Origin of the sequence: Streptomyces actuosus, from assembly GCF_016921115.1 — a bacterium.
In the GTDB taxonomy this organism is placed as follows: domain Bacteria; phylum Actinomycetota; class Actinomycetes; order Streptomycetales; family Streptomycetaceae; genus Streptomyces; species Streptomyces actuosus_A.
This window is the reverse complement of record NZ_JAFFZS010000010.1, coordinates 168,414-217,441: the sequence shown is the minus strand read 5'-3', so window position 1 is coordinate 217,441 and position 49,028 is coordinate 168,414. Positions and strand designations below refer to the sequence as shown.

Below are 49,028 nucleotides of genomic sequence, written 5' to 3'. Positions count from 1 at the left end.
GATCGGTCAACGTCTCCTGATAACCGGTCATCCCGGTCGAGAACACCGCCTCGCCGAAGGCCTCCCCCACGGCCCCATAGGCACGACCGCGAAACACCCGGCCGTCCTCCAGAACGAGAACCGCGGGAACCCTGGCGGTTCCCCTTGTGGAGGTCTTCATCGCGCGCCTTCCGTCTTGTTGGTCATCTGGTTCAGGGTGTCGACCCATGCGGTGTGCTCGGCCGCGCGGTCGGACCGGAAGCCGGAGTCGATCAGCTTGTCGCCGTGCGCCCAGGTCACCACCAGCAGCCCGCCCTCGGTGAGGACCTTGCCGGCGATGCCCTTGTCGAGCCGGGCTCCCCGCAGTGCGGCGGCGGGGACGAAGAAGTCGGCCGCTCCGGGGCGTACGACGTCCAGGCCCGCGTCCGTCAGGGTGAGCTCGACCCGGCTGCGGGTGCCGAGACCGTGGGCCACGATGCGGTCCAGCCACTGTCCGGCGGTGGTGGAGCCGTGGTAGCGGCCGCTCAGGGTCAGTCTCGCCTCGCCGGGCTCGTCCGGCGCGCCGGGCAGCTCCGGCAGGTCACCCTGAAGGGTGGCGCGCCACTTCCAGCCCTCGCGCATCAGCCAGTAGACGAGGATCACGAAGAGGACGAGGCCGACGACCCAGCCGGCCCGGGCGGCCCAGTCGGTCACGTCGGCCGACTTCTTCTCCGCGGCGAGGCCGGCCGTGTGTCCGGCCGCGAGCAGTGTTGCAGGTGTCACGTGAGCTTCCCGTCGACGAGCGTGGCCTTGCCCCGCAGCCACGTGTGCGTGACACGGCCCGGCAGCTCACGCCCCTGGTAGGGCGTGTTGCGGCTGCGCGAGGCGAAGCCCGCGGGGTCCACCGGGCCACGGTAGGCCGTGTCGACGAGGATGAGGTTGGCGGGCTCACCTGCCGAGACGGGCCGCCCGTGCCCGGTGGCCTGTCCGATCTGCGCGGGCCTGGCGGACATGCGGTCGGCGACGCCGGCCCAGTCCAGCAGGCCCGTGTCGACCATGGTCTCCTGGACGACGGACAGCGCGGTCTCCAGGCCGACCATGCCCATGGCCGCGGCGGCCCACTCGCAGTCCTTGTCCTCGTGCGGGTGCGGGGCGTGGTCCGTGGCGACGATGTCGATCGTGCCGTCGGCGAGCGCCTCGCGCAGGGCCATCACGTCCCGCTCCGTGCGCAGCGGCGGGTTGACCTTGTAGACCGGGTTGTAGGTGCGCACCAGCTCGTCGGTGAGGAGCAGGTGGTGGGGGGTGACCTCGGCGGTCACCCGGATGCCGCGGGACTTGGCCCAGCGCACGATCTCCACGCTGCCCGCGGTCGACAGGTGGCAGATGTGGACGCGGGAGCCGACGTGGTCGGCGAGCAGCACGTCCCGCGCGATGATCGACTCCTCCGCGACGGCCGGCCAGCCGCCCAGGCCCAGCTCGGCGGAGACGACGCCCTCGTTCATCTGGGCGCCCTCGGTGAGCCGGGGCTCCTGCGCGTGCTGGGCGACGACGCCGTCGAAGGCCTTCACGTACTCCAGCGCCCGGCGCATGATCACGGCGTCGTGGACGCACTTGCCGTCGTCGGAGAAGACCGTGACGCCTGCGGCGGACTCGTGCATGGCGCCCAGTTCGGCGAGCTTCTGCCCCTCCAGGCCGACGGTGACGGCGCCGATCGGCCGCACGTCGCAGTAGCCGTGCTCCCGGCCGAGCCGCCAGACCTGCTCGACGACACCGGCGGTGTCGGCGACCGGGAAGGTGTTGGCCATGGCGAACACGGCGGTGAACCCGCCGGAGGCCGCCGCGCGGGTGCCGGTGAGGACCGTCTCGGAGTCCTCGCGGCCCGGCTCGCGCAGGTGGGTGTGCAGGTCGACCAGACCCGGCAGCAGCACCTTGCCGTCGGCCTCGACGACCTCGGCGCCCTCGGCGGGCAGCCCCGTGCCGACGGCCTCGACGGTCTCACCGTCGATCAGCACGTCCTGCGGCGCACCGCCGAGCACCTTCGCACCACGGATCAGGATCTTGCTCATGGGTCTTACTTCTCCTCGGTACGGGTGGGGGTGACGGCGGGCTCGTTGCCACCGAGCAGCAGGTACAGGACGGCCATCCGGATCGAGACACCGTTGGCGACCTGCTCGATCGCGGTGCAGCGGTCGGAGTCGGCGACGTCGGCGGTGATCTCCATCCCGCGGACCATCGGGCCCGGGTGCATGACGATGGCGTGCTCGGGCAGCCGCGCCATGCGGTCGCCGTCGAGGCCGTAGCGGCGGGAGTACTCGCGCTCGGTGGGGAAGAAGGCGGCGTTCATGCGCTCGCGCTGGACCCGGAGCATCATCACCGCGTCGGACTTGGGCAGCACGCTGTCGAGGTCGTACGAGACCTCGCAGGGCCAGGTCCCGACGCCGACGGGCAGCAGGGTCGGCGGGGCCACCAGGGTGACCTCGGCGCCGAGGGTGTGCAGCAGGTCGACGTTGGACCGGGCGACTCGGCTGTGCAGGACGTCACCGACGAGGGTGATCCGCTTGCCGGACAGGTCCTGGCCGATCCCGGTGTCCCGGCCGACCAGGCGGCGGCGCATGGTGAAGGCGTCCAGGAGGGCCTGGGTGGGGTGCTGGTGGGTGCCGTCGCCGGCGTTGATGACGGCGGCGTCGATCCAACCGGAGTTGGCCAGGGTGTACGGGGCGCCGGAGGCGCCGTGCCGGATGACGACGGCGTCGACGCCCATGGCCTCCAGCGTCTGGGCCGTGTCCTTCAGGGACTCTCCCTTCGAGACGCTGGACCCCTTGGCGGTGAAGTTGATGACGTCCGCGGACAGGCGCTTCTCGGCGGCCTCGAAGGAGATCCGGGTACGGGTGGAGTCCTCGAAGAAGAGGTTCACGACGGTGCGACCGCGCAGGGTCGGCAGCTTCTTGATCGGCCGGTCCGCGACCCGGGCCATCTCCTCGGCGGTGTCGAGGATCAGGACGGCGTCGTCGCGGGTGAGGTCGGCGGCCGAGATGAGATGACGCTGCATCTGTCAGGCTCCGTTAGGCAGTTCATTCGGGAGATTTGGGGCAGACGGGCGCATACCTGGGCACGCGAGTGCGGCCGTGCGGTGCTGCACCCGGCGTGCTACCGGGCGGCCGGCTTCGCGCCGAGCAGCACGGTGTCGCGACCGTCCTCCTCGGCGAGCTGGACCTTGACCGTCTCCCGCAGCGACGTGGGGAGGTTCTTGCCGACGTAGTCGGCGCGGATGGGCAGTTCGCGGTGGCCGCGGTCGACGAGCACCGCGAGCTGGACCGCGCGCGGGCGCCCGATGTCGTTCAGGGCGTCCAGGGCGGCGCGGATGGTCCGGCCGGAGAAGAGCACGTCGTCGACGAGGACGACGAGCTTGCCGTCGATGTCGTCACCGGGGATCTCGGTGCGGGCCAGGGCGCGCGGCGGGTGCATGCGCAGGTCGTCGCGGTACATCGTGATGTCGAGGGAGCCGCAGGGAACCTTGCGCTCGGTGATCTGCTCCAGCTTGTCGGCGAGCCGCTGGGCGAGGTGCACACCACGGGTCGGAATGCCGAGGAGCACCACGTCGTCGGCGCCTTTGGCGCGCTCGACGATCTCGTGGGCGATGCGGGTCAGGACCCGCGCGATGTCGGGGCCTTCGAGCACGGGCCGCGCATCGGAAGCTTGCTTGTCCATACGAAACGGACCTCCTTCTCCGTCTCACGGGACGGACCTTAAAGGACGTCGGGATTGCGCCACCTACGGTAGCAGGCCGCAGCGACACACCCTGATCACCCCCCTGAGGGGTGCCGATTCACTCCTCCGGCGCAATCAGGTGTCGCTACCACGGAAGCATCGGTGTGGACCATTCGGCTTGACTCAGAAGAATCACGCTGCGTAACCTCACAGTGAGTTACCAGCCGCGCGGCAGGAACACAGTCCCGCCGCGTCGACACAGTGCCGGGGAGCTATATGTCCAGCGAATACGCCAAACAGCTCGGGGCCAAGCTCCGGGCCATCCGCACCCAGCAGGGCCTTTCCCTCCACGGTGTCGAGGAGAAGAGCCAGGGACGCTGGAAGGCGGTCGTGGTCGGCTCGTACGAGCGCGGCGACCGCGCCGTGACCGTGCAGCGCCTCGCCGAGTTGGCGGACTTCTACGGCGTTCCGGTGCAGGAGCTGCTCCCGGGTACGACCCCGGGCGGCGCCGCCGAGCCGCCGCCGAAGCTGGTCCTCGACCTGGAGCGCCTGGCCCACGTGCCGGTGGAGAAGGCGGGCCCGCTGCAGCGCTATGCGGCGACGATCCAGTCGCAGCGCGGCGACTACAACGGCAAGGTGCTCTCCATCCGCCAGGACGACCTGCGCACACTCGCCGTCATCTACGACCAGTCGCCGTCGGTCCTCACCGAGCAGCTGATCAGCTGGGGCGTGCTGGACGCGGACGCGCGCCGCGCGGTCTCCCACGAGGAGAGCTGAGCGCTGCCGGACCGAGCAGAAACGTGCCGTCGGGGTGGCCGGAACCATGTGGTTCCGGCCACCCCGACGGCGTTGGGGGCGCCTGCCGGACCACAGGGCGGCCGTGGGGCCGCACCGCGGCGGCCGTGGGGGCGATTGCCGGCGCCGTGCGCCCCGGAGCCCGGGGAGCCGCACCGAGACGCCGATGGGCCCGCAGCATGCCTGCTGCGGGCCCATCGGCGTCTCGATCGCGGAAGGCCTTCGGTCAGCCGTCCTCGCGGCGCAGCGAGGGCTTGAGGTCCTTCAGCCTGCCGAGGAGCCCGTTGACGAACGAGGGCGATTCGTCCGTCGAGAACTCCTTCGCCAGCTGCACCATCTCGTCCAGGACGACGGCGTCCGGGGTCTCGTCGACCCAGATCAGCTCGTAGGCGCCCAGGCGCAGGATGTTGCGGTCGACGACCGGCATCCGGTCCAGCGTCCAGCCCACCGAGTACTGGGCGATCAGCTCGTCGATCCGCTGCGCGTGCTTCGCGTAGCCCTCGATCAGCTGCATCGTGTACTCGCTCACCGGCGGCTGCCGGGTGTCGGTCCGGGAGAGCCGGATCCAGTCCGCGAGGACCGTCAGGACGTCGGCGCCGCGCTGGTCGCCCTCGAAGAGAATCTGGAAGGCGCGCTTGCGGGCCGTGTTGCGGGCAGCCACGGTTAGCTGTTCACCCGGCCGAGGTAGTCGCTGGAGCGGGTGTCGACCTTGATCTTCTCACCGGTGGTGATGAAGAGCGGGACCTGGATCTGGTGACCGGTCTCCAGAGTGGCGGGCTTGGTGCCGCCGGTGGAACGGTCGCCCTGGACGCCCGGCTCGGTCTCCTTGACGACGAGCTCGACGGCGGCCGGCAGCTCGACGAAGAGCACCTCGCCCTCGTGCTGGGCGACGGTGGCCGTGAATCCCTCGATGAGGAAGTTGGCGGCGTCGCCGACGGCCTTGCGGTCGACCATCAGCTGGTCGTAGGTCTCCATGTCCATGAAGACGAAGTAGTCGCCGTCCATGTACGAGAACTGCATGTCGCGCTTGTCGACGGTGGCCGTCTCGACCTTCACGCCGGCGTTGAAGGTCTTGTCGACGACCTTCCCGGACAGGACGTTCTTGAGCTTGGTGCGCACGAAGGCCGGTCCCTTGCCGGGCTTGACGTGCTGGAACTCGACGACGGACCAGAGCTGGCCGCCTTCGAGCTTGAGCACCATGCCGTTCTTGAGGTCGTTCGTGGAAGCCACGGTTGCGGAATCTCCTGGACTGACGTGGACGACCACGGGGCAGGCGCACAGCTCAGGGCTAGAGCGCGAGCAGCTCCTTGGTCGTGATGGTGAGTAGCTCGGGTCCGCCGTCCGCCTCGGGGCGCACGACGAGCGTGTCATCGATCCGGACGCCGCCCCGGCCCGGGAGGTGGACCCCCGGTTCGACGGTGACCGGCACGCAAGCGTCCAGTTTACCCATGGCGGCGGGGGCCAACTGAGGGTCCTCGTCGATTTCGAGTCCGACGCCGTGCCCGGTGAGGGGAAGGAGACCCTGCGTGTACCCGGCGGAGCCGAGCACCTGGCGTGCGGCCCGGTCCACGTCGCGGTAGGCGGCGCCCGGCACCAGGGACTCGCGTCCGGCACGCTGAGCGGCGAAGACGAGATCGTACAGCTCGATCTGCCAGTCCGCGGGCGCGGTGCCGATCACGAACGTCCGGCCGATCTCGCACCGGTAGCCGCGGTAGTTGGCGCCCAGGCAGACGGAGAGGAAGTCTCCCTCCTCCACGCGCCGGTCGGTGGGGCGGTGGCCTCGGCGGCCGGCGTTCGGGCCGGTGCCGACCGACGTGGGGAAGGCGGGCCCGTCGGCGCCGTGGTCGACCAGGCGGCGCTCCAGCTCCAGGGCGAGGTGCCGCTCGGTGCGGCCGACGAGGATGGACTCCAGCAGCTCGCCGAGGGCCTGGTCGGCGATCTCCGCGCCGATGCGGAGGCAGGAGATCTCCTCCTCGTCCTTGACGATCCGCAGCTGCTCGACGGCGCCGCCGAGATCGGCCAGGCGCACGCGGGGCGCGACGGAGCGCACGGCCCGGTGCCGGGCCACGGTGACGTGGTGCTCCTCCAGGGCGAGCGAATCGGCGCCCTCGGCCGCGGCGAGGCCGGCGGCGGCGACGGCGGGGTCGCCCCCGGGACCGGGCAGCGCGTGCAGGCGGAGCTCCTGGTCCGGCAGACCGGCGAGGTCCGTCCGGCCGTCCGGCGGATCCGCGCAGACGAGGACGTCCTCGTGGCGGCCCAGCAGCAGGACGGCACCGTGCGGGGCGGCACCCGCCAGGTAGCGCACATTGGCGGGACGGGAGACCAGCGCGGAGGCGCTGCCGCCGGCTTGGCAGCGTTCGCGGAGGCGGGTTCGGCGAGCGGCGTACACCTCGGACATGAGACGAGCGTAGGAGCGGTGGGCGTTTTGTGCCGGTTGGGAGGGTGCCGTTCGGGCTACTCACCGCCCCGAGATCCCGTCCGCCGGGTGAGAACATGGCGGCCGACCGGCGCGAGCGGGGCGGAGCGCCCTTCGCTGCGGCCCCGCGCGGGAGGACGGCCGACGGCACGTCGCCCGGCACGGGGCTTCTCCCTCACCCGGTGGCCCCGGCCACCCGATCACTCCCGGGCCCGATGGTCCCGCCCGCCCGAAGCCGCCCGTACCCGGTGGTCGCCCCCGCACGACGGCCGCCACGCCCGGCGGCCCCACCCAGCCGGCGGCCCCACCCGCCCGGTGACTCCCCCGCCGAACGGTCTGCCGCGCCGGGCGAATCCTCCCACCCGGCGGGCGTCACTCCCGTCGGCCCGGCCCTCGGCCGACGCCCGCAGCCCGTGGACGACGCGCCTGACGGCCGCCGCACCCGGCGGCTCCTCCCACCCGGCGGCCCGCCCTGCCCGCTCGTCCACCGGGCTCGGCGGACTGCCGTGCTCGCCGGCGCTTGCCGCCGGACGGTCCGCCGCGACGGTGGCCCTCCGCTCCCCCGTGCACCGGACCGCCTGATCACCAGTTCGGCGGGCTGGCTATGGACCGGGCCAGTACGTCGTCCAGGACGTGGGCCGTCTGCGGGACGTCGAGCTGGGAGTTGTCGATGATCGGCAGGCCGGAGCCGTACCAGCCGGCCATACGGCCGTGGATGCGGGCGACCTCCTCGTCGGTCAGGCGCCGGTTGCCGGTGCGTTCGGCGTTGCGTTCCAGGACGACGTCGAGACCGGGGAGCAGGACGACGGGGAGGAGGCCGGGGCCCACGTGCCGCTTCCAACCGCCGAGGCCCACGACGGGACGGTCCGGGAAGACGGCGTCGTCGAGAATGCAGGAGATGCCGTTGGCGAGGAAGTTCCGCGCGGCGAAGCCGCAGGTGCGGCGGGCGAGACGGTACTGGGCCTCGGAGTTGTCGTTCCAGCCGGACTGCGGGTCGGCGAAGCCGGAGCGGACCCATTCGCGCACGTCGTCGAGGCTGATGTGGGCGGTGGGGACGCGGCGGTGGTCCGCCCAGTACTTCGCGACGCTCGTCTTGCCGGCCCCCGCGGGACCGATCAGCAGCACGGCGAGAGTGGTGGCGGAGGGGTCGGGGGCGATCGTCGCGGCGGGGGCACCCACGGGCTCCGCGGGAGGGAGCGGCACGTGACCGGTGGTCTCCGGCGCCGGCGGCACGTGCTGCGGCGGGGCCGGTGGGACCGGGCCCGAGGGGGGTGGGCCGGTGTAGCCCGGGGCCGGAGGCACCACTGCCGGGCCCTGCTGGGTGCCCGGGTGCCGAGCACCCGGGAGGTGTGCGGCCGGCGACCAGCTTGCGGCCGGTCCCTGCCCCGGCTGGTGGGGCGGCGGCAGCGGAGAACCCACTGCGTGCTGCATCCGGTGCCACTCCGTCTCGTACAGGCGGTTGTTGCTGGCAGCGGGGGCGATCCCGCTCTCGCTAACGAACCGTACCGCCCCCGACCGTCGTTTGGTGAACGGCCGGGGGCGGTGTGAAGTGCCCGGTACGGAGAGGGAATCGGGCGGAAACGGCGTTCCCGGCCCTTACTGGCCCACTTCGCCGTAGGCGGCGAGGAGGACGGCCGGGTCGGGGCCCTCCAGCACGGTCGGCTTGGCGAGACCGTCGAGGACGACGAAGCGCAGCAGGTCACCGCGGGACTTCTTGTCGACCTTCATGGCCTCCAGCAGTTTGGGCCACTGGTCGTAGCGGTAGTGCAGCGGGAGTCCGACCGCCTCCAGGACGGTGCGGTGACGGTCGGCCGTGGCGTCGTCCAACCGGCCTGCCAGACGCCCGAGTTCGGCCGCGAAGTGCATGCCGACCGAGACCGCCGCGCCGTGCCGCCAGCTGTAGCGCTCGTTCTTCTCGATGGCGTGGCCCAGCGTGTGGCCGTAGTTGAGGATCTCCCGCAGCCCGGACTCCTTCAGGTCCGAGGAGACCACCTCCGCCTTGACCCGGATCGAGCGCTCGACGAGTTCCGCGGTGTGCGGGCCGGCCGGGGTGCGGGCGGCCTCGGGGTCGGACTCGATGAGGTCCAGGATCGCCGGGTCGGCGATGAATCCGGCCTTGATGACCTCCGCGAGCCCGGAGACGTAGTCGTGCACCGGGAGGGAGTCCAGCGCCGCCAGGTCGCACAGCACGCCGGCCGGCGGGTGGAAGGCGCCGACCAGGTTCTTGCCCTCGGCGGTGTTGATGCCGGTCTTGCCGCCGACCGCGGCGTCCACCATCGCGAGGACCGTGGTCGGGACGGCGATCCAGCGGACTCCGCGCAGCCAGGTCGCCGCCACGAAGCCGGCGAGGTCGGTCGTCGCGCCGCCGCCCACGCCGACGATGACGTCCGTGCGGGTGAAACCGGACTGGCCGAGCGCCTTCCAGCAGTAGGCGGCGACCTCGTGGGTCTTGGCCTCCTCCGCGTTGGGCACCTGGATCGCGACGGCCTCGTAGCCCTGTTCGGCCAGGTCGGCGCGGAGAGCGTCGCCGGTCTCGGCGAGCGCCTCGGGGTGGACGACCGCGACCCGCTTGGCCCGGTCGCCGATCAGACCGGCGAGTTCGCCGAGCAGTTGCCGGCCCACCAGGACGTCGTACGGCTCGGTGCCGGCCGTGCCGCCCACGTGGATCCGCGTCACCGACTCGCTCATGCTTCCTTCAACTCCACTGCGTCCAGGGCGGCTCGGGACACCTCGTCGGGAGTCCGGCCGTCGGTCGGCACCACCGCGGTGGCGACCTCCTCGTACAGATGGCGGCGGGCCTCCATGAGCTCGCGCCACTGCTTGCGCGGATTGACCGCGAGCAGCGGCCGCGCCACGTTCAGGCCCGTGCGCCGAACGGCCTCCTCGACATCCATCGACAGGTACACGATCCGGTGGCCGGCCAGCAGCGCGCGCGTGTCCGCGTCGAGGACAGCGCCGCCGCCGAGGGCGAGAACACCCTCGTGCTCGGCCAGTGCGGCGTGCACCGCCTGCTTCTCCATCGCGCGGAAGGCCGGCTCGCCGTCCGCCACGAAGATGTCGGAGATCTCGCGGCCCTGTGCGGCGACGATGTCGTCGTCCGTGTCGCGGTAACCGACGCCCAGCCGCTCGGCCAGCAGCCGCCCGACGGTGGACTTGCCCACGCCCATCGGGCCGACCAGGACCAGAAGCGGGCCGCTCATCGGATGTGCAGGTGGTCGAGGTAGGACTGCACGTTGCGGCGGGTCTCGGGGACGCTGTCGCCACCGAACTTCTCCGCCACCGCGTCGGCCATCACCAGCGCCACCATCGCCTCCGCGACGATGCCCGCAGCCGGCACCGCACACACGTCGGACCGCTGGTGATGGGCCTGCGCCACCTCACCGGTGGTCACGTCGATCGTCCGCAGCGCCCGCGGCACGGTCGCGATCGGCTTCATCGCCGCCCGCACCCGCAGCAGCTCACCCGTGGACAGACCGCCCTCGGTCCCGCCGGAACGACCCGAGGCCCGCCGGATGCCCTCCGGCGTGGTGACGATCTCGTCGTGCGCCTGCGAACCCGGCACCCGCGCCAGTTCGAAGCCGTCGCCGACCTCCACGCCCTTGATCGCCTGGATACCCATCAGCGCCGCCGCCAGCCGGGCGTCCAGCCGCCGGTCCCAGTGCACGTGCGAACCCAGGCCCACCGGCACACCGTAGGCCAGCACCTCCACCACACCGCCGAGCGTGTCGCCGTCCTTGTGGGCCTGGTCGATCTCCGCGACCATCGCCTTCGACGCGTCCTGGTCCAGACAGCGCACCGGGTCCGCGTCCAGCCGCTCCACATCCGCCGGCGTCGGGTACACCCCGTGGGGGGCCCGCGCGGAGGCCAGCTCCACCACATGGCTGACGATGTCGATCCCGGCCGTCTCCTTGAGGTACGACCGGGCCACCGCGCCCAGTGCCACCCGGGCGGCCGTCTCACGGGCCGAGGCGCGCTCCAGGATCGGACGGGCCTCGTCGAACCCGTACTTCTGCATCCCGGCCAGATCGGCGTGCCCCGGCCGCGGGCGGGTCAGCGGCGCGTTGCGCGCCGACTCGGCCAGCTCCGCCGGATCCACCGGGTCGGCCGCCATGACCTGCTCCCACTTCGGCCACTCGGTGTTGCCCACCATGACCGCCACCGGAGAGCCCAGGGTGAGGCCGTGCCGCACCCCGCCCAGGAACGTGACCTCGTCCCGCTCGAACTTCATCCGCGCACCGCGGCCGTAGCCGAGCCGCCGCCGCGCGAGATGGTCCGCCACCATCTCCGTGGTGATCGGCACGCCGGCGGGAAGGCCCTCCAGCGTCGCGACAAGTGCGGGACCGTGGGACTCCCCCGCGGTCAGCCAACGCAGCCTGCTCAACGATGCTCCTCAGTGCTCGCGCCCCTGGTCACTGCCCGTCGTAGGCGCGTCCTCGCGTACGACGACGGCGCGGCCGGGTGCGCGGCCCGGGCCCGCCACCTCCGATCCTCCCACGTCCGGGACCCGGCGCAGGCCGCCGGTCCAGCAGGCGGACGCCGAACGCCCGCCTCAGCGGCCGGCGAGCGCCTTCTCCCCTGCCCGGCGCATGGCCTCCAGCGGCGCCGGGGAGCGTCCGGTCATCCGCTCGACCTGGAGGACCGCCTGGTGCACCAGCAGGTCCAGGCCGCCGACGACGGCCCCGCCGAACATGGACCAGCGGGCCGCCAGGGCGGTGGGCCAGGGGTCGTAGAGCACGTCGAAGAGAGCCGCGGGGCGTTCGGGCACGGCGGCGGCGAGGGCGTCGGTCGTGCCGGCGGGGGTCGTGGCGATCACCAGCGGTGCCCGCAGCGCCTCGGCCGCGTCCGCCCAGTCGGCGGTGCGGACGTCGACGTCCAGCCGCTCGCCCCACTGGCGCATCTCGGCGGCGCGGGCCTCGCTGCGGACGTAGACGGTGACCGCGCCGGAACAGACGCGGGACAGCGCGGCCAGCGCGGAGGAGGCGGTGGCTCCGGCGCCGAGGACGGCGGCCGTGTCGACCTGGTCGATGCCGTGTTCGCGCAGCGCGGCCACCATGCCGGGGATGTCGGTGTTGTCGCCGATGCGGCGGCCGTCCCCGGTCAGGACGAGCGTGTTGACGGCCTCCACCGAGGCGGCGGTCGCGCTGATCTCGTCGAGCAGGGGGATGACGGCCCGCTTCAGCGGCATGGTGAGCGACAGCCCCGCCCACTCGGGCCCGAGCCGGTCCACGAAGCCGGGCAGCCCCGCCTCGTCGACCTCGAAGCGGTCGTACGTCCAGCCTTCGAGGCCGAGCTTTGCGTAGGCCGCGCGGTGCAGGACCGGCGAGAGGGAATGGGCGATCGGCGAGCCGAGGACGGCGGCCCGGCGGGCGTCAGCTGCCCGTGCTGTCATTGAACTTGTCCTTGAGTCGCTGGGCCTCGGCGTACGTCTTGGCGAACTCGGTGTTGCGCTCGCCGTCCGTCGCCACGAAGTAGAGCCAGCCGTCGTGCGTCGGGTTCAGCGTCGCCTTCAGGGCGTCCTCGCCCGGGTTGCCGATGGGCCCGGGCGGCAGACCCTTGTTGGTGTACGTGTTGTACGGGTCCTTGTTGCTGTTGATCTCCTTCTCGGAGATGTGGATGTTGCTCTCGCCCTTGAGGTAGTTGTAGGTCGAGTCGAACTGGAGCTTCTGGTTGGTCTCGGTGTTCGTGGGCTTGAGGCGGTTGTAGACGACCTCGGCCATCTTGCGGTAGTCGTCGTGCGTCTTGCCCTCGGCCTGGACGAGGCTGGCGACCGTGACGACCTGGAGCGGGTCGTCCAGCTTCAGTTCCTCGGCCTTGGCCGCGAGGTCGTACTTGCCGTAGGCCTCGTCGGCGCGGGCGATCATGGACTTCAGGATCGACTCCGGCTTCATGCCCTTGGCCGCGGGATAGGTGCCCGGGTAGAGGAAGCCCTCCAGCGGGTCCTTGATGTCCTCCTGGTTGTTGGCCCAGTCGGGCAGTCCGAGGCTCTTGTACTGCTTGAGGGCGATCTTCCTGGTCGTGCCGGAGTCGAGGCCGAGCTTGGAGTCGATGGCGGTGTAGACGCGGGCGTTGCGCGCGCCCGGTGCGACCAGCACGTTGTTCTGGCTCTTGGGGTCCAGCATCATCGCGACGGCGCTCGCCGCGGACATCTGCTTGTGCAGGATGTAGGCGCCGGCCTGGATGGTGTTGCCCTTGGGGTTCTGCTGCTGCGCGGAGACGAAGGCGTCGACGCTCTTGACGACGCCGGCCGCCTTCAGCCGGCGGCCGATGTCGTAGCCGCCCGCGCCCTTGGGGATCTCGACCGTCACCGTGTCGCTGATGCCGTCGCCGGCGTAGTCCGGCGCGTCGCCGAAACGTTCCTTGTAGTACTGGTAGCCGAAGTAGCCGACGCCGCCGAGGCCGCCGCCGAAGACCAGCAGCACGACCAGGCAGGCCATGCCGTTGCGGCGCTTCCTGCCCTTGCCGCCGCTCCCGCCCCGCCGCTCGGCGCGTCCGCGCCGGTCCTCCGGCTCGTCGTCGGAGCGGTCGCCGTCCTCGTCGTCGCCGTCCGCGAAGAAGGCGTGCTCCTCCGGCTCGGGGTCCGGGTCCCAGTCGGGCCGGGCCTCGGGCTCCGGGGTCCTGCGGGTGGGCGGCTGGGGCGGCGGGTAGGCGTCGGGGGTCTGGTAGAAGTCGGGCTGCTCACCGCCGTAGGAGGAGGCCTGCCGGCCGTAGGGATCACCGGGGTCGGGGGCGTAGGGCATCTGCGCGTGCGAGCCGGTGCCGTCCCAGCCGCCCTGGTGGTGGGGCTGCTGGCCGTGCCCGCCGTGGTACTGCTGGTTCCAGCCGGTGTGCTGCCCCTGCTGATCCCAGCCGGTCTGCTGCCCCTGTTGGTCCCAGCCGCCGTGTCCCTGCTGGTCCCAGCCGGTCTGCTGCCCCTGCTGGTCCCAGCCGCCGTGTCCCTGCTGGCTCCAGCCGGTCTGCTGGGCCTGCTGGTTCCAGCCGGTGTGCTGCCCCTGCTGGTTCCAGCCGGTCTGCTGCCCCTGCTGGTCCCAGTCGCTGTGTCCCTGCCCCTGCTGCGGCTCCTGAGGGTGGTACTGCGGCTGGCCACCGTAAGCAGGCTGATGGCCGGGCTGGGCCTGCTGCCCTTCCCATCCGCCGTCCCCGTACACCGGGTCCTCGGGATGCCACGGTTCGGAGCCCGGGCCCCGGCCATACTCAGTCATCGATCCCCTAGAGCCGCGAGGCGGCGGTCACACGGCTCTGGGGCCGGCTCCGGCTCCGCCTCTCTCTGTGCGGCGGCTGTTCGAACACCGCCGCATCGCGCGGAACGTTACCGTATCGCGATCAGGTGACCACTTCGACGCCCTCGCCGGGTGCTGTGCCTGACACCCGTTCGGATTCGAGCGCCTGCTGGAGGATGATCACGGCCGCCGCCTGGTCGATCACCGACCGGCCCTTCTTGGCCTTCACACCCGAGGCACGCAGCCCCTGACCTGCCGTGACGGTCGTCATCCGCTCGTCGACGAGCCGCACCGGAACGGGCGCGACCGTGCGGGCGAGCTCCTGGGCGAAGCCCCGAACCTTGACGGCGGCGGGGCCCTCGCCCCCCTTGAGGGAGCGAGGGAGCCCGACGACGACCTCGATCGGCTCGTACTCCTCCACCAACTGACGCAGCCGGCGGTGGGCGGCCGGGACGTCCCGGCCGGGCACCGTCTCCACCGGGGTGGCGAGGATCCCGTCGGGGTCGCACGAGGCGACCCCGATCCGGGCGTCCCCGACGTCGATCGCGAGTCGGCGGCCTCGGCGCATCACTTGGCCGTTTCCGCCACGAGCCGCTCGACGGCGCCGACGGCGTCGCCGACGGCGGCCGGGTTCTGACCGCCGCCCTGGGCGACGTCCGGCTTGCCGCCACCACCGCCGCCGAGGGTCTTGGCAGCGGTACGGACCAGGTCACCGGCCTTCAGGCCGCGCTCGCGGGCGGCCTCGTTGGTGGCGATGACCGTCAGCGGCTTGCCGTTGTTCACGGCGAAGAGGGCCACCACTGCGGCGCGTCCGCCCTGGATGCGGCCGCGCACGTCGAGGACCAGCTTGCGCAGGTCGTCCGGGGTGGTGCCGTCCGGGACCTGGCCGGCGACCAGGGCGACACCCTGCACGTCCTTGGCGGACTCCGCCAGACCGGCGGCGGCCTGGAGCACCTTCTCGGCGCGGAACCGCTCGATCTCCTTCTCGGCGTCCTTCAGCTTGGCGAGCATGCCGGAGATCTTCTCGGGCAGTTCCTCCGGGCGGCCCTTGAGCAGCTCGGTCAGCTGGTTGACGACCGTGTGCTCACGGGCGAGGAAGGTGTAGGCGTCCACACCGACCAGGGCCTCGATGCGGCGGACGCCCGAGCCGATGGAGGACTCGCCGAGCAGCTTCACCAGACCCAGCTGGGCGGTGTTGTGCACGTGGGTGCCACCGCACAGCTCCTTGGAGAAGTCGCCGATGGTCACGACGCGGACCCGCTCGCCGTACTTCTCGCCGAACTCGGCGATGGCGCCCTGCTTCCTGGCGTCGTCGATGCCCATGACCTCGGCGGTGACGTCGAGGTCGCGGGCGAGCACCTCGTTGATCTTCTGCTCGACGTCGGTCATCACGGCCGTCGGCACGGCGGACGGCGAGCCGAAGTCGAAGCGGAAGCGGCCGGGCTGGTTCTCGGAACCGGCCTGGGCGGCCGTCGGGCCGAGGGCGTCGCGCAGGGCCTGGTGGGTGAGGTGGGTGGCCGAGTGGGCGCGGGCGATGGCCTTGCGGCGGCGGGAGTCGATCGAGGCGTGGGCCTTGGCGCCGACGGTGACCTCCCCGACCTGGACGACGCCCTTGTGGACGTAGACGCCCGGCACCGGCTTCTGGCAGTCGCGGATCTCGATGACGGCACCGGAGTCGGCCCTGATCTTCCCGGTGTCGCCGATCTGGCCGCCGCCCTCGGCGTAGAACGGGGTGCGGTCGAGGACGATCTCGACCTCGTCGCCCTCGGTGGCGGCGGGCGAGGACACGCCGTCGACCAGGATGCCGACGACCGTCGACTCGCCCTCGGTGTCGCCGTAGCCGATGAAGTCGGTCTCGCCGGCGGCGTCCGCGATCTCGCGGTAGGCGCCGAGGTCGGCGTGGCCGGTCTTCTTGGCCTGGGCGTCGGCCTTGGCCCGCTCCCGCTGCTCCTTCATCAGGCGGCGGAAGCCGTCCTCGTCCACGGACAGGCCCTGCTCGGCGGCCATCTCCAGGGTGAGGTCGATCGGGAAGCCCCAGGTGTCGTGGAGCAGGAACGCCTTGTCGCCGGGCAGGACGGTGCCGCCGGAGGCCTTGGTCTCGGTGACGGCGGTGTCGAGGATGTTCGTGCCGGCCTTCAGCGTCTTGAGGAAGGCGGCCTCCTCGGCGAGGGCGACCTTCTCGATGCGCTCGCGGTCGGTGAGGAGCTCGGGGTACTGCCGGCCCATCATGCCGATGACGACGTCGATGAGGTCCTTGACGACCGGGCCGGTGGCGCCCAGCAGGCGCATGTTGCGGATGGCGCGGCGCATGATGCGGCGCAGCACGTAGCCGCGGCCCTCGTTGCCCGGCGTCACGCCGTCCCCGATGAGCATGGTGGCGGTGCGCATGTGGTCGGTGACCACGCGCAGGGAGACGTCCGAGCCGTGGGCGTCGCCGTAGCGGACGCCGGTCAGCTCGGTGGCCCTGTCGATGACGGCCATGGAGGTGTCGATCTCGTACATGTTCTGCACGCCCTGCAGAATCATGGCGAGGCGCTCCAGGCCGAGGCCCGTGTCGATGTTCTTGCTCGGCAGGTCGCCGAGGATCTCGAAGTTGTCCTTGCCGAGGCCCTCGCCGCGCTCGAACTGCATGAAGACGAGGTTCCAGATCTCCACGTACCGCTCGTCGTTGACGGCGGGGCCGCCCTCGGCGCCGAACTCGGGACCGCGGTCGTAATTGATCTCGGAGCAGGGGCCGCACGGGCCGGGCACGCCCATGGACCAGAAGTTGTCCTTCATGCCCAGGCGCTGGATGCGCTCCTTGGGCACGCCGACGACCTCGTGCCAGATCTGCTCGGCCTCGTCGTCGTCCTGGTAGACGGTGATCCACAGGCGCTCGGGGTCGAGACCGTAACCGCCCTTGTCCTGGGGCTCGGTGAGCAACTCCCAGGCGAGCTTGATGGCGCCCTCCTTGAAGTAGTCGCCGAAGGAGAAGTTGCCGCACATCTGGAAGAAGGTGCCGTGCCGCGTGGTCTTGCCGACCTCTTCGATGTCGGGCGTGCGCACGCACTTCTGCACGCTGGTGGCGCGCGGGAACGGCGGCTTGACCTCGCCCAGGAAGTAGGGCTTGAAGGGCACCATGCCGGCGGGGACGAGAAGCAGAGTCGGGTCGTCCGCGATGAGCGACGCCGAAGGGACGACGGTGTGCCCGCGCTCCTCGAAGAAGCTCAGCCAGCGACGGCGGATCTCAGCCGACTCCATCAGTGGTCCTCATTCCGGTTGTACGGGTACGTCGTGGTCTCGACGACATAGGTCTTCTGCGTGTCGTGGTTCTCGATGGCGGCGTGCCGCCGGGGTGCGGGCAAGGGCTTCCCGTCGATGCCGAGTGCCTCCTGGAGCTCGGCCTCCCGCTGGGCCATGTTGTCGCGGACGTCGAGGGCGAAGCCCACTGCCTTGTCCTTGAGCCGGTGGCCGGCGTCGAGCGCCTTGTCGGCCGCGGTGGCGGCCAGGCTCTCGGGCGTGAGCTGCCTCAGCTTGCGGTTGACCTTGGTGGTGGCCCACACACCGGCGGCGACACCCGTGCTGAACCAGAACGTACGGCGGAACATCGCTCGGTCTCAGTCCTCACTTCCGCTTGCCCCGCCGGGAGGGCGGGACGGTGCGGCCCACGATCACGGTACGCCGCGGCGACTTGGCGGGCACGTCCTCCTTGCGCCCGCCGAGGGCGCGGCGCACGCCGTAGCCGAACGCCGCCACCTTGACCAGGGGCCCGCCGAAGGTGGAGGCCACGGTCGTGGACAGCGCGTTGGCGTTCGAGGTGACCTCCTGGACGTCCGAGGCGATCGCGTCGACCCGGTCGATCTGGGTCTGCGCGGAGCGGACCGCCACGGAGGCGTCGGAGAGCAGGGGGACGGCCTGGTCGGTCACGTCCGCCACGAGCTTGGTGGTCGCCCTGAGCGTCTGGGCCAGCCTCGCGAGCGCCACCGCGAGGAAGGAGACCAGGATCGCCCAGAAGACGGCCACCAGAATCCCGGCAACCTCTCCACCCGACACCGTGTGCACCCGCTCCCTGAAACGTGCCTGAACATCGAAAAACAGTGGCCCGAGCCTATCGCGACACGGCGGCGGCTCCGTACCGGATTGATGGGGGGGCGGCAGGAGCGGCGGAGCCGATTGTACGGACTGAACACAGCTCAGTACGCTCCGTGTTCCATGCGAGATCATCAGCCCTGCGGTGCCGCCCCGGACGGCGGCCTGCCCCGGGAACCCGACGCGTTCGTGGGGCGGTCGGCCGAACTGCGCGCACTGGCCCGTGCCCTGGACGCGGCGCGGCTGGTGACCGTCACCGGGCCCGGCGGGATCGGCAAGTCGCGCCTGGCGGCGAGGGCCGCCGCAGCCTGGGGGACGCGGGCGGGCGGGAAGGACTCCTCCGGGCGGGCGGCGTCGGGGGGCTTCAGAAGGGTGGAGCTGGCGCCGCTGCGCGACCCGGAGTTCGTCGACCACGCGGTCGTGGAGGCGCTGGGGTTGACCGACCAGACCGCCCGTCACCCCCGCGAGACGCTGCGCGCGCATCTGGCCGGCCGTGAACTGCTGCTGATCGTCGACGGGTTCGAGCATCTGGCGCAGGCGTGCGCGGAGCTGGTGGCGGATCTGCTGAGCCGGCTGCCCGAGCTGAGGGTACTGGCCGTGGGGCGGCGTCCGCTGCGGCTGGCGGGCGAGCGGCTGTTCCCGCTCGCACCGCTCTCCGAGGACGAGGCGGTGGAGCTGTTCGCCGAACGGGCCTGCGGACAGGGGGTGACGGTCACCGACGACGCGGAGGTACGCGAGTTGTGCCGGCGCCTGGACGGGATCCCGCTGGCGGTCGAGCTGGCGGCGGGGCGGCTGCGGGCCCTGTCGCCGCGGCAGTTGCTGGAGCGGGTCGACGACCGGTTCCGGCTGCTGGCGGGCGGGGTGCGGGACGCCCTGCCGCGCCATCGGGCGCTGCGCACGGCGATCGGCTGGAGCCATGAGCTGTGCACCCCGGCGGAGCGGATGCTGTGGGCCCGCCTGTCGGTGTTCGCCGGGCAGTTCGACCTGGAGGCCGTGGAGTACGTGTGCAGTGGGCACGGGCTCCACGCCGAGGACGTACTGGAGGTGCTGGCCGAGCTGATCGCCCAGTCGGTGGTCACCCGCGTCGGCTCCCCGGCGGGCGTGCGCTACCGCATGCTGGACACGATCCGGGCGTACGGCGCCGACTGGCTGGAGGCCACCGGTGACGCGCCGCGGCTGAGGCGGCGGCACCGCGACTGGTACGTCGGTCTGGCCACCTGGTGCGAGCTGGACTGGTTCTCGCCCCGGCAGGCCGAGGTCGCCGCGCGCGTCGAGACGGAACTGCCGAACCTGCGGAGCGCACTGGAGCACTGCCTGTCGGAGCCGGGTGGGGCGCATCTGGGCCAGTACCTGGCGGGTTCGCTGTGGTTCGTGTGGGTGGGCTGCGGACGGCTGCCGGAGGGACGCCACTGGCTGGAGCGCAGCGTCGCCGTGGAGGCGGAGCGGACGGCGAACGAGCAGTCCCGGTTGAAGGCGCTGTGGGTGCTGGGCTACGTGGCGATCCTGCAGGGCGACACGGCCCCCGCGCTGGCCGCCCTCACCGCGTGCCGGGACGGGGCGGAGCGCTTCGCCAACGCTGCCGCGGTCGCGTACGCCGAGCACCGCTCCGGCTGCCTCGCGCTGGTTCGCGACGACATGGCCCGTGCGGAGACGCTGCTGCGCTCGGCGCTGGAGCGGTACCGGGAGATCGGCGAACTGAACAGCAACGTGCTCATGGGGCAGGTCGAACTGGCGATGGCGCGGGCATTCCTGGGGGACCTGCCGGAGGCGGTGCGGTTGTGCGAGGACGTCCGCCGGACGTGCGACGACCACGGGGAGCGGTGGGCGCGGGCGTACGCCCTGTTCGTGCTGGGGTACGCGGCCTGGGCCGAGGGCGACCTGGCACGCGCCCGCACTCTGCTCAGTGCGTGCCTGTCCGACGCGCACGGCTTCCACGACCTGCTCGGCTCGGTGCTGGCCGTGGAACTGCTGGCCCTGGTGACGGTGGCGGAGGGCGATCCCGTGGAGGCCGCCGTCCTGCAGGGTGCGGCGAGCCGCATCTGGCCGTCGGTGGGGCTGCCGCTGTTCGGCTCGGCCCACTTCAACGCCCCGCACGAGCTGTGCGAGACCGCGGCCCGGGACGCACTCGGCGACGAACGGTACGAGGAGTGCGCGGGGCGCGGCCGGCTGCTGGGGAGGGAAGCGGCCGTCGCCCGGGCGCTGGGGTGGGGGCGGTCCCTCGACGGGCTGCCCGCACCGCGCGGGTCGCGCGGCCGCGGCGGTGCCGGAACGCGCGAACCCGCCGCCTTCCGCGCCCGGGAGGGCGGGGAGACGGCGGGCTGAGGTGGTACCGGCGCCTGCTGGGGTCAGCGGGCGTAGTACTCGACGACGAGCTGCTCGTCGCAGATCACCGGGATCTCCTTGCGGTTCGGCTCGCGGTCCAGGCGGAACGCCAGGGCCTTGAGGTTCACCTGCAGGTAGCGCGGGGTCTCGCCGTCCGGGGCGAAGCCACCCTCACGGGCGATCTGGAAGAGCGTCTTGTCCTTGCTGCGGTCGCGGACCTGGACGACATCGTCGGGACGGACGACGAAGGACGGCTTGTCGACCTTCTTGCCGTTCACCTGGATGTGGCCGTGGACGACCATCTGGCGGGCCTGGTAGATCGTGCGGGCGATGCCCGAACGCAGGACCAGCGCGTCGAGGCGCTTCTCCAGCTCCACGATCAGGGCCTCACCGGTCTTGCCCTGCACCTTGGAGGCGCGGTCGTAGGCGCGGACCAGCTGGCGCTCGGAGATGTCGTACTGCGCGCGCAGACGCTGCTTCTCCAGCAGACGGACCTTGTAGTCCGAGTTCTGCTTGCGGCCACGGCCGTGCTCACCCGGCGGGTAGGGACGGGCCTCGAAGTACTTGACGGCCTTCGGCGTCAGCGCGATGCCGAGGGCACGCGACTTCTTGACCTTGGGGCGGGACTGGTTCGCCACTGTCTCTCATTTCCTTGTTCCGGCTTGTCAGAGTCGAGGGAGGTCGCATCCGCAGCCGGGGAATCCCGCCGGGTCCACTCGGGACCTGCCGGGCAGCCGCTCCCCTGGTCTGGGCACATACGTGCAGCACGCGAGTGGCCCACCGACCGCTCCCGGAACTCCGGGTGGTGGTGGGCTGCCCGCGACACCGGTCGACGGTGCGCGACGCTCCTGGAACCCACGGGGGGCTCCGGCCGGTCGTCCCGTTCTGACGGCACGGGACTCGGCACTTCGGGCAAGTCTACAGGCCGGTCAGGACCGCCTGCGACCGAGTCGCCTCCGGGTCCACTCCACGGCATCGGCGTACCGGGCCTCGGCACCGTGCCGGGTGGGCGTGTAGTACGTGCGGTCCTTGAGGGCGTCCGGGGCGTACTGCTGGGCCGCGATGCCCTCCGGCAGGTCGTGCGGGTAGACGTACCCCTGGGCGTGGCCGAGCTTGGCGGCGCCCTTGTAGTGCCCGTCGCGCAGGTGCGGCGGGACCGGTCCGGCCACGCCCTTCCGTACGTCGTCCAGGGCGGCGCCGATCGCGGTGGTGGCGGCGTTGGACTTGGGGGCGAGGGCGAGGGCGATCGTGGCGTGGCTGAGGGTGAGGGCGGCCTCGGGGAACCCGATCATGGCGACGGCCTGCGCGGCGGCGACGGCGATCGGCAGGGCGCCCGGGTCGGCGAGGCCGATGTCCTCGCTGGCGGAGATCATCAGGCGGCGGGCGATGAAGCGGGGGTCCTCGCCGGCCTCGATCATGCGGGCCAGGTAGTGCAGGGCGGCGTCGACGTCGGAGCCGCGGATGGACTTGATCAGGGCGCTGGCGACGTCGTAGTGCTGGTCGCCGTCGCGGTCGTACGTCACCGCCGCGCGGTCGACGGTCTCCTCCAGCGTGCCGAGCGCGATCTGACTCTCGCCCTTGTCGAGGGCGGCCCCGGCGGCGGCCTCCAGCGCGGTGAGCGCGCGGCGGGCGTCGCCGCCGGCGATGCGCAGCAGGTGCTCCTCGGTGTCCTCGGGGAGCGTGACGGCGCCCTTCAGGCCGCGCTCGTCGGTCAGCGCCCGCCCGAGCAGGCCGCGGACGTCGTCGTCGGTGAGGGGTTCGAGAGTGAGCAGGAGGGAGCGGGAGAGCAGCGGGGAGATCACCGAGAAGTACGGGTTCTCCGTGGTGGCCGCGATCAGGGTGACCCAGCGGTTCTCGACCGCCGGGAGGAGGGAGTCCTGCTGGGCCTTGCTGAAGCGGTGGATCTCGTCGAGGAAGAGGACGGTCTCCTGGCCGTAGCCGCCGCTGGCGCGGCGGGCGCCGTCGATGACCGCACGGACCTCCTTGACGCCTGCGGTGATCGCCGAGAGCTCCACGAAGCGCTTGTTGGTGGCCTTGGAGACGACGTACGCCAGGGTCGTCTTGCCGGTGCCGGGGGGACCCCAGAGGATCACCGAGGACGGTCCGGCCGGGCCCTTGGCTCCCTCACCGACCAGTCGGCGCAGTGGTGAGCCGGGCTTCAGCAGGTGCTGCTGACCGACGACCTCGTCCAGGGTGCGCGGGCGCATCCGGACCGCCAGGGGACTGGCAGCGGGGTCCTTCTCCTGGCGGTCTTCGGCGGCGGCGGTGAACAGATCGGGCTCCACGCTGAAACCCTAGAACACCGCACCGACAATCCCCCGGGAGGCCGTCAGCTGGTCCAGAAGTCCCACCAGCGGGTCAGGATGAGCATGCCGATGATGCCGATGTGCAGCACGGGCAGCACCCAGGTGAACTCGCCGAAGAAGCCCTTCAGCCAGCGCGGCGCGGGCAGGAAGCCGTTGCGGACGTTGAACGAGGTCACGTACCAGAACATGATGATCGTCGCGACCCAGGCCAGCGAGCACCACAGGCACAGCGCGTTGATCCGGTACAGCGACTGGAACATCAGCCAGGCGCAGAAGGAGACGCCGAAGAGGGTGCCGGCGTTGAAGGTGAGCCAGTACCAGCGCGGGAAGCGGGCCCGGGTGAGCAGGCTCATGCCGACGCAGATGACGATGCCGTAGGCGACGAGGCCGAGCATCGGGTTGGGGAAGCCGAAGACCGACGCCTGCTTGGACTCCATCACGCTGCCGCAGGAGACGATCGGGTTGATGCTGCACCCGGGGATGAAGGTCTTGCCCTCGAGCTTGGCCTCCATCAGCTTGAACTTGTCGACCGTGATGACCCACGCGGCGAGCAGCCCGGCGGCTCCGGTGATCAGCAGCAGCACCGCGAAGGCCCGGCTGCCGCCGGCCGTCCTCGGGACCCCGGCCTCGGCCGGCTGCGGTTCGGGCTCGGTGGAGACGTCCTTGACTGTCGTCTTGCTCATCACGCCGATTCCGTCTGTAGGTGGAGGGACCTTCTTCGGGCACCGGCCATTGTGCCGCACGCGTGTGTGTGGGCACCGTTCGCTCCGCATAAGGACGTTCGTGCGGAGGGGGCATGACGATCGGATCCGGCCAGGGAACGCGGTCGGTGAGGGGCCGCACCCGGCGGAGGTCCGCGACCGGCGGGCCCCGTCCGGCCGGGCGCCGCGAACGGCGAGGGCGCCGGAGTCCCCCCGGGGGGCTCCGGCGCCCTGTCGGTGCGCGGGTCAGCCGAGCCGCGCCTCCAGCTCCGCCACGATCTCCTTCAGGCCGACCGCGGACTGCTCCCCGGACTCCATGTCCTTGAGCTGGACCACGCCCTCGGCGATGTCGCGCTCCCCCAGCACCAGCGCGTAGCGGGCGCCGGAGCGGTTGGCGGACTTCATCGCCGCCTTCAGGCCCTTGCCGCCGTATGCGAAGTCGGCGGCGACGCCGACCTTGCGCAGTTCGGTCACCTTGGCGAACAGCAGCCGGCGGGCCTCCTCGCCGAGCGGGACGGCGTAGACGGACGTGGCGTCCGGGATCGCGAGCTCGATGCCCTCCGCCTCCAGCGCGAGCACCGTCCGGTCGACACCGAGGGCCCATCCGACGGACGGCAGCGCGGGCCCGCCGATCATCTCCGACAAACCGTCGTACCGTCCGCCGCCGCCGACCGCGGACTGGGAGCCCAGGCCGTCGTGGACGAACTCGAAGGTGGTGCGTGTGTAGTAGTCCAGGCCGCGCACCAGCTTCGCGTCGTCCTCGAAGGCGACGCCGGCCGCGCCGATCAGCTCGCGGACCTCCTCGTGGTACGCCTTGCAGGCGTCGCACAGGTAGTCGCGCAGCAGGGGCGCCCCGGTCAGCTGCGCCTGCACCGACTCGCGCTTGTCGTCCAGGACCCGCAGCGGGTTGATGTCGACGCGGCGGCGGGTGTCCTCGTCCAGGTCCAGGCCGCGCAGGAACTCCTGCAGGGCGGCCCGGTAGACGGGGCGGCACTCCTTGTCGCCGAGGCTGTTGAGCAGGATGCGGAAGTCGCTCAGGCCGAGCGAGCGGTACGCCTGGTCGGCCAGGATGATCAGTTCGGCGTCCAGGGCCGGGTCCTCGGCCCCGATCGCCTCGGCGCCGACCTGGGAGAAGTGGCGGTAGCGGCCCTTCTGGGGGCGCTCGTAGCGGTAGTACGAGCCGGCGTACCAGAGCTTGACCGGGAGGTTGCCGGCCTTGTGCAGGTTGGCCTCCAGGGCCGCGCGCAGCACGGAGGCGGTGCCCTCGGGGCGCAGGGCGAGGTCGTCCCCGCCCTTGGTCCGCAGCGTGTACATCTCCTTGGTGACGATGTCGGTGGACTCGCCGACACCGCGCGCGAACAGCTCGACGTTCTCGAAGCCGGGTGTCTCGATGTAGCCGTAGCCGGAGCTGCGCAGCGGGGCGGCGATCGCCTCACGGACGGCGAGGTACTTCGCGGAGTCCGGCGGGATCAGGTCGTACGTGCCCTTGGGGGCCTTGAAGGTGCTCACGGAAGGTCTCGTCACATTCCTCGTCGGGGAGCCTCGGTCGCTCCCTGGCCGGCGCCCACCTGCCGCAGATACGGGTTGGTGGCGCGCTCCCGGCCGATGGTCGTCTGGGGGCCGTGGCCGGACAGCACCACGGTGGAGTCGTCGAGCGGCAGGCACACGCGGGCCAGCGACGCGAGCATGTCCTCCATGGAGCCGCCCGGAAGGTCGGTGCGTCCGACGGAGCCGGCGAACAGCAGGTCGCCCGAGAAGAAGACCGGCGGGATCTCCGCGGTCTCGGGCATCCGGAAGGTCACCGACCCCCTGGTATGGCCCGGGGCGTGCGCGACGGAGAACCTCAGCCCGGCGAGCTCCAGCTCGCGGCCGTCGGTCAGCTCGCGGACGTCGTCCGGCTCCCCCACGGTCAGCTCGCCCATCAGCGGCATGCCGATGGAGCGGCCGAGCGCCTTCCCGGGGTCGCTCATCATGTACCGGTCCTCGGGGTGGATCCAGGCCGGTACGTCGTGCGCGCCGCAGACGGGGACGACCGAGGCGACGTGGTCGATGTGGCCGTGCGTGAGGACGACGGCGACGGGCTTGAGCCGATGCTTCTTCAGCGCCTCTTCGACTCCGGGGGCCGCCTGGTGGCCCGGGTCGATGATCACGCACTCCTCACCGGCGGCGGGGGCGACGAGATAGCAGTTCGTCCCCCAGGCCCCGGCGGGGAACCCGGCAATGAGCACGATCGTCCTTCGTTGTGTCGGTACAGGGCGGTTCTGGTCGGCTGCAACTGCTGTCAGAGCCTACCGGCGCTGCCGATTCCTCAGCGAACCCATATACGGTACGGGGCACACGCAGGCGATCGGCTCAACTGACGCACGCGCCCCAGACGACGTACGAGATGTATTCGAGGAGTGAACCCGGTGGTCAGCCAGGAGCAGCGGCGGCGTCAGCTCGCCCGGGAGAAGTTCTTGCGGCAGCAGCAGCGGCGCACCGAGGCACGGCGCAAGTCACGGATCCGCAATTCCGTGATCGGTTCGGCGCTCGGCGTGGTTCTGGTGGGCAGCCTCGCGCTGTACACGACCGGCGTGCTGAAGGACGACGACGGCAAGGCCAACGCGGGTGCCGAGGTCACGCCGTCGGCCTCGGCGAAGCCGAAGGACCCGTGCGCGAAGCCGGCCGAGGGCAAGGCCAAGTCGGAGACCTGGAAGTCGGAACCGGCGATGGCGATCGACAAGTCGGCCAAGTACACCATGAAGCTGGAGACGACGTGCGGTGACATCGGCATCGCGCTGAAGGCGTCGGCCGCACCGCACACCGTGAACTCGTTCGACTTCCTCGCGGGCAAGGGCTTCTTCGACCACACGAAGTGCCACCGGCTCACCGACTCCGGCATCTACGTGCTCCAGTGCGGAGACCCGACGGGCACGGGCACCGGCGGCCCGGGGTACACGATCCCCGACGAGAACCTCAAGGACAGCTCCCTGAAGGGCAACGTGTACCCGGCGGGCACGGTCGCGATGGCCAACAAGAGCCAGCCTCACACGGGTGGCAGCCAGTTCTTCCTGGTGTACGAGGACAGCCAGCTCCCGCCGAGCTACACCCCCTTCGGTACGGTGTCCAAGGAGGGGATGACGGTGCTGAAGAAGATCGCGGCGGCCGGTGCCCAGCCCGCGGACCCGACCACCATGAACACCGCGCCGAACGCGACCGTGGTGATCAACAGGGCGACGGTCACAAAATCCTGATACGTCCGTGACCAGCGGCGAAATTTCGGTGCCGCTGGATGCGGACAGGCAACCCGCCGGTCGCCTATGTTGGCGGTGACGAAATTGTGGACGATGCCCGGGGGCGCGAACGCCCCTCGCGGGCATCATGTGGAGGAGGCGCTGTGAGCAGCGACCCGTGGGGCCGCGTCGACGAGACGGGGACCGTGTACGTGCGTACGGCCGACGGCGAGCAGGTCGTCGGTTCCTGGCAGGCCGGCTCCCCCGAGGAGGCGCTGGCCTACTTCGAGCGCAAGTACGAGGGCCTGGTTGTCGAGATCGGCCTCCTCGAAAAGCGCGTGCAGACCACCGACCTGTCGGCGAAGGACGCCCAGATCGCCATCGACCACCTGCGCGAGCAGGTGGACGCCCATCACGCGGTCGGTGACCTGGCCGCGCTGCGGGCGCGGCTGGACAAGCTCGTCGAGAACGTCGACAAGCGGCGTGAGGAGCGCAGGGCGCAGCGCGCCCGGCAGTCCGACGAGGCACGCAAGGCGAAGGAGGCGCTGGTCGCCGAGGCCGAGGACCTGGCCCGGTCCGACCAGTGGCGGGTGGCCGGTGAGCGGCTGCGGGCGCTGGTGGACACCTGGAAGGGCCTGCCGCGCCTGGACCGCAAGTCCGACGACGAGCTGTGGCACCGCTTCTCGCACGCCCGGTCGGCGTTCTCCAAGCGCCGCAAGGCCCACTTCGCGCAACTGGACGCGCAGCGCGAGGAGGCCCGCCGCACCAAGGAGCGGCTGGTCGCCGAGGCCGAGGAGCTGTCCGGCTCGACGGACTGGGGGCCGACGGCAGCCCGCTACCGCGAGCTGATGGCGGACTGGAAGGCCGCGGGCCGCGCCCAGCGCGAACACGAGGACGACCTGTGGAACCGCTTCCGCGGCGCCCAGGACATCTTCTTCGCCGCGCGCAGCTCGGTGTTCGCCGAGCGCGACGCCGAGCAGGCGGAGAACCTGAAGCTGAAGGAGGAGCTGGCCCAGGAGGCCGAGAAGCTCCTGCCCGTGACGGATCTCAAGGCCGCGCGCGCGGCGTTCCGCTCGATCAACGAGCGCTGGGAGTCCATCGGCCATGTGCCCCGGGACGCCCGGCCGAAGGTCGAGGGCCGGATGCACACGGTCGAGCGCGCCATCCAGGAGGCCGAGGAGGCCGAGTGGCGGCGGACCAACCCGGAGGCACGTGCGCGTGCCGAGGGGCTGACCGGACAGCTGCAGGCAGCCGTGGACAAGCTGCGGACGCAGATCGAGCAGGCGCGCGCCCAGGGCAACACGTCCCGGGCCGACAAGCTGGAGCGCGAGCTGGAGGGCCGCCAGGCGCTCCTGGACCAGGCGCTGAAGGGTCTGCAGGAGTTCGGCGGCTAGCCGCTCCTCGCCCCGTCCATGCCGATGGCTCCCGTACACGCCGTACGGGGGCCATCGGCATGCTCACCGCACGGAGCCGCGGAGCCGCACGGAGCCGCACGGGGAGCGCGTCCGCCCGGACGCACCACGTACGGGACGCCCTCGCGCCGTACCGGCCGAGAACCCCGGCAGGCCCTCGCGGAGCAGCGTCCGGCGCGTCCCTCCCGGTGCGCCGGACGCTGCTTCTCGCCCTTACGGGTGAACGCCGCCCTCAGGGTCGGCGGGCCGACGTCACGCGGTAGACGTCGTACACGCCCTCCACGCCGCGTACGGCTTTCAGGACGTGGCCCAGGTGCTTGGGGTCGCCCATCTCGAAGGTGAAGCGGGACGTGGCGACCCGGTCGCGGGAGGTCTGCACGGCCGCGGACAGGATGTTGACGTGCTGGTCGGACAGCACCCGTGTGACGTCGGAGAGCAGCCGGGAGCGGTCCAGGGCCTCGACCTGTATGGCCACGAGGAAGACCGAGGACTGGGTGGGCGCCCACTCGACCTCCAGGATCCGCTCGGGCTCCCGGGACAGTGACTCCACGTTGACGCAGTCGCTGCGGTGAACCGATACTCCACTACCCCGCGTGACGAAGCCGATGATCGGGTCACCGGGAACCGGCGTGCAGCAGCGGGCCAGCTTGACCCACACGTCGTCGACGCCCTTGACGACGACACCGGGGTCCTGGCTGCTGCGCCGCTTGCGGCTGCGGGTGCGGGTCGGCGGGACCGCCTCGTCGATCTCCTCGGTGGCCGCCTCCTCGCCGCCGAGTGCCTGGACGAGCTTCTGCACGATGTGCTGCGCGGACACGTGGCCCTCGCCGATCGCCGCGTACAGCGCGGAGATGTCCGAGTAGCGCATCTCGTGGGCGAGCGTGACCAGGGAGTCGCCGGTCAGGATGCGCTGGATCGGCAGGTTCTGCTTGCGCATGGCCCGGACGATGGCGTCCTTGCCCTGCTCGATCGCCTCGTCGCGGCGCTCCTTGGAGAACCATCCTCTGATCTTGTTGCGGGCCCGCGGCGACTTGACGAAGCCGAGCCAGTCCCGCGACGGCCCGGCGCCGGGTGCCTTGGAGGTGAAGACCTCCACCAGGTCGCCGTTGTCGAGGGTCGACTCCAGCGGCACCAGGCGGCCGTTGACCCGTGCTCCTATCGTGCGGTGACCGACCTCGGTGTGGACGGCGTAGGCGAAGTCCACGGGCGTGGCGCCCGCCGGCAGCGCTATGACATCGCCCTTGGGGGTGAAGACGAAGACCTCGTTGCGGGAGAGGTCGAAGCGCAGCGACTCCAGGAACTCACCGGGGTCCTCGGTCTCCTTCTGCCAGTCGAGGAGCTGCCTGAGCCACGCCATGTCGTTGATGGCGTCCTTGTCCTTGCCGGACGAGCGGGGCGCGTCGGTGCGCACCTTGGAGGCTCCGGCGACGGCGTCCTGCTTGTACTTCCAGTGCGCGGCGATGCCGTACTCGGCGCGGCGGTGCATGTCGAAGGTGCGGATCTGCAGCTCGACCGGCTTGCCGCTGGGCCCGATGACCGTCGTGTGCAGCGACTGGTACATGTTGAACTTGGGCATCGCGATGTAGTCCTTGAACCGGCCGGGGACCGGGTTCCATCGCGCGTGCACCGTGCCGAGGGCGGCGTAGCAGTCCCTGACCGTGTCCACCAGGACGCGGATGCCCACCAGGTCGTAGATCTCCGCGAAGTCACGGCCGCGGACGATCATCTTCTGGTAGACGCTGTAATAGTGCTTCGGGCGGCCGGTGACGGTGGCCCGGATGCGGGCGCCGCGCAGGTCCGACTGGACCTCGTCGATCACCTTCGCCAGATACTCGTCCCGCTTGGGAGCGCGCTCGGCCACCAGCCGAACGATCTCGTCGTACATCTTGGGGTAGAGGATCGCGAAGGCGAGGTCCTCGAGCTCCCACTTGATGGTGTTCATGCCCAGGCGGTGGGCGAGCGGAGCATAGATCTCCAGGGTCTCGCGCGCCTTCTGCTCCTGCTTCTCGCGCTTGAGGTAGCGCATGGTGCGCATGTTGTGCAGGCGGTCGGCGAGCTTGATGACCAGGACGCGAGGGTCCTTGGCCATGGCGACGACCATCTTGCGCACGGTCTCGGCCTGGGCGGCCTCGCCGAACTTGACCTTGTCCAGCTTGGTGACACCGTCGACGAGGAGGGTGACGACGTCGCCGAAGTCGCGGCGCAGGTCCTCCAGGCCGTACTCGGTGTCCTCCACGGTGTCGTGCAGCAGGCCCGCCATGAGCGTGGCCGGATCCATACCCAGCTCGGCGAGGATCGTCGTCACCGCGAGGGGGTGGGTGATGTAGGGATCGCCGCTCTTGCGCTTCTGGCCACGGTGCCAGCGCTCGGCGACCTGGTAGGCGCGCTCGATCTGTCGGAGCGTCGATGTCTCGATCTTGGGGTCGTTGCTGCGTACTATCCGCAGCAGCGGTTCGAGCACCGGGTTGTAGGGGTTGGCGCGCTGGACGCCGAGCCGCGCGAGCCGGGCGCGGACACGGTTGGAGGAGCCGCTGCGGGCCGGCTGGCCCACGTTGGGGCGGACCGCGGGGGCCGGGCTCTGGGGCGGGGCCGGCTTGGGACGCGCCTGTTCCGCGGGCCGCTCGGCGGGCGCGGACTGGGCGTGCTCGATCGGCCCGCGGGTGTCGTTCTTCGCGTGCGGCGCGCTCGGCGCGGGCTTGGCCGCTGCGGCCGAGGCGGACTCGGGCTTGGCGGCGGTCAGGTGCTGGGCCTCGTCTGGCAAGAGGACTCCTCGTGCGCGATCCGGGTCCCCCGGTCAGGCTCCGGAGTCCCCATCGTAGCGATCCTGGGCTCCGGCATCGCCTTCAGGCCGATGTGAGGGACGTCTACCGGAGAAACGCCTGGGGCGGGCGCCGGATTCCTCCGGGCCCGCCCCAGGGGCGTCGCACGTCTCTCAGACCGTCAGCAGTGACTCCAGCGGCGCGCCGCGCAGAGCCGACTCCAGCCGGCCGCGGCCGGCGAGGAAACTCAGCTCCATCAGCACGGCGACGCCGGCGACCTCGGCACCCGCGCGGTGGACGAGCCGGATCGATGCCTCCGCCGTGCCGCCGGTGGCCAGGACGTCGTCGACCACGAGCACGCGGTCGCCGGAGCACAGGTCCTCGGCGTGGACCTCGATCTCCGCCGAGCCGTACTCCAGGTCGTAGGCCTGGCTGAGGGTGGCTCCCGGCAGTTTGCCCGCCTTGCGGACCGGTACGAAGCCGAGTCCGGCGCGGACGGCGACCGGGGCGCCCAGGATGAATCCACGCGCCTCCAGCCCGACGACCTTGGTGGCGGCGGTGCGCTCGGCGATCTCCGCGAACGCGTCGGTGAGCGCGGTGAACGCCGCCGGGTCGGCCAGCAGCGGGGTGATGTCCTTGAACATCACGCCCGGCTCCGGGTAGTCGGCCACGTCGCGGATGCGGCTGAGCAGGAGCTCCTCGATGTCGGTCACGGGCGCTTCCCCGAGGGACGGCCCCGGCCCCGGCCGCGGGAGGTGGGCTGGTTGCGCGGCCCGACGACCGCCGGGGTGGCGCCCTCGGGCTCACCGGCGCCGCCACGAGCCCCGGCCGTCTCCTCCGCCGCGGCGGCCTGGGCGCGCTTGGCGAGGACCCGCTTCCTGAGGGCCTTCAGCTGCGGCTCGCGCTCCTTGAGGTCGGCGACGAGCGGCGTGGCGATGAAGATCGAGGAGTAGGCACCGGCCGCGAGGCCGACGAACAGCGACAGCGAGATGTCGTTGAGCGTGCCGGCGCCGAGGAAACCGCCGCCGATGAACAGCAGACCGGCGACCGGCAGGAGCGCGACGACCGTGGTGTTGATGGAGCGGACCAGGGTGCCGTTGATCGAGCGGTTGGCGATCTCGCTGTAGGTGAATCTGGTCTGCTTGGTGATGTCCTTCGTCTGCTCCTTGAGGGAGTCGAAGACGACGACCGTGTCGTACAGCGAGTAACCGAGGATGGTGAGCAGGCCGATCACCGTACCGGGCGTGACCTCGAATCCGACGAGGGCGTAGATGCCGGCGGTGATGGTGATGTCGTGGATCAGGGCGACGAGTGCCGCCACGGCCATGCGCCATTCGAAGGCGATCGCCAGATAGATCACGACGAGGATCATGAAGATCGCCAGGCCCTGCCAGGCCTTCTTGGCGATCTGCTCGCCCCAGCTGGGACCGACGAGGTCGGCGTTGATCTTCTCCGGGTCGAGCTTGAGGTCCTGGGCGAGTTCACGCTTGACCTCGTCGGACTGGGCCGTGTCCATGCCGGCGATCTGGATGCGCAGACCGCCCGTGCCGAGCTTCTGCACGACCACCTCGTGGCCGGCCGCGTCCCGCGCGTACCCCTCCGCCTGGGCGACGGAGGCGCTGGTCTTCGGGGTGACGAAGACGGCGCCGCCCTCGAAGTCGATGCCCATGTTCAGTCCGCGCACCGCCAGGCCGAGGATGGCCGTGATGGTGATCAGGATGGACACGCCGTACCAGATCTTGCGGTGACCGATGAAGTCGTAGCTGATCTCACCGCGGTGCAGTCGAGCGCCGATGCTGCCGAGTTTCGACATGCTCACGCCTCCTTCGTCTCGGCAGGGCCGGCGACGGGACCGGCGGGACGGCGGGTGCGGCGCAGCGGCGGCTTGGCACCCAGGCTCTTCGGGTCGAGGCCGGACCACTTGTGGCCGTCCGCGAAGAACTTCCGGCGGGCGAGGATGGTCATGAGCGGCTTGGTGAAGAAGAAGACCACCACGACGTCGAGGACAGTGGTCAGACCCAGCGTGAACGCGAAGCCCTGGACCTTGCCGACGGTGACGATGAACAGCACCGCGGCGGCGAGGAACGACACGAAGTCGGAGACCAGGATGGTGCGCCTGGCCCGCGGCCAGGCCCGCTCGACGGCGGGGCGCAGCGTACGGCCCTCGCGGATCTCGTCGCGGATGCGTTCGAAGTAGACGATGAACGAGTCCGCTGTGATACCGATCGCGACGATGGCACCGCACACCGCCGGCAGGTTCAGGGCGAACCCGATCGCCGGGCCGAGCAGCGACATGATCACGTAGGTGAGGATCGCGGACACCAGCAGCGAGAAGATCGCGATGAAGGACAGACCGCGGTAGTAGGTCACCAGGTAGATGATCACCAGCGCGAGACCGATGGCGCCTGCGATCAGACCGGCGTGCAGCTGCTCACCGCCGAGCGCGGCGGTGACCGTGGTCACGCTCTGCTCCTGGAAGGAGAGCGGGAGCGCGCCGTACGACAGCATGTTGGCCAGGTCGCGAGCGGTCTGCTCGGTGAACCCACCGGTGATCTGGGCGCTGCCGCCGGTGATCGCCCCGCTCAGGGAAGGAGCGGACGCGATCTCACCGTCGAGGACGATGGCGAACTGGTTCTGCGGCGGCGCCTTGGCGGCCAGCTCGCCGGTGACGGAGGCGAACTGCTTCGCTCCGGTGCCGTCGAAGTCCATCTGGACGATCCAGCCCTGAGCCGCCTGGGTGTCGAACACCGCGTCGGCCGACTTGATCCGCTCGCCCTTCACCGCGACGGGGCCGAGCGCGTACTTCTGCTGGGCCCGGGGGTCGCAGGCGACGATGCTGTCGGTCTCCTTGGCCGCCCTGGCCTTCTCGCTCGCGGCGGCGCGAGCCTCGGGGGTGGAGCAGTCCAGAGCCGCCAGCTGCGCCTCCAGGCCGGCCGAGGCGTCCGTGCCGCTCGGCGCCGGGGCGGTGGTGGACGGGCTCGGCGAAGAGGAACCGCCGGTGGAGGGCGACGGGGAGGACGACGCCTTGTCGTCCGCTGCCAGCAGGCCGCCGGACAGCGGGCGGCCCTGCTTCGTCTCCGAGGGGCTCGGGCTGGCGGAGCCGCTCGACGGCGAGGCGCTCGACGTGGTCGAGACGCTCGGCGCGGCCGACTTGCCGGAGTCGGTCCCGCTGGAGGTCGACGGGGAGGACGACGGGCTGGCGGACGTCTGCGCGGGAGCCGGCTGGCCGCTGATCACAGGCCGGAAGAAGAGCTTGGCCGTGGTTCCGACCTGGTCACGGGCCTGCTTCTCGTTGGTGCCCCGGGGGATGTTGACGACGATGTTCTCGTTCCCCTGGGTCTGTACCTCCGCTTCCGAGACGCCGAGGCCGTTGACACGGCGCTCGATGATGCCGACGGCGGTGTTCATGTTCGCCTTGTTGATCGCGTTCGGCTTGCCCGGCTCGTTCACCGCTTTGAGCGTGATGCTCGTGCCGCCGGCAAGGTCGATGCCGAGTCGCGGGGTGGTGTCACCGGTGGCGAACATGCCTCCGGTGAGCGCCGCGATGGCGATCAGGATCAGGGCCAGCGAGCGCCAGGGCTTGCTGTGGGCGCTCGCGCTCCGGCCCTTTTTAGGTGCTGCCACCTTCTCGTACTCCCTCTCGGGCCGCCTCGCGCCGGACGGGCGCGGCGGCGGCCATGATGTTTTTGGGGACCCCCTGCGAGAAGCGCACGTCACGCGGTGCGCGGGACCGGCCCGCGCACCGCGTGACATGACTACTTCGCTTCGGCGCCGCCGTCGGTCTTCTTCGGCTCGGCGTCCGCCGTGGCCTTGGCCTCGGTGTCGTCGGACGGCTCCTCGGCCTCGTCCTCCTTGCCGAGGTCGACGGCCGGGGCGTCGGAGGCGGCGGCAGCGTCGGCGGGCTCGTCGGCCCCGGTGAGGGAAGAGGCGTCGTCCGGGACGACGTCGGAGTCGGACTTCAGGTCGTGCTCGACGCCGTGGACGATGCGGTTGTACTCGTCGTCCGAGAGGACGGCACCGATCGCGTTCTTGGCGAAGAGGAGCTCCACGCCGGGGCCGGCGTCGACGAGGACCGTGTCGTCGTTGACCTCCTTGACCGTCGCGTACATGCCCCCGATGGTGCGGATACCGCTTCCGGGCTGCAACTCATTGCGCATCTGCTGGGCCTGCTGCTGCTTGCGCTTGGCCGAGCGGGTCATGAGGAACATGGCCCCGATGAGCACGATGAACGGGAGGAGCATGCCGATGTTATTCACGGGACGGAATTCCTTCGCACGACCGCGGCGAGCAGCGGCCTGATGGATGGGGGTATGTGGACCGCCGGCTAGGGGCGGCATCGGCGGAGTCTAAGCGAGTCCGCGCGCAAGGAACAACGCTCAGCATGGCACCTGGGTTCCTGCCGCGGCCAATGACATCCAGGTCACGAAGCCGTCACGCCCCGAACAGGTCCTGTTGTCCGTTTCCCGTGGCGGCCGAACGGGGCGGGGTGAGGCCGAGATGGGTCCACGCCGCGGGAGTGGCGACGCGACCGCGGGGAGTGCGGGCCAGCAGGCCCTCCCGGACGAGGAAGGGCTCGGCGACCTCCTCCACGGTCTCACGCTCCTCCCCCACGGCGACCGCGAGCGTGGACAGACCCACCGGACCGCCACCGAACAGTTTCAGCAGCGCCTCCAGCACGGCCCGGTCGAGGCGGTCCAGACCGCGGGCGTCCACCTCGTAGACCGCCAGGGCCGCCGCGGCGATCTCGCGGGTGACCACGCCGTCGGCCTTGACCTGAGCGTAGTCGCGCACGCGGCGCAGCAGTCGGTTGGCGATGCGGGGCGTGCCGCGGGAGCGTCCGGCGATCTCGGCGGCCCCGTCCGGCTCGATCCCGACGTCGAGGAGGTGCGCCGAGCGGTGGACGACGCGCTCCAGCTCGGCGGGACCGTAGAACTCCATGTGCGCGGTGAAGCCGAAGCGATCGCGCAGCGGGGGCGGCAGCAGGCCGGCCCTGGTCGTGGCGCCGACCAGAGTGAACGGGGGCAGCTCCAGCGGGATGGCGGTGGCTCCGGGACCTTTGCCGACGATGACGTCGACGCGGAAGTCCTCCATGGCCATGTAGAGCATCTCCTCGGCGGGCCGCGACATGCGGTGGATCTCGTCGAGGAAGAGGACCTCGCCCTCCTGGAGGGAGGACAGGATCGCCGCGAGGTCGCCGGCGTGCTGGATGGCGGGGCCGGAGGTGATGCGGATCGGGGCGCCCATCTCGGCCGCGATGATCATGGAGAGGGTGGTCTTGCCGAGGCCGGGAGCGCCGGAGAGGAGCACGTGGTCGGCGGTGGCGCCGCGGGCGCGGGCGGCGCGCAGCACGAGGTCGAGCTGCTCGCGAACCTTCTCCTGGCCGATGAACTCGCCCAGGTCCTTGGGCCGCAGAGCGGCCTCGACGGCCTGGTCCTCCCGGTCGGCGACCGAGTCCACCAGCCGGTCCGCGGCGGGGCCGGCTTGCCCTGCGGAGGCGGCGGGGTCGTTCGTGTCGTCCCAGTTCACTGAGGTTCTCCTTGCGGGTGGCGCAGGTCAGCGGGCACGGTTCAGGGTCTGCAGGGCCGCCTTGAGCAGGGATCCGACCTGAGGCGCGGCTCCGGCCGCCTCGGCCTGCGGCGTCACGGCGGCGACGGCTTCGTCCGCCTCGCGGGTGGCGTAGCCGAGACCGATCAGGGCGGCGTGCAGCTGGTCGCGCCAGCCCTGGGTGACCGGGGCGCCGACGGCGGGGCCGCCGACCGGCTCGCCGAGGCGGTCCCTGAATTCCAGCAGCAGCTTCTGGGCACCCTTCTTGCCGATGCCGGGGACGGCGGTGAGCGCCTTCTCGTCGCCGGTGGCGACGGCCCGGCGCAGCGCGTCCGGCGTGTGCACGGCGAGCATGGCCTGCGCCAGGCGCGGTCCGACACCACTCGCGGTCTGCAGCAGTTCGAAGACCTGCCGGGCGTCGTCGTCGGCGAAGCCGTACAACGTGAGGGAGTCCTCGCGGACGACGAGCGAGGTGTGCAGCTTGGCGGGCCGGCCGATCCGGAGCGTGGACAGCGTGTCCGGGGTGCACTGGACGGCCATGCCGACACCGCCGACCTCGACGACCGCGGCGTCGGGGGCGAGCGCGGCGACCGTGCCGCTGACGAAGGCGATCATGCCGTCCGGCCTTTCGTTGCGTGGGCGGTGTGCTGGGCGACCGCCTGCTGGAGTCGGTTCTGGGCGGGGGCGCGCCAGATGTGGCAGATGGCGAGGGCGAGCGCGTCGGCGGCGTCGGCCGGCTTCGGGGGCGCGTCGAGCCGGAGGAGCCGGGTGACCATGGCGCCGACCTGCGCCTTGTCGGCACGTCCACTGCCGGTCACTGCGGCCTTGACCTCGCTGGGGGTGTGCAGGGCGACGGGGATGCCGCGGCGGGCGGCGCAGAGCATCGCGACGGCGCTGGCCTGGGCGGTGCCCATCACGGTGCGGACGTTGTGCTGGCTGAAGACGCGCTCCACCGCCATGTGCTCGGGCCGGTGCTCGTCCAGCCACTGCTCGATGCCCTGCTCGACGGCGAGGAGGCGGTGGCCGAGGTCGGCGTCCGCGGGGGTGCGGACGACTCCGACGCCGACCATGGTGAGCGGGCGCCCCGCGGTCCCCTCGACGACGCCGATCCCGCACCGGGTCAGCCCGGGGTCCACCCCCAGTACGCGCACCGCGCCCCTCCCTTCGACTGCCTGTTCGTGCAGGCTATCGGGTGCCACCGACAACGCCCCGCACCCACGCCAGACAGCCGGCCCCGGCCAACGCGACGGGCCGACGGGATGTCCCGTCGGCCCGTTGAAGCTGCGCCGGGTGGATGTCCCGCCGGCCCGTTGGAGTCGGCGCCGACGGGATGTCCCCGCCGGCGCGCGGAGGCGAGGCCCGCCGCGCGGCGGTCAGGCGTCGACCTTCTCCATGATCTCGTCGCTGACGTCGAAGTTGGCGAAGACGTTCTGCACGTCGTCGCTGTCCTCGAGCGCGTCGATCAGCTTGAAGATCTTCTTGGCGCCCTCCTCGTCCAGCTCGACCTGCATGGTCGGGACGAAGTCGGCCTCGGCGGAGTCGTAGTCGATGCCGGCCTCCTGGAGCGCGGTGCGGACCGCGACCAGGTCGGTGGCCTCACTGAGGACCTCGAAGGTCTCGCCGAGGTCGTTGACCTCCTCGGCGCCCGCGTCCAGGACCGCGCCGAGCACGTCGTCCTCGGCCAGCCCACCCTTGGGGACGATGACGACGCCCTTGCGGTTGAACAGGTACGACACCGAGCCCGGGTCGGCCATGGAGCCGCCGTTGCGGGTCATGGCGACGCGGACCTCGGAAGCGGCGCGGTTGCGGTTGTCGGTGAGGCACTCGATGAGCACCGCGACACCGTTGGGGCCGTAGCCCTCGTACATGATCGTCTCGTAGTCGGCACCGCCGGCCTCGAGACCGCCGCCCCGCTTGATCGCGGAGTCGATGTTCTTGTTCGGGACCGACTGCTTCTTGGCCTTCTGGACGGCGTCGTACAGCGTCGGGTTGCCCTCGAGGTCGACACCGCCCATGCGCGCCGCGACCTCGATGTTCTTGATCAGCTTCGCGAAGAGCTTGCCGCGCTTGGCATCGATGACGGCCTTCTTGTGCTTCGTCGTGGCCCATTTAGAGTGGCCGGACATCTGCCTGTCTCCTTCGCGTAACCCATCTCTGCAACGAACTCCAGAGATCCTACAAGGACTCCGCCGTCCGATCGGCGCGCACCATGTCGACGAACAGGGAGTGCACGCGGTGGTCGCCGGTCAGTTCCGGATGGAACGACGTGGCCAGCGCGTTGCCCTGGCGGACGGCGACGATGTGGCCGTCGTGCTCGGCGAGCACCTCGGCCCCGGCGCCGACGGACTCCACCCACGGCGCGCGGATGAAGACCCCCTCCACAGGATCGCCCGGAACGCCCCGCACGTCGACGGCGGCCTCGAAGGACTCGTTCTGCCGGCCGAAGGCGTTGCGGCGCACGATCATGTCGATGCCGCCGATGGTCTCCTGGCCCGAACGCGGGTCGAGGATCTTGTCGGCGAGCATGATCATGCCTGCGCAGGTGCCGTAGATGGGCATGCCGTCCCGGACGCGCGCGCGAAGGGGTTCCATCAGCCCGAACAGGACGGCCAGCTTGGAGATGGTGGTGGACTCGCCGCCGGGGAGGACGAGGCCGTCGACCTCGGCGAGCTCTTCGGGGCGCCGCACCGCCCTGGCCACGGCGTCGGCCGCGGCCAGGGCCACGAGGTGCTCCCGTACGTCGCCCTGGAGGGCCAGGACGCCGATGACTGGAGTGTTCATGAGTGCGTGAGGGTCGCTCACCAGCCGCGGTTGGCGTAGCGCTCGGTCTCGGGGAGGGTGTCGCAGTTGATGCCGACCATGGCCTCGCCGAGGTTGCGGGACGCGTCCGCGATGATCTTCGGGTCGTCGTAGAAGGTGGTGGCCTTCACGATGGCGGCGGCGCGCTTGGCCGGGTCGCCGGACTTGAAGATGCCGGAGCCCACGAAGACGCCCTCGGCGCCGAGCTGGCGCATCAGGGCCGCGTCGGCCGGGGTGGCCACGCCGCCCGCGGAGAACAGCACGACCGGCAGCTTGCCGAGCTCGGCGACTTCCTTGACCAGCTCGTACGGGGCGCGCAGCTCCTTGGCGGCGGCGTACAGCTCGTGGTTGTCGAAGCCGCGCAGCTTGGCGATCTCGTTCTTGATCTGGCGCAGGTGGCGGACGGCCTCGACGACGTTGCCGGTACCGGCCTCGCCCTTGGACCGGATCATCGCGGCACCTTCGGCGATGCGGCGCAGGGCCTCACCGAGGTTGGTGGCACCGCAGACGAACGGGGTCGTGAAGGCCCACTTGTCGGAGTGGTTGACCTCGTCGGCCGGGGTGAGGACCTCGGACTCGTCGATGTAGTCGACGCCGAGCGACTGCAGGACCTGGGCCTCGACGAAGTGGCCGATGCGGGACTTGGCCATGACGGGGATCGACACGGCGTCGATGATGCCCTCGATCATGTCCGGGTCGGACATCCGGGCCACGCCGCCGTCCTTGCGGATGTCGGCCGGGACCCGCTCCAGGGCCATGACGGCGACGGCGCCCGCGTCCTCGGCGATCTTCGCCTGCTCGGGCGTGACGACGTCCATGATCACGCCGCCCTTGAGCTGCTCCGCCATGCCGCGCTTCACGCGCGCGGTGCCGGTCTCGGGAGCGTGGTTCTCGGTGATCGACACGGGTTGACCTCACTGAAGGGAAGAGAGTTTGTGCACCGTCGAGGAAACGCGAAGGGGCCAGGCCACAGCAAGGGCCAATGGCGAGCCGGTGGATCCTTTTGGCCCGTCCGCCCCGCTCCCCCGCGGGTCGAACGGTCAGGCGGACCGGTCGGCCAGGGCGGGCGGAGGCTCGTCGTCCATCTCGAAGGCCATCGGGAACGGGGCGTGCCCCGCCAGGCGGAACCAGCGGACCTTGCGGTGCTGGCGCAGGCGGCGGGCCGCGCCGACCGCGTCGTTGTGGAAGCGGCGGGCCATCGGGACACGGCGAACCGCCTCGGTCAGCTCACGGGCCGCCTCCTCGCCCCCGGGCGCCTCGCGCACGGCCTCCACCTGCTCGCGCTCGGCGAACACCGCGCGCAGGGCCTGGCTGAGCTCGCTCTCGGCGACCTCGCGCTGCTCCTCCTCCGCCTGCCGTGCGGCGTGCGCGGCCTCGTACAGCACGATCGAGGCCGCCGGGTCCAGAACGCCGGAGGTGGCCAGTTCCTGGGCCACGGAGGCGCGGCGCAGCAGCTGGGCGTCGAGCGCGGCGCGGGCGGCGTCGATCCGCGCGTGCAGCCGGTCCAGGCGACCCGCCGTCCAGCTCAGATAGAGGCCGACGGCGACGAGGGCGACGAGGATCCAGATCAGGGTTGCGGTCACGGGCCGCAAGATTACGCCCCGTCGGGCATCCGGACGGCGCTCCGGGAGGCCCCACGGCGACGGGCCGTCCCCGCCGCACCGCGGCGCGCCCCGGCGCCCTCGCCCGGCCGTACCGGGGTGAGGTCCGCCCCGACCGGACCCGCCCGCCTCAGGTCGCGCGCCGGCCGGGTGCCGGACGGACGGCAACCGGGGCGCCGCCGCGGATCGGGTCCGACCCGGCGTCGGCCGGGTTCCCGCCATCGGCCGACCCCCGGCCGAACGCAACGCGGACCTCGCGTGCCGGCGCGCCCCCGGCCGAAGCCCGAGCCGCCCGCAAGCCGATCCCGGAGTGGTTCCCGGGCCCGGCCGGGAGCCGGTCCCGGAGCCGGCTGGCGAGTGCCGGGGGCCGCCCACCGCGCCGACGGCCCCGACCGGCCCGGTCAGTCGCGCGCCAGCCGCAGCCGGGCCCGCAGCCCGCTGCCACCGCCCTGGGCCCGGTCGTCGGCGGCGACGGCCGCCGAACCCGCCGTCACCGTCTCGTAGACGGAGAGGATGTCCGCGCCGACGGTGGACCAGTCGAAGCGCCGGACGTGCGTGCTGCCGTGCTCGCGCAGTTCGGCTCGGCGCGCCGGGTCCTCCAGCAGGCGTACGGCCGCCTCGGCGAGGGCGTCGGAGTCCTCGTTGGCGAACAGTTCGCCGGCCGCTCCCCCGTCCAGGACCTGGGCGAAGGCGTCGAGGTCGGACGCGAGGACGGGGGCACCCGCCGACATGGCCTCGACGAGGATGATGCCGAAGCTCTCGCCACCGGTGTTGGGCGCGACGTACAGGTCCAGGCTGCGCAGGAAGCGCGCCTTGTCCTCGTCGCTGATCATCCCGAGGAACTCCACGTGCGAACGCAGTTCCTCCGGCAGGCTCGCGACGGCCTCCTTCTCGTCGCCGCGCCCGGCGACCAGCAGCCGGGTCCGGGGGCGGGCGGCGAGGATCTTCGGAAGGGCCCGCATGAGCACCGGCAGGCCCTTGCGCGGCTCGTCGATGCGGCCGATGAAGCCGATGGTGCCGCCCTGCCACTCGGGCCGTGGCTCGGCCTTGGCGAAGAAGTCGACGTCGACGCCGTTGGGAATGACGACGGCGTCCCCGCCGAGGTGCTCGACCAGGGTCCGGCGGGCGTACTCGCTCACCGCGATCCGGGCGCTGATCTTCTCCAGGGCGGCCTGGAGGATGGCGTAGGCGGCGATCATCGCCTTGGAACGCGGGTTGGAGGTGTGGAAGGTGGCGACCATCGGCCCCTGCGCGGCCCAGCAGGTCAGCAGGCCCAGCGACGGCGAGGTCGGCTCGTGGATGTGGACGACGTCGAACGCGCCGTCGTGCAGCCAGCGGCGGACCCGGGCGGCGCTGAGGAAGCCGAAGTTCAGTCGGGCCACCGAGCCGTTGTACGGCACCGGAACGGCGCGGCCTGCCGAGACGACGTACGGCGGCAGGGGCGTGTCGTCGTCGGCGGGGGCGAGGACGGACACCTCGTGACCCAGCCGGATGAAGTACTCCGCGAGGTCGCGGATGTGGAACTGGACGCCGCCCGGCACGTCCCAGGAGTAGGGGCAGACGATGCCGATCCTCACGCGAGGGGCCCCTTCGCCGGATCGAGGTCCTTCAGCCACAGCCGCTGGAGCATGTGCCAGTCCTCCGGATGGTCGGCGATCCCCGTGGCGAAGGCGTCGGCCAGCGCCTGTGTCATGACAGACGTCTTCTGGGCCCGGGTGCCTGACACGGGCACCTCGATCGGGGGGTGGACCCGGCCCTGCAGGACCGGGGAGTCGTCGTACCAGAGCGTGACCGGCAGCAGCAGCGCCCCGGTCTGCTGGGCGAGCAGGGCGGGTCCGGCGGGCATGCGGGCGGTCTCCCCGAAGAACTCGACCTCGACGCCGGAGGCGGACAGGTCGCGGTCGGAGACCAGGCAGACCAGCCCCCCGTCGCGCAGCCGGCGGGCCAGCGTCCCGAAGGCGGTGCCGCCGCTGTGCGGCAGGACCTCCATGCCGAGGCCCTCGCGGTAGGCGACGAAGCGGTCGTAGAGGGTCTCGGGCTTGAGCCGCTCGGCGACCGTGGTGAAGGGGGTCTCCAGGGCGGTGGTGACCCAGGCCCCGGCGAGGTCCCAGTTGGCCAGGTGCGGCAGGGCCAGGACAACCCCGTTCCCGGCGGTCAGCCCGTCGGTGAGGTGGTGCACGTCCTTCGGGTCGAAGCCGTTCCTGATCCGCTCGGCGCTCCAGGCCGGGAGGCGGAAGGACTCCATCCAGTAGCGCAGGTACGAGCGCATCCCCGCGCGGGACAACTCGGCGAGTCGCTCGGGGCTCGCGCCGGGCACCACGCGCGCGTAGTTGTGCTCCAGCCGCTGCACGCCCTTGCCGCGCCGCTTCCAGGCCAGGTCCGCGATGGTGCGGCCCAGTCGTACGGCGACCGGCTCGGGGAGCTTCTTGACGGTGCCCCAGCCGAGTCCGTACAGCGTGTCGGTCAGCCGGTCCCGGGCGCTCACGTCGCCGTCTCCCTGCCCCGGTCCTCCGGCTGGGCCGGCGCTGCGGCCTCCGCCTCGGCGGACTCCCGGCGGACGGTGACCACCCGCTGGATCAGCGTGACCAGGCTGCCGACGGCGACGATCCACAGGGCGACGGGCAGCAGGTACTGGATGCCCGGCACCCCGAACGTGTGCAGCCCCGCGAACCCGGCGGCGACCAGGGAGATCACCAGGCGCTCGGCGCGTTCCACGAGGCCGTTGACGGCCACCGGCAGCCCGATCGACTCGCCGCGGGCCTTGGTGTACGACACCACCTGGCCGCTGGCCAGGCAGAAGATCGACACCGCGCACAGCACGTTGTCGTTCCCGCTGCCCGCGTACCACAGCGCGAAGCCGCCGAAGATCGCACTGTCGGCGACCCGGTCGAGGGTGGAGTCCAGGAAGGCGCCCCAGCGGCTGGAGCGGCCCAGCTGGCGGGCCATGTTGCCGTCGACCAGGTCGGAGAAGACGAAGAGTGTGATCACGACCGTGCCCCAGAAGAACTCGCCCCGGGGGTAGAAGACCAGCGCGCCCGCGACCACGCCCGCGGTGCCGATGAGCGTCACCGTGTCGGGGCTGACGCCCCGCCGGATGAGAAACGCGGCGAACGGTGTGAGAACACGCGTGAAGAATGCACGCGCGTACTTGTTCAGCATGGCCTTCCCGAGGGTCGGTGTGGCCGAGCGGCCCCTGCTGGCCACCGGCTGGCCCATCGTAGCCACGCGGGCGTGCGGACGAGGGGCGGGCACCCGCTCCCGTGGGCCGGATCCGGCGCACGGCCCGCGGGCGCCCCGGGGCGGCGCGATCGCGTCCGTCGTATGGACGCACCATGACGGGAGTGGAAAGCTCGAAGAACGCGGGCGTCGCCGGAGCCGCCCGGACGGGGCTGCCCCCTCCCGTGGAGGGTTCCGCACGTCCGCGCCCACAGTGACCTCACCGTGCACGGGAGGCAGGATCATGGGCGACAAGGCACACTCCCACCCCGGGGCCGCCGGCAGGGCAGTGGCGGCCGACCATCCGCAGTCCGTACGGAATGTGGTGCTGGTCGGCCACTCCGGATCGGGCAAGACGACTCTGGTGGAGGCGCTCGCACTGACCGCGGGCGCGGTGAACCGGGCGGGCCGCGTGGAGGACGGCGGCACCGTCTCCGACTACGACGAGATCGAGCACCGGCAGCAGCGTTCCGTGCAGCTGTCCCTGGTCCCCGTCGAGTGGAACGACATCAAGATCAACCTATTGGACACCCCCGGATACGCCGACTTCGTCGGGGAACTGCGGGCCGGTCTGCGCGCGGCGGACGCGGCCCTTTTCGTCGTCTCGGCCTCCGACGGCGTGGACGGGTCCACCCGCATGGTGTGGGACGAGTGCGCGGCCGTCGGCATGCCCCGGGCGATCGTCGTGACACACCTGGAGTCCGCCCGGGCGGACTTCGAGGAGATGACGCGGATCTGCGCGGAGGCCTTCGGGGGCGACGACCCCGACGCCGTGCTGCCGCTCCATCTGCCGCTGCACGGCCCGCAGGGCCCGGACGGGCACGCTCCGGTGACCGGCCTGATCGGCCTGCTGTCGCAGAAGCTGTTCGACTACTCGACCGGGGAGCGCAAGGAGTCCGAGCCGGGCGGGGAGCAGCTGCCGCTGATCGACGAGGCCCGCAACCGGCTCATCGAGGGGATCATCGCGGAGAGCGAGGACGAGACCCTCATGGACCGCTACCTCGGCGGCGAGCAGGTCGACATCGAGACGCTCGTGGACGACCTGGAGCGGGCCGTCGCACGCGGCTCCTTCTTCCCCGTCCTGGCCGCCGCCCCCGCGACCGACGGCGCCCGCCAGGGCCTGGGCACGGTGGAGCTCCTGGAACTGGTCACCGGCGGTTTCCCGACCCCGTTCGAGCACCCCACCCCCGACGTGACCACGATCGACGGCAAACCGCGCGAGCTGGAGCCGTGCGACCCGGGCGGGCCGCTGGTCGCGGAGGTCGTGCGGACCTCGTCCGACCCGTACGTGGGCCGGCTGTCCCTGGTCCGCGTCTTCTCGGGCACTCTGCGCCCCGACGACACCGTCCATGTCTCCGGGCACGGCATGACCGACCGGGGGCACGAGGACCACGACGTCGACGAGCGCGTCGGCGCGCTGTCCACACCGTTCGGCAAGCAGCAGCGGCCGGTGACGCACGCGGTCGCCGGCGATCTGGTGTGCGTGGCGAAGCTCGGCCGCGCCGAGACCGGCGACACGCTGTCGGCCAGGAGCGACCCGCTGCTGATGGAGCCGTGGCAGATGCCCGACCCGTTGCTGCCGCTCGCCATCCAGGCGCACAGCAAGCCCGACGAGGACAAACTCTCCCAGGGGCTGGCCCGGCTGGTCGCCGAGGACCCGACCATGCGGCTGGAACAGAACCAGGACACCCACCAGGTGGTGCTGTGGTGCCTGGGCGAGGCGCACGCGGACGTAGCGCTGGAGCGGCTGCGCACCCGATACGGCGTCCAGGTCGACGTCGTCCCGCACCGGGTGTCCCTCCGGGAGACGTTCGCGACGAGGTCGGCGGGCCGCGGGCGGCACGTGAAGCAGTCCGGCGGGCACGGCCAGTACGCGATCTGCGAGATCGAGGTGGAGCCGCTGCCCGGCGGCTCCGGCATCGAGTTCGTCGACAAGGTGGTCGGCGGGGCGGTGCCCCGGCAGTTCATCCCGTCGGTCGAGAAGGGGGTGCGGGCGCAGGCCGCCAAGGGGGTGGCCGCCGGGTATCCGCTCATCGACGTCCGCATCACGCTGCTGGACGGCAAGGCGCACTCCGTGGACTCCTCCGACGCCGCCTTCCAGACCGCCGGAGCGCTCGCGCTGCGGGAGGCCTCCGGCGACGCGCGGATCCATCTGCTGGAGCCGGTCGCCGAGGTGAGCGTGCTCGTCGGCGACGCGTACGTGGGTGCCGTGATGAGCGACCTGTCCGGGCGTCGCGGCCGGGTGCTGGGCACCGAGCAGACGGCCGGGGGGCGCACCCTGGTGCGCGCCGAGGTGCCGGAGATCGAGATCGGGCGCTACGCGGTCGATCTGCGGTCGCTGTCGCACGGTACGGCGCGCTTCAGCCGCCGGTACGCGCGGCACGAGCCTATGCCTCCGCAGATCGCCGAGCGGGTGCGTGAACAGGAGCGTGAGGCCTCTTAGTCGACGCCCGGCGCGCCCAAGTGGCGCGCTCGGGGCGTTCGTTTCCGCGTCGGCGGACGTCTTCGGCCGTCCGCCGACCGGCCGCCGCCCTGTCCGGATACGCTGATGACCTGATCAACAGGTGTGCGCAGGACGGAAGTCGGGAAGGCCGCAGAAGCGACCGTGCGGCGATCGGGGGTGGGATGTGACCGTGGAGAGCGGTTACGCGGACGTCTTCGGACCACAGGTGCCACGCACCGGCGACGAGGGCCAGACGGCGACCTTCGCACTGGCCTCGGCGGCCTACCGGGACAGCCCGATGGAGGAGATCAAGAAGGCCGACAACGAGTGGCACCAGACGACGGTGAAGACGGGCCGCTCGTGGGCCACGGTCTTCCGGCCCAACCTCGGCGAGGCGTTCTCCCGCGCGGTGGTGGACCGCATGCTGGGCGGTGGCCGCAAGCCGCTCATCCAGTCCTTCGGCACCGAGCCGCAGGCGGTCGTCGAGCACTGCCTGGCCGCCAACAACATCAGGCGGGACCGTGACAACCGGCTCAGCGCGATCATGGTGGTGTGCGGGCTGCTCTTCCTGCCCGGGCTCCTGGTCTGGCTGCTGGTCTTCCAGATCCGCAGCGCCGTCGCCAAGCGGGAGGACCGGCGGGCCTCGGCCGTCGGCACCACCCTGCTGGCCGGCGTCGCCGTCCTCGCCGCGGTCTTCTTCGTCAAGATGCCCTTCGCCGGATTCTGGGCGTGGTACGCACGCGCGTGCGTGGTCATGCCGGTCGTCGGCTGGTACTGGGCGCGGAGGATCTGCGAGCACACCGCCCGGGACCTCCGGGAGCGCTGGGACAGCCTGCTGTCGGGCAGCAGCGTCGGCGCGAAGGTGCCCGAGGCGGTGCCGACCGGCCCGCGCGAGACGGCGGCCGAGGAACTGCGCCAGTCCCTGGCCAGGCTCAGTGCCGAGCAGCAGTCGAACTCCGTCTTCTACGCCGGCCCGAAGGGCATCCTCGGCATGGGCACCCGCTGGGGGGTCTGGCAGCTCGCCGAGGACCTGGTGCCGGCCGACGCCGCGCGGGAGATCCATCCCTTCCGCAGCTGGGACGTCGTCCGCGCCATCCACGACCAGCTGCGCATGCTGGAGCGCGGGCCGCTGAACACCGGCGGATTCCCCACCCCGTCCATACGGCACTGGATCGTCTCGCCGATCGGGGAGAACGCGGCGGCGGTCTCCCGGCCGGAGGGCACGGACGTCGAGGCCTACCAGGTCAAGCCGCACGCCGTTCAGGAGATCTGCAACAAGCAGCAGTTCGGGGCGGGCGACCGGCACTACCTCGGCGTGCAGTGGACGCTGTGGGACGGCCAGCTGATCATCACCATGCTGATCACCGTGACGGTGCTTCACGAGACGCTGCGCATCGAGGTCACCGGTCATGCCCTGGGGCCGGTGAACTCCCTGTTCACCAGCAAGCCCGAGGCGCCCAGCAAGGAGGTGACCAAGTCGTTCAAGCCCTGGGAGACCCGCACGGTGAAGCTGCCGCTGGTCACCACCGACGAGGTGGTGCGGCTCGCCGTAAGGGCACCGCTGACCTGGTATCCGCCGCTGCTGAACTGGCTGGGCGGCACCATCGCGCTGCCGGAGCCCTTCGGCCTGCGGCACTCCTGGGCCGATCAGCCCTGGCGCCACCGGTTCATGGCGGACGACGCGCTGCGGGCGGCCACGCCGGTGCTGCGGGTCGTCCACGCCGCGGCGATCAAGGTGCTGAAGGAGAACGGCGTCGACACGGAGAAGTTCGGGGCGCGGTCGTCGGCCCTCAGCACGGCCGTGCAGGACCCGTCGCCGCGCAAGGCCGACGTGTACGACGCGTAGGCCGCCGCCGGTCCGCAGGGGTCGGGCACCGGCGGCCGGCCCGCCGGGCCGGGTCCGGGCGGCCCTCCCCCGTGGGACGGGCCCAGGTCGGCCCCGTCGGGCCCGTGATCGCTCCCCCGGCGCCGCACGGTCCGGACCGGGCCCGGCTGCGGGATCAGGCCCCCGGCCACGCCTCGGCGAGCATCTTGCGGGTGTCCGCCAGCAGTTGCGGCAGCACCCTCGTGTGACCGATCACCGGCAGGAAGTTGGTGTCCCCGCCCCAGCGGGGTACGACGTGCTGATGCAGGTGGGCGGCGATTCCGGCGCCCGCCACGCTGCCCTGGTTCATGCCGATGTTGAAGCCGTGGGCGCCGGAGGCCGCGCGCAGGGCGGTCATGGCCTGCTTGGTCATGTCGGCCAGCTCGGCGGTCTCCTCGTGCGTGAGGTCGGTGTAGTCGGCGACGTGGCGGTAGGGCACCGACATGAGGTGGCCGCCGTTGTAGGGGTAGAGGTTGAGCACCGCGTACACGTGCTCACCGCGCCGGACGATCAACCCGTCCTCGTCGGACTTGGCCGGGATCGAGCAGAAGGGGCAGCCCTCGTCGGCGCCCGGTCCGGTCGGCTTGCCCTCGCCCTGGATGTAGGCCATCCGGTGCGGCGTCCACAAGCGCTGGAACGCGTCCGGCGTTCCCACTCCCCACTGCTGTTCCGGCTCATTCGTCATGA

The 49,028-nt window shown here is 71.5% G+C and carries 45 protein-coding genes (1 of these 45 only partly in view); 6 read left to right on the top strand and 39 right to left on the bottom strand.

The window, feature by feature from the left end; genetic code table 11:
* The 5 genes from JS756_RS15930 to pyrR form a co-directional block, all read right to left on the bottom strand.
* A partial coding sequence (locus JS756_RS15930) for a carbamoyl-phosphate synthase domain-containing protein (protein WP_275892691.1) occupies positions 1 to 160 on the bottom strand: 160 nt, incomplete at its 3' end.
* A complete protein-coding gene (locus tag JS756_RS15925) occupies positions 157 to 741 on the bottom strand; it encodes a PH-like domain-containing protein (RefSeq protein ID WP_205383762.1) in 585 nt (194 codons plus the stop codon). The genes JS756_RS15925 and JS756_RS15930, both read right to left, overlap by 4 nt.
* On the bottom strand, positions 738 to 2,024 hold the full coding sequence (locus tag JS756_RS15920; protein ID WP_205383761.1) for a dihydroorotase: 1,287 nt from the start codon (positions 2,022 to 2,024) through the stop codon (positions 738 to 740). The genes JS756_RS15925 and JS756_RS15920 overlap by 4 nt, the downstream gene beginning before the upstream one ends.
* 5 nt (positions 2,025 to 2,029) lie before the next feature.
* Entirely contained in the window at positions 2,030 to 3,007 is a 978-nt protein-coding gene (locus tag JS756_RS15915) for an aspartate carbamoyltransferase catalytic subunit (RefSeq protein ID WP_205383760.1), read from the bottom strand.
* A 98-nt stretch (positions 3,008 to 3,105) separates the two neighbouring features.
* Entirely contained in the window at positions 3,106 to 3,666 is a 561-nt protein-coding gene (pyrR, locus tag JS756_RS15910; RefSeq protein WP_205383759.1) for a bifunctional pyr operon transcriptional regulator/uracil phosphoribosyltransferase PyrR, read from the bottom strand.
* Between the two features lie 276 nt (positions 3,667 to 3,942).
* Between pyrR and bldD the strand changes: the two genes are divergently transcribed.
* A complete protein-coding gene (bldD, locus tag JS756_RS15905; protein WP_009313753.1) occupies positions 3,943 to 4,443 on the top strand; it encodes a transcriptional regulator BldD in 501 nt (166 codons plus the stop codon).
* A gap of 244 nt (positions 4,444 to 4,687) precedes the next feature.
* Here the strand turns inward: bldD and nusB are convergent, their stop codons facing one another.
* The 13 genes from nusB to JS756_RS15840 form a co-directional block, all read right to left on the bottom strand.
* Complete coding sequence (gene nusB, locus JS756_RS15900) at positions 4,688 to 5,122, bottom strand: transcription antitermination factor NusB (RefSeq protein WP_205383758.1); 435 nt, start codon at positions 5,120 to 5,122, stop codon at positions 4,688 to 4,690.
* Positions 5,123 to 5,124: 2 nt separating this feature from the next.
* The gene (gene efp / locus JS756_RS15895; protein ID WP_205383757.1) at positions 5,125 to 5,691 is read right to left on the bottom strand and encodes an elongation factor P; all 567 of its coding nucleotides are present in this window, start codon (positions 5,689 to 5,691) and stop codon (positions 5,125 to 5,127) included.
* A 58-nt stretch (positions 5,692 to 5,749) separates the two neighbouring features.
* The gene (locus tag JS756_RS15890) at positions 5,750 to 6,859 is read right to left on the bottom strand and encodes an aminopeptidase P family protein (RefSeq protein WP_205383756.1); all 1,110 of its coding nucleotides are present in this window, start codon (positions 6,857 to 6,859) and stop codon (positions 5,750 to 5,752) included.
* Between the two features lie 600 nt (positions 6,860 to 7,459).
* Entirely contained in the window at positions 7,460 to 8,308 is an 849-nt protein-coding gene (locus JS756_RS15885) for a Pro-rich N-terminal domain-containing protein (protein WP_205383755.1), read from the bottom strand.
* A gap of 165 nt (positions 8,309 to 8,473) precedes the next feature.
* Positions 8,474 to 9,565 carry a 3-dehydroquinate synthase gene (aroB, locus tag JS756_RS15880; RefSeq protein ID WP_205383754.1) on the bottom strand — a complete coding sequence of 364 codons (1,092 nt, stop codon included), beginning with the start codon at positions 9,563 to 9,565 and terminating at the stop codon, positions 8,474 to 8,476.
* Positions 9,562 to 10,077: a shikimate kinase gene (locus JS756_RS15875; protein ID WP_205383753.1), complete on the bottom strand. Its 516-nt coding sequence runs from the start codon at positions 10,075 to 10,077 to the stop codon at positions 9,562 to 9,564. The genes aroB and JS756_RS15875 overlap by 4 nt, the downstream gene beginning before the upstream one ends.
* Positions 10,074 to 11,258, bottom strand: coding sequence for a chorismate synthase (aroC, locus tag JS756_RS15870; protein ID WP_205383752.1), 1,185 nt, complete (start codon positions 11,256 to 11,258; stop codon positions 10,074 to 10,076). The genes JS756_RS15875 and aroC overlap by 4 nt, the downstream gene beginning before the upstream one ends.
* Before the next feature lie 168 nt (positions 11,259 to 11,426).
* Positions 11,427 to 12,266: a shikimate dehydrogenase gene (locus JS756_RS15865; protein ID WP_205383751.1), complete on the bottom strand. Its 840-nt coding sequence runs from the start codon at positions 12,264 to 12,266 to the stop codon at positions 11,427 to 11,429.
* Positions 12,247 to 14,076: an endolytic transglycosylase MltG gene (gene mltG / locus JS756_RS15860; protein WP_205383750.1), complete on the bottom strand. Its 1,830-nt coding sequence runs from the start codon at positions 14,074 to 14,076 to the stop codon at positions 12,247 to 12,249. The genes JS756_RS15865 and mltG overlap by 20 nt, the downstream gene beginning before the upstream one ends.
* Before the next feature lie 121 nt (positions 14,077 to 14,197).
* Positions 14,198 to 14,662: a Holliday junction resolvase RuvX gene (gene ruvX / locus JS756_RS15855; RefSeq protein WP_205383780.1), complete on the bottom strand. Its 465-nt coding sequence runs from the start codon at positions 14,660 to 14,662 to the stop codon at positions 14,198 to 14,200.
* Positions 14,662 to 17,334, bottom strand: coding sequence for an alanine--tRNA ligase (gene alaS / locus JS756_RS15850; RefSeq protein WP_205383749.1), 2,673 nt, complete (start codon positions 17,332 to 17,334; stop codon positions 14,662 to 14,664). The genes ruvX and alaS overlap by 1 nt, the downstream gene beginning before the upstream one ends.
* Positions 17,334 to 17,681: a hypothetical protein gene (locus JS756_RS15845; RefSeq protein ID WP_205383748.1), complete on the bottom strand. Its 348-nt coding sequence runs from the start codon at positions 17,679 to 17,681 to the stop codon at positions 17,334 to 17,336. Before JS756_RS15845 ends, alaS begins: the two co-directional genes overlap by 1 nt.
* Before the next feature lie 16 nt (positions 17,682 to 17,697).
* Positions 17,698 to 18,135 carry a DUF948 domain-containing protein gene (locus tag JS756_RS15840; RefSeq protein ID WP_205383747.1) on the bottom strand — a complete coding sequence of 146 codons (438 nt, stop codon included), beginning with the start codon at positions 18,133 to 18,135 and terminating at the stop codon, positions 17,698 to 17,700.
* Positions 18,136 to 18,285: 150 nt separating this feature from the next.
* Here JS756_RS15840 and JS756_RS15835 point away from each other — a divergent pair, with 150 nt between their 5' ends.
* Positions 18,286 to 20,484, top strand: a complete 2,199-nt coding sequence (locus JS756_RS15835; protein ID WP_205383746.1) for an ATP-binding protein — start codon at positions 18,286 to 18,288, stop codon at positions 20,482 to 20,484.
* A gap of 23 nt (positions 20,485 to 20,507) precedes the next feature.
* On the opposite strand, the gene rpsD is transcribed toward JS756_RS15835, so the two are convergent.
* From rpsD to JS756_RS15810, 5 genes are all read right to left on the bottom strand, one after another.
* Complete coding sequence (gene rpsD, locus JS756_RS15830) at positions 20,508 to 21,122, bottom strand: 30S ribosomal protein S4 (protein WP_205383745.1); 615 nt, start codon at positions 21,120 to 21,122, stop codon at positions 20,508 to 20,510.
* Positions 21,123 to 21,413: 291 nt separating this feature from the next.
* A complete protein-coding gene (locus tag JS756_RS15825; protein ID WP_205383744.1) occupies positions 21,414 to 22,769 on the bottom strand; it encodes a replication-associated recombination protein A in 1,356 nt (451 codons plus the stop codon).
* Between the two features lie 44 nt (positions 22,770 to 22,813).
* Positions 22,814 to 23,473, bottom strand: a complete 660-nt coding sequence (locus tag JS756_RS15820; protein WP_205383743.1) for a vitamin K epoxide reductase family protein — start codon at positions 23,471 to 23,473, stop codon at positions 22,814 to 22,816.
* A 264-nt stretch (positions 23,474 to 23,737) separates the two neighbouring features.
* Positions 23,738 to 25,000 carry a histidine--tRNA ligase gene (gene hisS, locus JS756_RS15815; RefSeq protein ID WP_205383742.1) on the bottom strand — a complete coding sequence of 421 codons (1,263 nt, stop codon included), beginning with the start codon at positions 24,998 to 25,000 and terminating at the stop codon, positions 23,738 to 23,740.
* 11 nt (positions 25,001 to 25,011) lie between these two features.
* Positions 25,012 to 25,719, bottom strand: a complete 708-nt coding sequence (locus JS756_RS15810) for an MBL fold metallo-hydrolase (protein WP_205383741.1) — start codon at positions 25,717 to 25,719, stop codon at positions 25,012 to 25,014.
* 180 nt (positions 25,720 to 25,899) lie between these two features.
* Between JS756_RS15810 and JS756_RS15805 the strand changes: the two genes are divergently transcribed.
* Both JS756_RS15805 and JS756_RS15800 read left to right on the top strand, forming a co-directional pair.
* The gene (locus JS756_RS15805; RefSeq protein WP_205383740.1) at positions 25,900 to 26,724 is read left to right on the top strand and encodes a peptidylprolyl isomerase; all 825 of its coding nucleotides are present in this window, start codon (positions 25,900 to 25,902) and stop codon (positions 26,722 to 26,724) included.
* A 143-nt stretch (positions 26,725 to 26,867) separates the two neighbouring features.
* Positions 26,868 to 28,097, top strand: a complete 1,230-nt coding sequence (locus tag JS756_RS15800) for a DUF349 domain-containing protein (RefSeq protein WP_205383739.1) — start codon at positions 26,868 to 26,870, stop codon at positions 28,095 to 28,097.
* Between the two features lie 250 nt (positions 28,098 to 28,347).
* Here JS756_RS15800 and relA read toward each other — a convergent pair whose 3' ends face one another.
* The 15 genes from relA to pgsA all read right to left on the bottom strand — a co-directional run bounded on the left by relA (position 28,348) and on the right by pgsA (position 44,034).
* Entirely contained in the window at positions 28,348 to 30,876 is a 2,529-nt protein-coding gene (gene relA / locus JS756_RS15795; RefSeq protein WP_205383738.1) for a GTP pyrophosphokinase, read from the bottom strand.
* Between the two features lie 171 nt (positions 30,877 to 31,047).
* Positions 31,048 to 31,587 carry an adenine phosphoribosyltransferase gene (locus JS756_RS15790; protein WP_205383737.1) on the bottom strand — a complete coding sequence of 180 codons (540 nt, stop codon included), beginning with the start codon at positions 31,585 to 31,587 and terminating at the stop codon, positions 31,048 to 31,050.
* Complete coding sequence (secF, locus tag JS756_RS15785; RefSeq protein ID WP_205383779.1) at positions 31,584 to 32,687, bottom strand: protein translocase subunit SecF; 1,104 nt, start codon at positions 32,685 to 32,687, stop codon at positions 31,584 to 31,586. Before secF ends, JS756_RS15790 begins: the two co-directional genes overlap by 4 nt.
* A gap of 2 nt (positions 32,688 to 32,689) precedes the next feature.
* Entirely contained in the window at positions 32,690 to 34,498 is a 1,809-nt protein-coding gene (gene secD / locus JS756_RS15780) for a protein translocase subunit SecD (RefSeq protein ID WP_205383736.1), read from the bottom strand.
* A gap of 131 nt (positions 34,499 to 34,629) precedes the next feature.
* Positions 34,630 to 35,115 carry a preprotein translocase subunit YajC gene (gene yajC, locus JS756_RS15775; RefSeq protein ID WP_205383778.1) on the bottom strand — a complete coding sequence of 162 codons (486 nt, stop codon included), beginning with the start codon at positions 35,113 to 35,115 and terminating at the stop codon, positions 34,630 to 34,632.
* 190 nt (positions 35,116 to 35,305) lie between these two features.
* On the bottom strand, positions 35,306 to 36,400 hold the full coding sequence (gene ruvB, locus JS756_RS15770; RefSeq protein ID WP_205383735.1) for a Holliday junction branch migration DNA helicase RuvB: 1,095 nt from the start codon (positions 36,398 to 36,400) through the stop codon (positions 35,306 to 35,308).
* Positions 36,401 to 36,427: 27 nt separating this feature from the next.
* Positions 36,428 to 37,033: a Holliday junction branch migration protein RuvA gene (ruvA, locus tag JS756_RS15765; protein ID WP_205383734.1), complete on the bottom strand. Its 606-nt coding sequence runs from the start codon at positions 37,031 to 37,033 to the stop codon at positions 36,428 to 36,430.
* Positions 37,030 to 37,569 carry a crossover junction endodeoxyribonuclease RuvC gene (ruvC, locus tag JS756_RS15760; protein ID WP_205383733.1) on the bottom strand — a complete coding sequence of 180 codons (540 nt, stop codon included), beginning with the start codon at positions 37,567 to 37,569 and terminating at the stop codon, positions 37,030 to 37,032. The genes ruvA and ruvC overlap by 4 nt, the downstream gene beginning before the upstream one ends.
* A 222-nt stretch (positions 37,570 to 37,791) precedes the next feature.
* Entirely contained in the window at positions 37,792 to 38,544 is a 753-nt protein-coding gene (locus JS756_RS15755) for a YebC/PmpR family DNA-binding transcriptional regulator (protein ID WP_205383732.1), read from the bottom strand.
* Positions 38,545 to 38,593: 49 nt separating this feature from the next.
* Complete coding sequence (gene pdxT, locus JS756_RS15750) at positions 38,594 to 39,199, bottom strand: pyridoxal 5'-phosphate synthase glutaminase subunit PdxT (protein WP_205383731.1); 606 nt, start codon at positions 39,197 to 39,199, stop codon at positions 38,594 to 38,596.
* Between the two features lie 17 nt (positions 39,200 to 39,216).
* Positions 39,217 to 40,122 carry a pyridoxal 5'-phosphate synthase lyase subunit PdxS gene (gene pdxS / locus JS756_RS15745; protein ID WP_205383730.1) on the bottom strand — a complete coding sequence of 302 codons (906 nt, stop codon included), beginning with the start codon at positions 40,120 to 40,122 and terminating at the stop codon, positions 39,217 to 39,219.
* 135 nt (positions 40,123 to 40,257) lie between these two features.
* Positions 40,258 to 40,800, bottom strand: coding sequence for a LemA family protein (locus tag JS756_RS15740; RefSeq protein WP_205383729.1), 543 nt, complete (start codon positions 40,798 to 40,800; stop codon positions 40,258 to 40,260).
* Between the two features lie 419 nt (positions 40,801 to 41,219).
* Positions 41,220 to 42,395, bottom strand: a complete 1,176-nt coding sequence (locus JS756_RS15735) for a glycosyltransferase family 4 protein (protein WP_205383728.1) — start codon at positions 42,393 to 42,395, stop codon at positions 41,220 to 41,222.
* Entirely contained in the window at positions 42,392 to 43,303 is a 912-nt protein-coding gene (locus JS756_RS15730; protein ID WP_205383727.1) for a phosphatidylinositol mannoside acyltransferase, read from the bottom strand. The genes JS756_RS15735 and JS756_RS15730 overlap by 4 nt, the downstream gene beginning before the upstream one ends.
* Positions 43,300 to 44,034, bottom strand: a complete 735-nt coding sequence (gene pgsA, locus JS756_RS15725; protein ID WP_205383777.1) for a phosphatidylinositol phosphate synthase — start codon at positions 44,032 to 44,034, stop codon at positions 43,300 to 43,302. Before pgsA ends, JS756_RS15730 begins: the two co-directional genes overlap by 4 nt.
* Positions 44,035 to 44,278: 244 nt before the next feature.
* Here pgsA and JS756_RS15720 point away from each other — a divergent pair, with 244 nt between their 5' ends.
* Together JS756_RS15720 and JS756_RS15715 are read left to right on the top strand one after the other, a co-directional pair.
* Positions 44,279 to 46,477, top strand: a complete 2,199-nt coding sequence (locus JS756_RS15720) for an elongation factor G-like protein EF-G2 (protein ID WP_205383726.1) — start codon at positions 44,279 to 44,281, stop codon at positions 46,475 to 46,477.
* A gap of 184 nt (positions 46,478 to 46,661) precedes the next feature.
* A complete protein-coding gene (locus JS756_RS15715; RefSeq protein WP_205383725.1) occupies positions 46,662 to 48,323 on the top strand; it encodes an AbeC-like domain-containing protein in 1,662 nt (553 codons plus the stop codon).
* A gap of 154 nt (positions 48,324 to 48,477) precedes the next feature.
* Here the strand turns inward: JS756_RS15715 and JS756_RS15710 are convergent, their stop codons facing one another.
* Positions 48,478 to 49,028: the 3' portion of an HIT family protein gene (locus JS756_RS15710; RefSeq protein ID WP_205383724.1), read on the bottom strand. Its footprint extends 10 nt past the window's final position; only the last 551 of its 561 coding nucleotides appear in the window; its start codon lies beyond the right edge, outside the window; it ends in the stop codon at positions 48,478 to 48,480.

Coding starts and splice junctions, on each gene's coding strand:
- ruvA (WP_205383734.1), bottom strand. CDS start 37,033: ATGATCGCCTTCGTCAGCGGCACGGTCGCCGCGCTCGCCCCCGACGCC.
- JS756_RS15720 (WP_205383726.1), top strand. CDS start 44,279: ATGGGCGACAAGGCACACTCCCACCCCGGGGCCGCCGGCAGGGCAGTG.
- JS756_RS15755 (WP_205383732.1), bottom strand. CDS start 38,544: ATGTCCGGCCACTCTAAATGGGCCACGACGAAGCACAAGAAGGCCGTC.
- JS756_RS15875 (WP_205383753.1), bottom strand. CDS start 10,077: ATGAGCGGCCCGCTTCTGGTCCTGGTCGGCCCGATGGGCGTGGGCAAG.
- bldD (WP_009313753.1), top strand. CDS start 3,943: ATGTCCAGCGAATACGCCAAACAGCTCGGGGCCAAGCTCCGGGCCATC.
- ruvX (WP_205383780.1), bottom strand. CDS start 14,662: ATGCGCCGAGGCCGCCGACTCGCGATCGACGTCGGGGACGCCCGGATC.
- pyrR (WP_205383759.1), bottom strand. CDS start 3,666: ATGGACAAGCAAGCTTCCGATGCGCGGCCCGTGCTCGAAGGCCCCGAC.
- JS756_RS15865 (WP_205383751.1), bottom strand. CDS start 12,266: ATGACAGCACGGGCAGCTGACGCCCGCCGGGCCGCCGTCCTCGGCTCG.
- JS756_RS15885 (WP_205383755.1), bottom strand. CDS start 8,308: ATGCAGCACGCAGTGGGTTCTCCGCTGCCGCCGCCCCACCAGCCGGGG.
- yajC (WP_205383778.1), bottom strand. CDS start 35,115: ATGCTCCTCCCGTTCATCGTGCTCATCGGGGCCATGTTCCTCATGACC.
- JS756_RS15915 (WP_205383760.1), bottom strand. CDS start 3,007: ATGCAGCGTCATCTCATCTCGGCCGCCGACCTCACCCGCGACGACGCC.
- JS756_RS15820 (WP_205383743.1), bottom strand. CDS start 23,473: ATGAGCAAGACGACAGTCAAGGACGTCTCCACCGAGCCCGAACCGCAG.
- JS756_RS15845 (WP_205383748.1), bottom strand. CDS start 17,681: ATGTTCCGCCGTACGTTCTGGTTCAGCACGGGTGTCGCCGCCGGTGTG.
- aroB (WP_205383754.1), bottom strand. CDS start 9,565: ATGAGCGAGTCGGTGACGCGGATCCACGTGGGCGGCACGGCCGGCACC.
- secF (WP_205383779.1), bottom strand. CDS start 32,687: ATGTCGAAACTCGGCAGCATCGGCGCTCGACTGCACCGCGGTGAGATC.
- JS756_RS15920 (WP_205383761.1), bottom strand. CDS start 2,024: ATGAGCAAGATCCTGATCCGTGGTGCGAAGGTGCTCGGCGGTGCGCCG.
- JS756_RS15890 (WP_205383756.1), bottom strand. CDS start 6,859: ATGTCCGAGGTGTACGCCGCTCGCCGAACCCGCCTCCGCGAACGCTGC.
- pdxT (WP_205383731.1), bottom strand. CDS start 39,199: ATGAACACTCCAGTCATCGGCGTCCTGGCCCTCCAGGGCGACGTACGG.
- mltG (WP_205383750.1), bottom strand. CDS start 14,076: ATGACTGAGTATGGCCGGGGCCCGGGCTCCGAACCGTGGCATCCCGAG.
- alaS (WP_205383749.1), bottom strand. CDS start 17,334: ATGGAGTCGGCTGAGATCCGCCGTCGCTGGCTGAGCTTCTTCGAGGAG.
- JS756_RS15835 (WP_205383746.1), top strand. CDS start 18,286: ATGCGAGATCATCAGCCCTGCGGTGCCGCCCCGGACGGCGGCCTGCCC.
- pgsA (WP_205383777.1), bottom strand. CDS start 44,034: ATGGGCCAGCCGGTGGCCAGCAGGGGCCGCTCGGCCACACCGACCCTC.